Origin of the sequence: Lactiplantibacillus sp. C232, from assembly GCF_023806725.1 — a bacterium.
Classification (GTDB): Bacteria; Bacillota; Bacilli; order Lactobacillales; family Lactobacillaceae; genus Lactiplantibacillus; species Lactiplantibacillus plantarum.
Map to the genome: position 1 here is coordinate 1 of NZ_JAMSKZ010000018.1, position 57671 is coordinate 57671.

The following is a 57671-nucleotide window of genomic DNA, read 5'->3' on the forward strand; positions in this document are numbered from 1 at the left end:
CGTCGCCAAGAAACACTAAATGGCATGACTCCGAAAGAATTTCGGAATCATGCCATTCTAAAAACTGCATAGCTATTTTAATTATTTGAACTGTCTACTTGACTCGGAGCAGTCCCGTGACTTAGTTTTTCTGAACTATGACTTTTCGAACCAAGAAATTATTGATTTGATGGCCGCATTTTCCGAAAAGCAACTCAAGAAAGCCCCAATCACTGACCAAGAATTTGAAAAAGTAGTGGCGGTAGCTAAGCCAGATGTACAAGGTATTCACTCCGTTTGTCAACAATTAGTCATCAGTTTTATTGCTGAAGAACGCTTCTTAGCAGTATTTGGCGATGGCACATGCCATCCTTCAAACTAGCCGCTTAATTAAACAGAACCGGTTTTAACTGTTCCTTGTACTAGTCCCTGCCAAGTTATCAGATTACCATTGACAAGTCTTTAAACTAGCCGGATTTAACATAGTATCGTTCGAACAACTTCTATATTAAAGCATCGGATTAGCAGAAGTGAAAAGCATCTCTAACTAATAAAATCTTAAAAATTAAAGCGCGTAACATTAAATTGTCACGCGCTAGCTTGTACTAGATTTACACATACACAATCATTATTTGAACTTGTTCCAGACACATTCAATAACTAGAATAATCCCGAAAAAAGCAAAAGTTCCTAAAAAGTAATGTATCAACGTTGTTAAATAAGCAAACCAATCGTATGGTAGCTGGTTATAATGATCGATACTACCTTTCACTACAAATAGTAAAACAAACTCAAGCAGCAGCATAATCTTATTAATATTGATAAAACTATCAACTTGTTTTTGATATCGTAAATAGACCTTTTTCAATCTTATCCCCCCAAAAAGTATTGCCTCGCAAGATGTGTTTAATACCATCATATCAATGAACTGCTGCGCCTGTCACTGTTGTCTTGAAGTTATGATTATTAGTCTCAAAAGCTTATACAGTTGGGTCCTTCAATTCTATAAGGAATATTAACGAATTAAGCCAGTGCCACAAAAACGCACTTAGGTAATCGAGATGCCCTGTCGCAATCAATCGTTGCTTAACCAGTTCGTAGTAACCAGCTCTTAACGGGCCGCGAATTTTTAGCCTGGCACTCAATACAGGCCCGAAAACGGCTTGGCTGATTAACAATAAATGAAATTCTCCATGGGTTACTTCGCCGCCTTCAATTTGTTAGTCAGCAATAAGGTTGGCAAAATAATAACTATTGCGGCAATTGCAATCACTAGAAAGCCTTGTTGAAACGCTGCTAAGCGAATTGCTTGCAAATGGCTTGTTGTAAAGACTTGTAAGTGAGCTGCGTCGACGTGATACGTTCCTGCTTTTAGGTGTCGTTCAAACACATTCACTTGGTGTGTGGAATACGCCGTTACAATCGTCGTAATCAAAGCGGATCCAAACGCACTCCCAATATTTTGGATAATTCTGGTCCCAATTGTTGCAGCTGGCACTTGTCCAGGTTGCATTCCTGTATAAGCATCGGCCATTAACGGCATTAAAATACCACCAGCACCAATTCCCCGCACAAATAAAATAAGTGCCAAAATCCAGTAAGACGTCTGTTGACCAAACCAATAAAACGGTAAGGTACCGACAAACGTGATGACGACACTTCCCAGAACCACGTACTTAGCGCCTATTTGATCTGTTAGCCTTCCCGTTAACGTCCGCGAAACTAGCATTCCCGCTCCCTGAGGTAATAGCGCTAGAGCGGCGTTAATCACGCTCATTCCCCGAACGTTTTGAAAATAGAGTGGTAGTAACAACATTGCGCCGTTCAATACCGTCCCAGCGATAAACAATCCTAAGCCAGCACCATCAAATGATGCAAACTTAAATAAGTGCAGTGGCACTACCGCCCGTTCTTTTTGCCAAGCGGCCCATACGACATAACTAATCAACGCTATCGCCCCTAGAATTAACATCTCAATACTTGTCGCGTTATTAAAACGGTCAGTATGCGCGGCATTAACCAAACTATAAATGATAGCACTTGAGGACACAATTAGTAGCAAGATACCAATAAAGTCCATTTTCGCTGTTCGATTTTGTGCCGGATAATTCGGCATCTTCCACAAAATCAAAGCGATTGAAATCAAGACTACTGGGACATTGATCCAAAAAATCCAATGCCACGATGCAAATTTGATAATGATTCCACCAATGACCGGTCCGATTAATGGTCCTAAAATCATGGGTAGCCCAACTGTTGCCATCATCTGGCCCATCACTGCTGCACCCGCAGTTTGCACAAGCAAGGTCGTCAAGAGTGGCATAATCAAGCCACCCGCAAAACCTTGAACTAACCGAGCGATAATCAATAATTGAATATTCGGTACTACGGCTGCAAATATCGAGCCAAGACCAAACAAAATCTCACCAGCCACAAAGACCGCTTTACCATCAAAACGATTGAGTAACCAACTGGAAAATGGCACCGCGACCCCCGTTGCCAGTAAATAACCTGTAACTGCCCACTGGACCGTCGTCACGCTACTATGAAAACTAGTCACTAAGTTGTTAATGGCAATGTTGATCATGGTTGAATCTAATAATGGTGCCATCGCACCAAACACTACGACCCAGGCAATCGTCATAGTTGCTTTTGAAATTTTTGCTTTTGCTTGCATATTATCCTCCTAATTAAGAAACTTAAAGTGTCTTATTCGCATAACTGGTATAATACGCTATATAAAGAAAAAGTCAATAAGAAACTTAAAGTATCTTATTTAAAAAAGAGGGATTACATGACTAAAACACGTCGTCGTGGCGCTGAACTCGAAAACGCCATCTATCAAGCCGCCCGTGACATCTTAAATCAAGATGGTCTTGAACAATTGACGTTCGCTAACGTCGCGGAACAGGCCGGCACCAGTAAGCCTGTCATTTACCGACGCTGGCGTTCACCACTAGAGCTTGCAATTGCGGCTATCCAGGACCAAATCATTACGGAAAACCATGGTCAACTAGACGAAGTGAGCTTGACCGGTCAGACACTTTCTGAAGATTTATTCCAAGTACTCAAGCGCTTCACTGTCAGTATTAATACATTCAATCAAGCTTTAGTTATCACTTGGTTTCACCACCTAGATCAACAAGCAAATCCAGAAGTTAAGGACTTGCTCAATGCTGTGAAAAAGATTGACGCCCATGCGATTGAACGCGTGTGTCAGCGTGCACAGCAACGTGGGGAACTGCGTACGGGGACTTTATCGTGCGACTTACAACTGATGCCATTCGACTGGCTTCGCTACCGTGCTTTTGCTAATGAACCGATTACTGATGCCACCCTTCATCTACTTGTCGATGATTTATTAGTCCCCGCCTATCAACACGCGTTGGGATGATGATTACCGCTGTCTATAGACAATAAAACGCGTAAATTACTTATTTTACTGTGAGTAATTTACGCGTTTTAAATTTTTATCTCAATCCTATTATTTTTCGTTATAATGATTGACTAACTATTATTTCAACAAGTCTGTCTTCACCATATCAATCATTTGTGAATAAGCAATTGGTCCCGAATACTGCCAACTGCTACTGTCACCATACTGGTACAGATGGTTGTTCTTCACGGCCTTGATATTTTTCCACAACGGGTCCTTAAATAGCGACGCACTCTTTTGACTATTCACTAAGAAAATATCATCTGCATCTAACTTAGCGAGCTTTTCTAACGAGACCGCCGACCAATCCGCCGTGGCCGACTTAGACACTTGTTTAACTAAACTTGGTTCACCCAATTGTAAATCTTGATACAGCAAGGCCCCACTGGCTGAATTGTCATTGACCATGTAGGCGGTATTATTGGTGACCCACAACACCGCCACTTTATGCTGACCCGACTTTTTCAACGCTTGCCGCGTCGTTTGGACCTGTTTGTCATACTTAGCAAGGACTTTTTTGGCCTTAGCCTGGCGATTAACCACCTTAGCCACATCAAGGAAAGTTTGGCGCCACGTTACCGTAGTCCCATTTTTGACCACGTAGGTCGGGACGATTTTATTATATTGCGCATACTTGCCATTGGCGACCGCACTACTCGTCCCCATCAGAATCAAGTCCGGTTTGGCCTTGGTCACCGCTTCATATGGTAACGAATAGTCAATTAGCGGCACCCCTTTCAACTGCTCTTTCAAGTAAGCCTGCGTACCACTACCATTTTTGACCGACCACTGCACGACCGGTTTAATGCCTAAAGCCACTAAATCATCTTCCAAATAACTCGCCACGATCCGTTTCGGATGCTTCGGCACCTTGACCTTATGCTTCAAATAATCGGTTCGTGTAACTGTCGTACTTGTCGGCTGCTTCGCACCGCACGCCCCTAATAGTAGGCTTCCCATTAACCCCAATACTAATCCCAATTTTACAATTTGCCACCGTTTTGTCACAACTGTCTCCACCTTTCAAGCGCTACCAAAATTATTAGTGAAAACACTATCAATTGTCAATAAAAACATTTAAGATAAGACTATCAATTGAACACTAATTATTAGTTAGCAGTTGTTTTAATCACGTTTTCCAACAAACAAGCTGGCAAAATAAGATTGTGCACAACTAAACAAAATTAGTTAACTTATTAAGCGAACCTCCTTGAACGCTTAACTTTAAGAAAGGAATCCTATTTGTGAATACCATTGAAGCCCAAAATATTAGTATTGGTTATGGCGACAAGGTTATCGTCGATCAGCTATCAATTACGATTCCGCATGGTCAGATCACTACGCTGATTGGCCCGAATGGTAGCGGTAAATCGACCCTCATTCGTGCCATCGCCCACCTATTGCCACCAACAACCGGCGTTATTCTACTGGATCATCAAAACATTCAACAAATCAAAAGCAAAACTTTTGCGAAAAAGATTGCAGTCTTACCACAGACGAACCAAACGGCTAACGATCTCACCGTAGAAGAACTGGTGAGTTTTGGCCGCTTACCTTATCGGCGGCCGTTAAGTGGGCTCACCACAACTGACCATCAAAAAATCGAATGGGCGCTCACTCAGGCCAGCCTCCAAGATTTACGCCAACGGCCCCTAAGCACCCTTTCTGGCGGACAACGTCAACGGGCATGGATCGCCATGGCCGTTGCTCAAGATACTGACACGATTATTCTGGATGAACCCACCACCTACTTAGATTTGACTCACCAATTAGAAGTGATGCAACTCGTCAAAAAGCTCAACGAACAGGCCCACCGAACTATCATTATGGCATTACACGACTTGAACCACGCGGCTCGCATCTCTGACCAATTAATCGCGCTCAAGGACGGTCACGTTTTGGCCCACGGTCCCGTGTCCACCGTCATGACGGCCGCTAACTTAAAAACAATTTTCAATATTGATGCCACCCTCGTTGACTACCACGGTACCCCACTGATTTTGACCTATAACGGCTGTCAGGAAGTGGCCCCCGCATGAAGTCAACGTCCAGATATTGGGGGTGGCTGGCACTTAGTACCGGCGTACTCATTCTCGTCATGGGGCTCAGTTTGCGATTTGGCGCTGACCAGATGCGTACGGCCACCGTCTGGCACGCCCTGACGACCACACACACTGGCAATCTTGATCAACAAATTATCCGGCACATTCGTGTGCCCCGCGTCCTTGGAGCGGCGTTGATTGGGGCAGCTCTTGCTGGTAGCGGCGCCCTAATGCAAGCAGTGACGCGTAACCCGTTAGCGGATTCAGGCTTACTGGGGATTAACGCGGGAGCGGGCTTAATGCTAACGCTGTGTTTAGCCTTTTTTCCAAAGTTATCAACTTTACAAACGACTGGTTGGGCCATTATTGGTGCGGCAGCCAGTGCCGGACTAATTTTCAGTATCAGCACCGCCCGCCATGTTCAACTCGATCCCACGATTCTGGTACTCGCTGGGATTGCAATCAGTAGCCTATTAACAGCTCTGAGCGAAGGGCTGGCCCTTGTGTTGCAGCTCAAACAGGACCTCGCGTTCTGGTATTTCGGTGGCCTGGGTGCCGTCAGCTGGACACAATTAAAGTTTCTCGGTCCAGGACTAGTCTTGGGATTGCTACTGACCCTACTACTCGCACCGCAACTAAACTTAGCCTATCTTACTGACGACAATGCACAGAGTTTAGGGAAAAGTCTCCCATTACTGCGAGGCCTAGCTCTCATCTGTGCCGTCATTTTATCCGGGATCTCAGTGGCATTAGTTGGCACGATTACTTTTGTTGGCCTGATGATTCCCCACATGGCGCGTTGGTTAGCGGGCGCTAATTACCGCAATAGCATGCCATTAACGTTGATCCTTGGTGCAACACTGACGGTCGGTGCGGATTTGATTGCACGGCTAGTTAATCCGCCACATGAAACGCCCTTTGGCATCATTATCTCCTTAATCGGGGTACCGTGCTTCATCTACCTTGCACGAAAGGAGCCGATGAAAGCATGAGCCCTAATCGTCGCTTAATTATTTGGTCACTGCTCTTAACTGCTAGCATGCTCGGACTAGCGATTCTCAACCTTAGTACGGGTACAATGACCATCAGCTGGCCCGCTCTGCTGGGAATTTTAACTGGTCGCGGTAATGCGACCGACATGCTAGTCTTAGTCAACTTTCGCTTACCACGGATCGTGCTCGCTATCATGGTTGGCTGGGCCCTGGCATTATCCGGTAACGTCTTACAAACGGTCACCAACAATCCAATGGCCGACCCTAGTCTACTCGGAATTAATAACGGCGCTGGACTAGCCGTTATGTTACTCATTATTGGTGCAGGCACCAACGCTTCGTTAACGCTGAGTTTACCTATCGTTGCGTTAGCTGGGGCGTGGTTAAGTACGGCCCTGATTTTTTTATTAGCGAATCAGCGTCAACGAGGGATCTCGTCTAAGCGCCTGTTACTGGTCGGCGTCGCCTTGTCCGGCTGTTTTTCAGCCTTAATGGTGTTGATGACACTAAAATTATCACCTGATAACCATCAATTTGTCATGAATTGGTTGGCCGGTAGTTTGTGGGGCACTGATTGGTCTTATATCGGCTGGGCGCTTCCATGGCTGGCAGTCGGTAGTGGTATTCTATTCATTCAATTACCCGTTCTCGACGCCTTTACACTCGGTACGACCACTGCCCAAACATTGGGAATCAACTTGAAACGCCAACAATTGGGAGTGATTAGCGTGGCCGCCATGTTAGCCGGCGTCAGTGTCGCCATTAGTGGCGGTATCAGTTTCATTGGCCTGATTACCCCCAACCTGGCACGACGAATCGTGGGATCCCGACAACGCTATCAGCTTCCGTTAGCTGGTCTGTTAGGGAGTACGTTATTACTCGCTGCCGATACCTTAGGAAAACTAATCACCACGACCACTGAACTGCCAGCCGGCGTGCTCGTCGCATTGATTGGAGCGCCATACTTCATTTACCTGTTAGTGCGGGGATAAATAAACCTTAAAACGAGTGCAATCGTGTCGTATGCATGAACATACCAACTATTACACTCGTTTTTTTACGATTAATCATTAAAATATTTGGTTGGCTTACCAATTCTAGTCCCTTGACTATACCGCCGCAGGGCACATGCTTATAAGCGCTCTGAATTTCAAATGCTTACACCACATCTTTGTATCGGCACACCGGACAGGTTATACTAATCGTATTCTATTAAATTTCGAGGAGGTATTCGTAATGGCTAATCAAAGAAATCAACGGATGCAGGCCACGATTCTACTGGCATATGAAAACCTGCTGAGTGACAAGCCCTTTCGAAAAATCACCGTTCAAGATATTTCGGATGCAGCGTTAGTCCATCGGTCAACTTTTTACAAGCACTTTCAAGATCAGTACGATTTATTGGAAGCCCTATTTGAACAAAAGCGGCAACAATCGAAGCTAACTATTGACCAGATCTTCACACATCCTTTTGAAACGCTCAACTCATTCGGCAATGCGCGTTTTCAAGAAACATTGCGTCATCAATTTAACGATGACGCCTTTCGCGATGCATTCCTGAATTATCTAATCCATCTGTGTAAAGATACTGTTGACGATGATCAACGACTAGTCCGGTTTCTAGCCGTTGGCCGCATCAAGGGACTCACCTTATGGATAACCGTGGGCAATGCGCCTTATAATATATTCACGGATACGGCTACCTTGGACAATATTTTTAGTAACCCACTTAATACCGTGAACTACTAATATCAGTTAATAAATCTGGTTGTACTGGAACCCAACCTAATATTTGTCGTGTAAGCTGACTGGAGGTCGGACAATTGATTAGGTAAAGCATCGCTGTGTCGCCAAAACTCAGTGGATTATACTTAGCCTTTAATGGAACATTTAACTTACGACTAATCGTACGCGCAATGGCCGCGGTTGTGATCGATTCCTCGGCAACTGCGTTGAAAACACGCTCGTTAGTTGTTGGATGCTCAAGGCCATACATCGTGACTAAATAAAACAAGTGCGCCGCATCTAACCGATGAACAGCACTCCAAGCATGTGTTCCTAAGCCAAAGTACTCGGCACGGTGGCTTTTTTTAGCACGCTCAATCACTGTTCTAGTAAAGCCCATATCACCCGCACCATGAACAGCCGGTGATAAGCGTACGACAAACGCATTGATGTTTTGAGCCATTAACTGACGTGCAACGATCTCAGATTTTCTCGGTGTGAGCCATTTGAGTAGCCCAGTATCCGCGACTTCATGCTCCGTCTCGACATGCTTTCTAATACCCGTCGTCCCATACGTAACGACCAACGGCTTATTAGTCCCACTAATGGCACGCCCCATAGTTTCAATGGCCCGCCGATCCATTGCACCAGCCTGAAAAAAATGCCGAAAATCATTGTTAAAGCCCAAATGAATAATGGCATCTGCCTGAGCAGCAGCCGTCGCCAACGTTGACAAACTAGTCAAACTTCCGCGTACAGGCTGAGCCCCCCAACTAATGAGTTTTTGAGCGCTCGTCTCAGAACGAGCTAGTCCGACGACCTCAAAACCATTAGCGACTAATTCTTGTACAACCGCACTACCTACAAATCCCGTACCACCTGTTATAAATACTTTCATCAATAACCATCTCCGCTCATCTACACTATTTTAATTAATCCTCAATATTCAATACTTGTGACACACCTAATTCGAGGCTTTCGTTGCCTTCTATCTTAACGATGATCACAACGCAAAGACAGCAACAAAATATCCATATTATTCACGATAGCGACACTTGTCTAAAAATGTCGTTGTATCTAACGTTATTATCCACTCAACATGTGGGCTTATCTAATCAGTAGCACCTATCAAAATAGTCGCGACCTATCTTACAGATAAGCCGCGACTATTTAAAGCACTTGATTTAATGATTAAACTTCCTGTTGTGCTGGCCGTACTAACACTTCACTAATGGCGACGTGTTTAGGCTGATCGATCGCAAATAATACCGCGTTAGCAATATCTTCCGGATTTAAAGCCAATCCTTGACGATCGTCCGCATTCATCAGCTCACTGATACCGGCCTGAATTTGCGTATTGCCGATTGTATTGACCAACTCCGTCCGAACTGCACCTGGCGACACGATGGTTGAACGAATTCCGTGTTCCTTTTCTTCCTGTCGCAAGCCTTCCATAATGGCCCGGACCGCATACTTAGTCCCGTTATACACCGCTGATGCGGGATAAACAACGTGTCCGGCAACTGAATCCGTTGCGATAATCAAACCATCATGTTGCTTTTGCATGATTGGCAATACTTCACCAATTCCATTCAAAACCCCCATAATATTCACGTTCAACATCATCTGCCACTTATCGTATTCACGGTCACTCAGATTACCCTGGGGCATCGTACCGGCATTATTATATAGCACATCGACACGCCCAAACTTGGAAACGGCCAAGTCAATCAAAGCGCGAACTTGTTGCCGATCTGTTACATCAGTTACTTGATAGACCGCGTTGTCACCAATCGCTTGACTCAAGGCCTGTAACCGCTCTTCTCGACGCGCCCCCAATACAACTTTAGCGCCTTTAGCCGCTAACAACTTGGCCGTGGCGGCACCAATACCGCTGGACGCACCCGTAATAACAACCACTTTACCTTTAATACTCATCTTTATAAAACCTCCGTTAATCTACTTGCTCAATTGTTTTAATCACTTTAGCAGGGACGCCGGCCACCACCGTATTTGCTGGCACTGATTTTGTCACAACTGCGCCGGCACCCACAACAGCATTTTCACCAACTGTGACGCCAGCTAATACCTTGGCACCAGCACCAATCCAGGCATTTCGTTCAATGTGAATTGGCTGAACTTCAACCGCATGCCGCTTAGCAGGATCTAACGGGTGATTAACGGATAGTAACATCGCACCCGGACCAATCAGCACGTCATCCGCTAATTCAATCCCGCCTAAATCAGTGATCTGAACATTATCATTAATAAAAACACGTTTGCCGATTTTTAAATTCCGCCCATAGTCTGTCCACAGTGGCACGCGAATCTCGACTGAAATATCGATAGTTTGACCCGTTATCTCCGCAAGACGTTCACGAATTTCACTTGGTTCCCGGGTTACATTCAACGCTTGAATGCGGCGCTGATTAGCATCGACAATTGGCTGAATTGTTTGCAGATAATCTTGATCTAAATACTTTGCTTTGATGATACGTCCCTCCCTTATTAAGTTAAATTCAGTATACGAGCGTTCACTATATATGTGAAATGCTTATGTTAAATACACATTCATAGGTTTAAAGCATAGAAGAACTCTGCTGATTATGTTTTAAATCGCCAATAACTACTGCACGTCATAATTAATTTAATGCTTGCTATCGGGTCGACCCCATAGTTTATACTTGCGCATAATCATCGAATTGAAGGAGTGACTGACATGCAATCAAAATTAGCTGTTATTATTGGTGGGACTTCTGGCGTTGGTAAACACACCGCAATTGACCTTGCCAACCAAAACTATCATGTGATTATCGTTGGCAGTCGGGCTGACAAAGGACGACAGGCTCAAGCCGATATTAGTCAAGCAACTGGCAATCAAGCTGTCCAATTGGCTTTGGCCGATCTGAGTACCAAAACTGGTGTTCAACAATTTGCTCATCAGCTTGCAGCCATGACGGATCACATCGATATTCTACTCAATAGTATTGGTGTGATGCTACCTGAGCGACATTTATCGGCAGATGGTTATGATTTGAACCTAGTTTTAAATTACCTCACCCATTTTTGGACCATTCAAGCCTTGTTACCGTTGCTAAAGCACAGTGACCAAGCGCGCATTCTATTGGTTGGTGCCCTGCCATTCGTGATTAACCATGCTAAAGTGAGTCTTCCAGACTTTGACGCCCCGGCCACATCCAAGTACAATGCCATGACCGTCACAGCCCAGGCCACTGCTGCGCGCGTACTACTCACGTTAGCTCTCAGTGAACGCTTAACAGCAACCAACGTGACAATCAACATTTTCCACCCCGGCTATGTCCCAGATTCTAACTTTGGTGCTGGCGGTAGTTGGGTGAGTCGTTTGGCTGGTCGGATACTGGGTGAAAGTTTCTCTCGCAAAAATTCCCCGATTGGTGCATGGTTAGCTACTGCTCCCGAACTCACTCACACAAGTGGACACTTCTACGATGACCGCCTACGTCAAGTTCGGTTATCTAAGCAGTACACTCGCTCTAAGGCCAACGACTTATGGAGACTCAGTTCTCAATATTAAGGAGACGCTCTTGTTAACGTTTAAAATTCCTGAGCAACAGCATTACTTCACTACGAAGGAAGTCACCGCGATGACTGGAATGACTAAGGATGCGTTACGATATTACGAGCACCTTGGCATTCTGCCTGATGTTCAGCGAAACCAATACAATTACCGTCAATATTCCCACAAAAACTTGGAAACACTCCAACTCATTAAAATATTTCGGGACTTAGATCTCGATTTAAGTCTATTGACACCAGCCCATCTAGCACTAGATGGTCAAGCAAAAGTAGTCGCTTTCAAGCAGTACCAACAAGTCATTCGGGATCGCATCCGGCATCTGGAAGCAATCGATCAGTTATTGGCAACTAAAATCGACTACTTTGAACATCAATCCATTGATACTTAAACACAACAAAAAACACTTAACAAGCCCTATTCCCATTGACTTTTCGCCAATGCTAGGATGTTAAGCGTTTTTTGTTATGCACAGTTAAAAAAATTCATTACTTTTCATGCCGCTTACGCTTCAAGCCACCAAAGCCCAGCAATAATGTTGCTAGTGTTAGCCCTAGTGTTTCAGCAGCCATTTCAGACCACCGCGTTTCACCAGTCTGTGGCAATCGACTCGTTGTATCTGCTTGAGCCTTGTGAGCCGGCTCCGTTACTTTACTTCCCGGCTTGATGACTGCTGATACCGGAGCTGTTTTGACAGCCTTAATGCGACTCGATACCAACGTCCTTGTCGATTTAGCTGGCGTCTGGTTGCCAGTTGTGGCTTGAACAGCCTTCACAACCATTGCCGGCTTAGTGAGTTGCGTTGGTTTAGCAGCCGTGATTGGTTTCGTCGTTGGCTTGATTAAATCGTCCGATGTTGTCGGCTTACCTGGCTTTATCGATGTTGGGACGTCCAGCGCATATGTTAGCGTTTGGACATCATCAGCACTAGCAGCCGTGATGGCTACGGCCTGAGTGGTCGCCGTCAACGCATGGTATTTCGCAATTGTTGGCGCAGATATGGCTGTAAAGTTCAACCCGGTCGGTGCCCAGTCACGATACGTTGCCACACCAGTCACCGCATCTTCAATCCCAGAACGCGTGAACGTCAGCGTCCGGATCGTATCAGCTTGAAGCGTGTGCCTAGCCTGATCCTGATAGTGAACCGTTTGCGTGATCGTTTTGGTGAGCTGATCTGGTGCCGTAATCACGATTTTGTTATGAGCCAAGTACACCGTATACTTCTGAACGACGCCCGCCTGATTAAAAGTAACACCCGTTGCCGGATAATCACTCCCCATCAAGACATAGCCTGCCTGGGTATACTGCGCAATCATTGTCGTTGGTTGATAATCCGCTTGCGTACCGAATCGTCCGGTTAACGTCACGCTTGTACCCAGTCGGTGGCCCGTCGTGGCATCGACATAAGTCACCATCGCCGTTTCCAGATTTGCTTGGTAAGTAACCGTTTGTCGCGACTCAGTATCTTTGGCACTGACAGTTACACTAGCAACACGGGTTGCGTTCGGGGTGTAGCCAGCAATTATTGGCGATTCAACGACTGCGTATGCCCCCGTCAACGCTGATTCAGGTGTACGCCAATCCATATACGTCACCACCTTTGTCACTTGGTCAAAGGTCGCCTTGCGCTCAAAACTGACCGTTTGCGTGACGGTTGGCGCCGCAGTTTGACCATCATTGTAAACATAGGTAATGACTCGCTGAACACTAGTTGTTAAATCTTTAAGCCCAGTACCAGCTGGGTACTTGGGCCCTTCTGGATGAGCGGAATCAACTGGTTGACCTGGTTGACCAGGCTTAGTTGGCGTGACCGTCGTCATTTGATGCGCTAGCTTGACCGTGTATGACTTAATGACGTCATTTTGATCAAAGGTGATACCAGTCGTCGGAACATTATTCGAAACTAATCGATAGCCCAGTTGTTCATACGCAGCAATTTGTGAAACGGGCGAATAACTATTCGTAGTGCCATAAGCACCAGTTACTACCATCGTAGGTAGTGTTTTACCACTCGTTACATCCACAAACGCAACGGTTGCGGTCTGCGATTTGGCCGTGTACGTGATTGCAATCGAGCACGATTTATCGTGACTAGTGACCGACGTTGCTTCGACTTCTGCAACGCTGGCTTGATAACCTGTAATCGTTGGTGACGTAACCGCGGCCAATAGTGCTGACTGACCAGGTGCCACTGTCCAGTCACCGTAAGTCAGCTGCTTACCCGTTGCCATGTCGAAAGTTGCCGTGCGATTGAACGTGACCGACTGGTTAACCGTTTCAGCCGCTGATTCACCTGACGCATATTGATACGTAATCGTCCGAACCACTGTTTGTTGCAACGAATCACGACCAGTTCCTGCCGGATATTTAGGACCGGCTGGATAATCAGCATCGATGGCCTGACCAGGTTGGCCCGGATGATCAACGCTGACCGTCACGTGACGATGCGCTAGTATAACCGTATAAACTTGGGCATTCTGATTATAAATCAGCTGATTAGGCAAATCCGAGTTAACTGGTTCATAGCCTAATTTTGCATACTTCGCGATATCAGCAGTGACCGTATAGTCGGAAGCATCACCGTATTTCCCATTCAAATCAATATAACTTAAGACTTGGTTATCCGTAGTTCCATCGACAAATTGAACCCGGATCGTTTCAGAATTAACGCTGTATCGGACCGTTGTTTCCGTAGTCTCGCCCATGCTAGCGGGTACAGCCGCCGCGATAGTCGTTTGACCCGCCGTGTAACCAGTAATGGTCGGCGACTCAATGGCCGGATAGCTATTCACAGTGGTCGTCCAATTACCGTACGAAAGGACCGTTCTATCCACCGCATCCACCGTTGCCGTGCGCGTATACGTGACCGTTTGAAGCACATCCGCTAAGTCCGTGGGTGTGTTATCAGCATAAACGTAATGAATCGTTCGCTGACTGGTCTTCATCAAATCACTAACGGCCACGTTACCTGGCTGATCAACCGTCGCCGTGATGGTGCCATGTTTCAGGTATACGTAGTAGGTCTGTTCAGTATCCTGATCAAACTCAAGCTGCGCTGGGACCTCATCCGAAGCTAGCACGTAGCCTAATTTTTCATACGCCGCAATGTCCTGCGCCGTCGTATAATTCGTGTGTGTGCCAAAGCTCCCACTGAAGGGGACCTGATATAAAATCACGTTGTTCTTATCTTGATCGACGTAAACGACCGCAATCTTTTCTGTGTTCGCTAAATAGGTGTACACGACCTGCCCACCAATGTCCGCTAAAGTACCATCGGCTTGGTAGCCAGTACTTTCTGGTTGTAACGTATAACCAGTTTTGGCATGCGCAGCAGTCGTATCACTCGTGGTGTAGCTCAAATAGCCCTTAGCGGTAACATCAGTCCCGTGCGTCGCCGTTCCATTAGCCGTTGTTACCACGTGTAGCGTCCCCGCTTTGTCGCGGTATCCATACTGATAGACAACCGCTACGGCGCCCACCGTCAACTGACCACTAGGCGAATTCGTCAATTTATAATTACTATTAGCAGCGGCATTCGTCAGCGTGGCCGTAATGGTTGTCGTGTCCGGATCAGTTAACCCTGACGTTAACGTGTAATCCAAACTTTGCCCCGCAACAACACCAGTAATGACCGGCGTAATATTTTGTTCCTGACCATTGGCCCACAGAATCGTATCCGGCAAGGTAATCGTCACTGGACGTTGAGTAATCGTCAGGGTCCCACCAACATTCACATCGCCTGCAATCAAGAAGTCTGGATTAGCAGCGGCTAAGGCTGCCATCCCGGCGCTGTTCAGCGTGACGGCGTAAGTGCCCACGTTCTGATCAATTGCAGTGGTATTAAGGTAGTCGGTACTGACTTGGTACGCCGTCGTCCCATCCATAGCCGTCGCCGCGCTATCAGCAGTCCAATCGCTTGGGGCCGTATATTCAGTTGGCAAGTATACCGTATAGCAACTTGGATCAGTCGTGGCGTTGTTATCATAGACTTTTGAAGCTGGTGCAATCGTTATCTTGGCCGCAGTATCAGTCGTCGTTGTGACGTAGCGCTGGTAAGTAACTGTGTAATTTGAATTACTATCACCAGAATATGTCTGAGTTAACGAAACTGCACTAGTGTTCAAATAATACGTCACGCCATTTTGTGTAATTGTCATGGGTAATTTAGTCATCGGTACATACGTCTTACCACTGTCGCCCGTAAAAGTTACTTCGCCTAATGACGTGCCATCGTTTCCTACTAAACTATAAGTATCGGTAATCGTTTTGGCCGATAGCGTGTAATGATATAGGTAACTTGTGAAACCACTACCAATCGTGACAGCATCCGCAATTCCTAATGCATCAGCGACACTGTCAATATTAGTATAATTTTGCAAATTCAACGAATAACTACCATTATTTTCATTAGAATCATCAGTAACATAAACCACCGCCGAATCCGGGCTTGAAACTTGATTACCAATTAAACCACTAGTCACCCCAGTGTTTTGAACAGCAATGACCGGTAATAATGCATATTTTAGCGTTGCAAATGCACCACCATCATAAACAGTGGTTTTATCAAAATGAATTTTAAATGTTTGGCGACCCCTGTAGTCTGTCAGTTGGGTCACCTTTAACCCCTGATAGGTCACATCATTTTTCGTCATCATTGCTTCAATAGCAGACGTTAACACACTACTTGGATCAGTCGCTATGTTAATAGCTCCTTCACTATTAGTAGCAACCTTAAAACCAGATGGAATAATAACATAATCAGTAAGATTAGCCACAGTCATTCCTGATGGATTCATATTAATAAGCGGCAAGATCAAATACAGCGCCTGACCATATGCTAAATCAATTCCCTTTGTTCGGGCATGTGAAATTGTCAGCCCTGTTACCGGAGTTTCGGCACTAGCCTGCGCGCCATAGTTTGCAGGTGAGATGGCAACTGCGGCACTAGCCTTGACAAGCACTACGCCCTTACCAACCGTCGTACTATTAAAAGTCGTACTGCTGTTAAGGTTAGCTAATGTTTCTATCGTATCATCAGTCAATGTAATGGTGTATTTATCAACCACAGCAGTATTAACCGCTTCCGAATATGTCGTATCGGAAACGGGGACGTCATACACAATCGCATCAGTCTGAATATCATCGTAACGAATTGTCCAACCTGTTGGAACCACAATAGTACGACTATTGACCGTCACCGGAACCGTACTAGTCGTTTTATTAACGACAATTGTCGTCGCACCCATCGTAATAATGTCATGTGCCGCAATAACTAAACTACCAGCAATAATCGTATCAGCAGTAATAGCAGCATTAGGATTAGCCTGTTGTAAAGCTGTCAAGCCTTGATCTGACAACACAAGCTGATACGTTCCAGATTGGGTTGCTGTGGGAACTATAACATCGCCACTAGAACTTGCAATCATATAAGTATTAGTCGTTCCATCAGTAGCCGAACTAGCTAACGTCCAGGTGCTGGGAACTGCATACTGACTCGGCACCGTAATTGTATACGTACTTGGTTTAGCATCCCCATAGTCAATACTAGCTGAACCAATGGTAATTATCGCAGTCGGTACCGGAGCTTGCTTGATTGTTAGTGTTCCTGTCACCACGTTAGCAGCCGTTATATCCGCGCTACTATTAGCTTCAGCTAGCTTAGTAATTCCAGCCGTTGAGAGTGCCAATGTGTATGTTCCAACACTCGATCCAAACTTGGACGTATCAACGTCCGTTAAGTCAGTAACCGTATAAACATTCGCAGTACTCGTTACAGCCCAATCTGAGGGCGCCTTAGTTCCGTCAGTTAGCGTAATCGTATAGCGATTTGGTGTATCTATCTTACCATCATACGTCTTAGTCGCTGAATTTACTGTCGCAACGGTGGCCACAGTAGCTCGTGCTAGCTTTTGCGCACTGCGAATGGTATTCGTACTAATATCCGCGGTTGCATAACTGGCAGTTGTAGTTGTTTTCGTAGCTACTGTAGCCGTATTTATCTTGCCATCAGTGGTTGCTCTGTTGGCGGCCTTAGCTTGATCCTCAATAGTTGCGGTACTTGCCGTACTGTCTGTTGTACCACCTACTGCTTGATTCTGTTCTGTGTTGTTAGACGTCGTATCGACTATGGACATTTTGCTGGTCTGATTAGTAGCACCGTTTGCACGTGTTGTTTCAGTAGCCGTACTAGTCACGGTGGAATCAACCACAGTCTGAGTCGTTGATTCCGTTGACTTAGCTTCAGTCGATGCAGTAACATTACTAGCTTCACTACTCGTCTCTACCTGACTGTTATTAGTTTTTTCTTCGCCATCATTGGCCATCGAACTACTACCAACCGACTTACTAGCCAATGTGACTTGGTTGCCAGTTGTCTCTGTCCTCGTCCCCTGTTTCTCAGCAGGCGTACTAGTCGTGTCTGCCCGCCCCGTCATCGGTAGCAGACTAGCACCCAAAGTGAAAGTACTCAACCCGGCAATTAACCACAGGCGTCCTTTTTTATACATTTTATAAGTTCGTTTTTCTGTTAATTGTGCTCGTTGTAAGCGTCGTCTTTGCATTATATCTACCCCGAAACATTTTCAATTAGTTATAACAGTATTAATACCCTATATATCTAACGTTATCAATCAGTATACACCTTTTACTAACAGTAAACCTAATAATCAATGGTCACCAAAGTTTTGATATAACAACACTTTACTGAGAACTCAACTTCAATTCAGCACCTATAGTCATGATATATACTATAACTATTTTAGATAAACATAGAACCATATTCTCCAACAACATTTATACATTAATTATAAATATCGCCAAAACATCTAATCCTCGCAACATTACTTTAATAGTATGCCGGTATTTTCCAGGTGGTTACTAGTCACTCAATGTTCGTTAATTTCTGTTTTATATCAAACAATTCAAAAAGAGCATCTTCAGAATATTACATTCCAAAAACGCCCTTGATATCCACTATTCATGTTAATTGTTAATCTGTGCTAATCGATTAAACTGCACTTGCGTCTTGATTATGATTCACTATCTTGACGGTTCTTTTCAGCTAACTGTTTCTCTAACGATTTAATTTTCTTCTGTTTGCGCCAAATATACCAGATCACTAGGATAATCAATAATAACAGTAATAACCCAATCCCGATATACAACCACCAGTTAGGCCCTTGCTTCAAAACCGCTGTCTTATTCAAGGTATCCGCCTGGCCCTTTGTAATCACAAAATTCTGCTTAAATTGCCAGTGTTGCTTCTTGGAAGTGACTTTCACAACGGCCGTGTATTTACCAGCTGCTAACGCTTTTTCTCCCGTCTGCAATGGCAATTTATAGATTGAATTAGGCGCCATCTGGCCGTTCGCTAGCTTTTGATGGTAGACAACTTGACTGCCACCCCGATGATAAATTTTGATGTTAGTTTGTACTTTATTTAAGTAAGCCGCCGTATGGTTGACTAATGGAAAATTAATAGCATTGCGCCCATTGAGCTGTTTGACCGTAATCTTATTCATCGTCAGCTGATTGGTCGTTAGGTCTTTACTACCATGCAAAATTACAGCCTCAGTATAAGCGTATTGATTATTGACTGCCACGGCCTTTTTAGTATCAGTTGCCGTGGCCTTTTTCAGGAAAGTTATCCCACCTGCTAAAATGCCTTGATAACTTTTGGCCGGCATCTTAATTTGAAACTTGACCGTCTTGACTTGCCCCTTAGCCAGCTTGACTTGTGGTTCATCAGTTGTCACTAATTTGCTAATATCATACGACAAATTCGCACTGCGATTATTCGTATGTTTGTATTCCACAACCCCATTAATATTTGTCGTGGCCTTAGCAATACCTATATTGATTGTAATGGGCGCACTAGCCGTATTATGAATTTTGACCGCAACGGTTTGTGTTTGTCGCGGTTTTAACTTCAAATCAAAGTAAGAGAGACGCTTATCGACCTGACTGCTAGACTGGACTGGCGTGATTTCAAAACCAACGCCCTGATCAGCAGAGGCCGCTTGTCCCATCATTAATAAACTAGCGACAACCGCCAATAACATTCCCAAAGATAATCGCAATCGTTTCTGCACTTTAACCCCGCCTTTTTCTCAGATTATGTATCGACATTGGCCGTAGCCAACATCGGCTAACTATTCACCCGGATTAGTTTTCTGGTGTGGCACTTAAGTTCCAAGTTAACGTGGTGGTGTACCCCGTAGCTAATTTAGTCGTTTTCCCAGGAACAGCCAGCTTAGAATCACTAAATGTCACCGTTGATGCCCCGTTACCAGTCCCATTCTTAGCAGAAGCGACGGTCCCAGCTGCACCCGCGGCAGAAGTTGTCCCCGGCGTTAACGTAGTACTGCCATTTGTCACTGCCGAATCACTCTCAGTACCCGCAACTGTCAAAGCAGCATTCGTCAAGGCTGAACCAGCACCTTCTTCATCTGTATTGGATTGTTGCCCCTGAGCAACCGTCAAGGTCCAGCCTGCACTAGTCCCACGCAAGTCGCTTACCGTAATAGTTGGTGTCGATGAAGTGGCTAAGGTGGCATCGCTGGAGGTAATCGTGTTGCTACCGAAAGCTAAATGAGTAGCGTCAACACTCATTGACAATGTTCCCCCAGTAAATGTTACATCACCGGTCGAAGAACCAGTCGTATCAGCATTAGCCACAACCGTTGTGGCTCCCAAAAGTCCTGCAGAAATCATTAATCCCAAAACGAATTTCTTCATTACAATACGCTTCCTTTCAAACTAAGCTGTGTTTTTAACTATGAATCACTAATTAATTATTGGCCACGGTATTATTCAAACGCCATGAAATCGTGCCTTGGTATGTGTCAGCCATGGCAGCCCCATTTGGGACTTCTAGTAGCAATCCTAAGTTGCTGGACCAATGTTCCGAAATATCAACACTTTTATGATCAGTCGTTGTCTGTGAGTAGACTTGTACGGCTACCCCAGGTGACAAGGTCATTTTTCCATCATCGGTCTGGTAATATAATGTAGCCAACAACATTTTTCCAGTGTCCGCTCCCACAAAGCCTGAACTATCGAGTTCTGCAGTCAAATTCCAGGTTGAACTTATTTGCCCATTATTCTGAACCGCAAGTGTCTTATCCAGAGTAGGCGCATAAGTTTCAGTTGTTCCCGATATTGTATGACTGCCAAAATCGAGCATTGTTGGTGACGAATTGAAGAATAAGTTACCATCGTACACATAGGTTACTGTAATCGTCGAAGCGTCATACGTTCCAGTTGCATTAGTTGGCGTTGCATGAAGCGTATAACCATCAATCGTTTTGGCCGTTGTTTGGTAAGCATCACCCGATGTCCCGGATGACGTCTCTTCATCCGCAATTTCAACACCATCGCCGTCTACGTATTTGACAAGCACCGTTCCACTTGTCTTAACCCAGTTATAGGTCCCCGCCATGGTTGCGCCATCATAATTAGTCATTAGTTCCGCCGACGTATAGGTTGGATCATCATTGTTCCTTTGCCACGTCCCATTGTATGGTAGTTGTTTGCTTGGCTCCGGCAAGTACATCGTCTTATCATTATGAAACGTAAAATTAGGACCTAGTGTCAAATGCTGTAATTTTTTTGAACCATTAAAAAAATTCCCGTAACTGGCGGTAGCAGATTGAAGATCCCAGCTACGAAGATTGAGAGTTGTTAATGATGAGCAACCACCAAACGTCCAAAAACAATTTGTAACTTTACTAGTATCCCAAGTATCAACCAGCAAACTAGTCAACCCAGAACAGTTATAAAAGGTGGAATAAAGAGTTGTTACAGAACCAGTATCCCATTTTTCAAGATTTAAAGTCGTTAAAGAACTGCAGCCTCCAAATAAAAATGACATATCCGTAACCTTACTAGTATCCCAAGTACCAACATCCAGCGTTACTACTTTAGAACAGTTTTGAAACATACTCCCCAGTGAAGTTACTTGGGAAGTGATCCATCCAGAAACGTCTAGTTGGATGACATTTTCACAATAAAAAAACATTCGAGACATGCTAGTTACCTTCGCTGTATCCCAACCACTAACATTAAGTTCAGTTGCCAAAGTACAGTTCATAAAAGTAGCAGTCATATCGGTTACTCGTGCCGTATCCCAACCACTTGCGTTTATTATCTTTACTGAAGAACAACTATAAAATGTAGACGCTAGTGTTGTCACATTAGCAGTATTCCAGCGACTGACATCTAACTCAGGCAGTGAAGAACAGCCAGAAAATGTACTGTCTAAATTAGTTACTTGTGTTACATCCCAGTTACTCACATCAAGCATAGTGAGTTTTCCACACATGTAAAATGTTCTCTTAAAACTCTTTACATGACTGACATTCCAGTTCGTAGTATTTACTTTAGTTAACACGCTACACCCTTCAAACATTGATTCCATAGTAGTCACTGTTGAAAAATCGGTCTGTCCAAAATCGACTGAAGTTAACTTGCTATCACGATAAAACATAGACTGGGTACTAGTTACACCACTCATCGAAAGCTTATTTAAACCTGTGACTGTTGCTACGTTAGCGAGGCTAGCAAACAAGTATCCATAATTCGAAGCCGTTGTGACCGTAATTTCATCCGTAATCTTTATATTCGTAATCGATGAAGCATAATCATACCAAGGCGAACGTTTACCAGTTAAATCAGCAAAGCTACCACCACTAAGCGTTAACACCCCTGCGTCGTCAATGGTCCATGCTACCGTCCCAACAGTTCCAGATTCCACTGCCGTGTCTGCCGTCTCAGTGGTATCATTACCCGTCGTGGTACTAGTCGCCGACGTACTGTCAGAACTACTCGTATCAGACGTGTCTGTTGTACTCGTCACATCCGCACTCACGGCCATCACATTGGTATCAGTAACTTTGCTAATTGCGCTGCTACTCATCGTCGAAGAACTACTAGTGTCCGGCGCGGCCAGCGCCAATAACGGTGGTATTGCCATATTCAATGGCGCACTACTTCCTAAAATAATACTGATAATTACCATTAATACTTTACATATTCGCCGCACCCGACCATCCCCTTTTAATCAGCAATTCTATGTGACAGCGTAATCTTTTAACTTCAGTCATTGATAGCGCTCACATTTATAGTTACCCTAACTAGCAATCAATAACAGTCCCAGTAGTAGAACACCTAATGCAACTAGATAACCATTGGCACACTTGCTCACTAGTCGGTGGTAACCGGCCTTGCCAACGATTAGCCTGCACGGTAGTTACAATATAACGCAGGCTATTTTGGACTTCTGATCCGTACTGGCGTCTTTTTGCACCGTTTCTTAATCATTATCGCCCTTTATTAGAGACTAACGGCTCAGCCGTTAACCTTTCATCCACAGTTTGATTATAAAAATAAATTTAATATCGCGCTGATACCCTTATTATCAACAATAGATAACAGACAGTATTGTTTCCCCTGTTTACCGTATAATTATAACATTATTATTTTATAATGGTTAAAAATTTTAACGTATTTATTGCATTTATCCACCCCTGTTAATCCAGAAGGCTTACGTGACAGTTAGACCGAATAAACCGGATGGACACCATTAATATTCGGCCTGATTATCACTTTCCAAAATATCCGCAAACTACACATAGCGCTTTTAATCACCCAACCTGCCTAGTTATCTAATCATTGCCAGTTGTAATGATAAATCCCACTAAATAATGCAGCTCTGCTCTCCCTTTAACTCCGAACTTATTCCAATAGAAAATATAATTAATACCATATATTTAATAATTAAATATTAAAAGGAACGACCTTTTGTTAGTTTACGACCAAAGAAGACTCGTTCATGACGCTCTTATTGGAAGACTATCAGCGGTACTTTACACAACTCAAGACCGACTTAGCCCAGCACTCACCACTATCAGCTGACGACTTTATCACGTCCAGTCAATTTAGGCCTTTACTTACTATAAATGAGCCATTAACAGTTACTGACACCCAATTCATACATATACGAAAAAGCCGTTTATAAAAAATCAATCATTTGATTTTTTATAGCCGGCTTTATTGAGAGAAAACATTACCTTTACCGATTTATTCATCAGCATTCACCACTTCAATCTTGACCCGTGGTTATTTTTGGCGTATTCTGGTTCAAAGATAACCACCGGTCATTTTTAAATTAGGAGGATCCGACATGGCTAATATCTATACGCCCAGTCAAAAAGCAGCCAAGCGTCAAGCCATCATGACGGCTGCCATTAATTTATTTGCCCATAGGAGCTATCCCGAAATCACCATGCAGCAAATTGCGGAAGCCGTCGGTAGCTCTAAGGGGGCGACTTTTCGCTATTTCACGACCAAAGAAGACTTGTTCATGACGATTTTATTGGAAGACTATCAACAATACTTTACCCAACTCACGACCGACTTAGCCCAGCAACCACCACTATCAGCTGACGACTTTATCGCGTGGATGACCACCCAAACTCGCCAATTAATTGAAGAACATAGCGTTCTGATTCGATTGAATGCCATTCGTGGACCAATCCTAGAAGGCAAAGCTAACATGCAGGAAACCATCACACAACGTGAGGCCCTGTATCGCGCCAGTCAACACTTAGGACAACAACTCGTTATCCAAACAGACCACTTATTAGACCAGTCCCAATTTAGCCACCTGTTCATTATTCAAAGTGGCATTATCAGTGGGCTCATAAATATGGCGGCTTTGACCAGCTTTAATCATCATAAATTATCCGTTGATTATCCCGACTTCGAAATTCGACTTATACCGGAGGCCCAACAACAAATTCGTTACTACTTGACCCAATATTTGAAGGAGTTTTCGCACAAATGAAACAATCCCATATCCGTAACTTCGCCATCATCGCCCACATTGATCACGGTAAATCAACGTTGGCGGATCAAATCATGTCGCTGACCCAGACCGTCAGTGCGCGTGAACAGCACGCCCAATTATTAGACGATATGACCGTTGAACAGGCTCATGGCGTGACTGTCAAAGCACGTACAGTTCGGAATTACTATCAGGCCGATGATGGTCAAGAATATGAATATAACTTAATTGACACCCCTGGTCACGTTGATTTCAATTACGAAGTGGCTAAAAGCTTGGCTGCTACCGAGGGTGCCATCCTATTAGTAGACGCCACTCAGGGCGTTCAAGCGCAGACCATTGCCAATTACCGAATTGCCAAACAACGTCAATTAACCTTGATACCAGTTCTCAATAAAGTTGATCTGCCCTCTGCGGATATTGACGCTGCGTTGGCCCAATTGAACGACCTCGACTCAGCTTTCACACCCGAGCAAGTCTTGCAAATCTCCGCTAAAACCGGGCAAGGCGTGCCGGCCGTCTTGGAAGCCATCAAGCAGCGGTTGCCAGCTCCCCAAGGCGACTTACACCAGCCGCTGAAAGCTTTAGTCTTTGATTCGTTGTATGACCCATATCAAGGTGTCATTGCCTATGTCCGACTGATTGATGGTCAGCTCAAATCACAACAAGCACTGTGCTTAATGCAAGGACAACAGGATTTTAACGGCAAGGCCATTGGTGTCTTCGCGCCTCAAATGCACCCCCAAGAATCGCTAAGCGCTGGTGACGTCGGTTACGTGGTCACTGGTATTAAAGATCCACGAAAAGTCCGTGTTGGTGATACGCTGACGTCCGTCGCCACCCCCACGCAGCGGCCGCTAGCCGGCTACCAACCAGCCAAATCAATGGTCTTCGCGGGCTTATATCCTAAGAATAATGACTATCCGGCACTTAAGGAAGCCGTTCAAAAATTGAACTTGAACGACCCGTCATTTACCTATGTTGAAGAACGATCCGAGGCGCTTGGCGTTGGCTTCCGTTGCGGATTTCTAGGAACCTTTCACCTCCAAATCATTCGTGAACGACTCCACGATGAGTACGGGGTCGACGTGCTAACAACGGCTCCCAATGTGACTTACCACGTTACACTCACCAATGGTCAGCAAGTGATCGTCAATAATCCCGTTCAGTTTCCGGCATTCAGTCTCATTAAAGAAGTGACTGAACCCTTTATGAAAGCCGAGATCACGATGCCTGCTGACAATCTAAATGCCGTATTAAAGCTTGCGGAACAGCATAAAGGGACCTTGATCGACTTGGCAAACAGCGGGGACTTGATTGTTGCAAGTCTCAAGATACCCTTGTCAGAAATCGCCTACCACTTTTTCTCAGAACTAAAATCAGTCTCACATGGCTTTGCGAGTTTAAGCACCGCCTTTATGGCTAATGAAGTCAGTGATCTAGTCAAAGTTGAAGTTGATATCAACTATGCGCCCGTAGATGCGTTGACCTTCATCGTCCATCGTGAAGACGCCCCCAACATGACGCAGCAATTGGTCGCCAATCTGAAGACGACGGTTCCACGGCAACTATATCCCACACCCGTCCAAGCACGTATTGAAGGTAAGGTTATCGCCCGCGTCGATGTCCCACCATTGCGTAAAAATGCAGCGGTGAACGGCGAACAACACAGTACTTCCAAAAAAGCGGCCCTACTACGACGGCAAAGCGCTAATAAACGCCGCGCGTCCAAAAATACGATTAAGCTGCCACAAAGTGTTTTTAATGCAATTTTAAGCCTTTAATCAAGTTAGACCATCCGTTGATTTCTGGGTTTCAATCAATTGGGTGAAACTAGCCCTTGCAATGCAGCCAATCAGACGTTGGTTTTCACGTTTAAACAACCCAGCATTAATTTTTATTATGACACTCGCCGGCGAGTCATTGTTTTGACTGACATCCTAATGACCATATTTGACATCATGCACAATATCAGTCCCCGGATGAATCAAGTGGTGGCATTGCCGAACTTTCCAAACAACTAATCACACTCGCTTGCAATATCCCAATCAAGTTCTGGCAATCAACAAAAATTCCCCCTTATTGATTTAAACACTGACAGCCAACTTAATATTTATTACCAACTATTTAATTGCAGGTTTCTAGTCTTAAAAAGGCACCCCAATACTTATTCACAGTGAATAAGTATTGGGGTGCCTTTACATTTGAGACGATCACCAATCAATATTTCGACTTGCCACACCAATCTTGGATTATCCCGCTTACTTCACACCATACTCCAGAACAACCATCTCAGCCATCGTAATTTCATGATACAAGCGGTTAAACAAGTCTTCGCTAATGGCATGTGTCGCATCGTATTGTCGCTGCAAATAATCGCGTTCCGTTTGAAATACTTGTCGATAAATAACCATTAGTTCACGCATTTCATCAGCAGTATATTCAGGATGTTGGACCATCCGACGCCATTCCGAAATAAACTGTCGAACTGTCGTGTGTCCATTCTGTGAACGTAGGTCAAACGTCACCGCAGCTTTAAATTCTTGTGAAATCGGCATTTGCCACAAATCATGAACTCCAGCTTCAATCATCTGTTCTCTAATCACCGCCATTTTGGCCGCACCATCCGTATCAGTCTTAATTTTCGGCAATAGCCAGCGAAAAACAATCGTTGGTACTAATAAGCTCAAAATAATCAATAAGCTTTCAGACATCAAGACTAAATTGAAATCAGTCGTTTTAACTTGAGTTTCCGCAACGGTAAAGGCCAACGCAAACGTCACAGCACCATGAATGCCCCCCAAAGCAAATACCCACGCTTCTCGATTAGGGACATGATGAATAAGTCGAACGTAACCATAACGTGCTAATAGATTGGCCACGTATAAAATAACACCAATTACAATCCAGATCAGTGATCCATTATAAGAGACGGAATGATCCAACGCGGTCCGCAATAACATAATTCCCAATACAATAAAGACCACACTATTTAAAATATCGCTCAATAGGCCAATTAATTGATAAATATCACTGGCGAGCTGAGGATTGGCTAATGCACTCCGCTCCCCTTCAGCATTATGAACTAATCCCGCAAATACAACAGCAATGATACCGGAAACACCAAGTGCTTCAGCACCAAAGTACAACACAAATGGTGTCATTAAATAAATCACTTTTAACGGAGTACCATTATTATACGTGTTATTAATAAAATTAAGTTTAGAGCGCAACATTAATTGTCGAATATAAACAATTAAGCCGCTTACAAGGCCACCAAAAGCAATCCCTCCACCAGCTGCATAGACGAAATCCCATAAGGTCTGCGAATAATTAATATAACCGTTAACATACCACAGAATAGCCATGTTTAGCAGAATGATTCCCGAAGCATCATTAAACAATGATTCTAATTTCAAACTAGTCTGTTCACGCTGCGGTAGCACCCGGCCCATCGTCACCGACTCAGTAGCCGTTGCGTCAGTTGGTGTACTGATAGCAGCCAAGATAAAGGCTAATGGTAGTCCAACACCCGCTAGCAGGCTAGTGCCGAGTCCAGCCATGACTGCACATAAAATCACCATGCCAACTGTAAGACTCACAATTTCTCGTACGTGACGACCAACTAAATTCAGCCGCGTATTCTGGCCTTCAAAATATAATAATGGTGCTACAATCAGTCCAATAAAAATATCTGAATTGAACTTTTCGATAAGGCCATTTAAGAACGGGATAACCGCAATCCCCGCCCCAATAAACATGCTCACATAGTTGACCGATAGTCGTGGGAGCCAACGACGGTTAATTACAATACTAACCATTGCCGCAACCACTAACACACCAGTCGAAATAAGTAGTGCCATTCTGCTTCACCCTTTTTTAATTAATATAACTAATATTGATTATTATCAGTTTAGCCCATCTTGTAAAGTAACCACACTTTATGACACTAGCATTAATTGACTTCAAGCTATGGTCTCATAGCCGACTAAATAACTGCTTGTATCGCTACTACCATCATTTTAAATAATGATCGTTTGTAGGAAAGCCGCCTTAAACTCGACCATCACATCAAAATAGCGTACCAAGAATTTAGCTTTCAATTCTCAGTACGCTATCTTATTAAAAACTTCCGTTTAATTTTCGGTATAATGTAGCATAATTCTACTTCTCCTGATGATGCCGAAATGCTTCAATCATCGTCCATGTCAGGCTCGTGTTCGTATCATTATGAGGAATTTGGTCACGCTGGAACCATTGGGCTTTCGATAGTTCGTCCGTCTCTAGCTCAATTGCCACGTTCTCATTAAGGTCCGCAAAATAGCCGGCCAGTAAGGAGTGTGATGGCGCCCACGGTTGGCTACCGAAGTACCGAATATTATGAACTTCAAGGCCGACTTCTTCAAAGACTTCCCGGCGAACGGTATCTTCAAAGGTCTCACCGATTTCGGTATAACCTGAAATCAGTGAAAAATGATTGTAGCCGGATAAAAACTTGGTCATCAAAATTTTATCACCATTCGTCACGCCAACAATAATCGCAGGCATAATCGTCGGATAAATCGTCTGACCACACGCTGCACACACCAGTGACCGTTCCGTGGCGCCTGGATGTAATGGTTGGCCGCAATGCCCGCAGAACCGCTTCGTATCATACCACCAAGCCAAATGGGCAGCCGTCGCACTACTGAAAGCCAACCAGGCCGGTGTTAGGTCTCGGAACCCTCGAGTGGTGCCAACGGTATAGTTATCATTCGCAACCGCATCAACATCGACCCAGAAAAAGGCCGCCTGATCGACAGCCAGCAAATACTGATACTGGTCAGGGCTAAACGCGTAATCCGCATCGATATCTTCGTACTTGGGCAAGGTTCCATTCATTAAAAGCACCTGTTGTTGACGACCAATTAAGATATAATCGCCCGACCGGGGTGCCCGCTGCTGATCATTCTGATTTTTTAAAACGTGTGGTTGAATATCTTGAAACATGTTGGGCCCACTTTCCTGTATAAATTCATTAGTTTGAGAACAATGGTTTTATTATAACGGAGTCACTGAATTTTTACAGGCCTGCAATCTCAGCCGGTCCTTTTACTTAAGCAAGCTCACCGTATCAGTACCTTCTCACTGTGAGGTTAATCTTCTACTCGTCAGATTTCGCGTTCGCCTTTAACCGCTGTACCAATTTGGCTATCAACGGCCGGGACCGGTTTGATTTTAATAACGCCACGATGTCATAGCCTTGTTGCGTAGCATCCGTAATCGGCAAATACGCGACTTGTTCATCATGCTCAGTTGGCACTAACCCCGCAGGATAGAATGCCAAAGCTTGGTTCAACGCAACTAACAAGTGCATCTGTTCTGCACTAGATACTCGCCGAATCTGCTCATAGTCTTGAATAAACGGGGCACTAGCCAAAAAACTTTCTAATAAAAATGTTGAGCTTTCTGGACTGTAATATAAAATGGGCAAAGTCGCCAACGCACTCGGTGGCAATTGTGACAATCGACTCAGTGGATTTAGCCGGCTCACCCCAATCACCATTTGATTATGATAAATTGGGACAGCGGTTAACTGTGATTCTGGAGTAACGGCGGGACGGCCATAATTAATCGATAGTGCTAAATCAAGTGAACCATCAGCTACTTGCTGCGCCAGATGCTCGTTACTACCTTGGCGAACAACGAGTTGCAGCTCCGAATGCTGTTGCTTTAAATCGTATAAGGCCGGTAATAGGAGCCGCTGCTCAAAGGCTGAGAAATAACCGACTCGTAAGATTTGATCAGTAGGAACATTAAATTGACGTAACTCCGTCAAGGCCGTCGTATAGTTGTTCACAATATCCTGAGCAGATGCCCAAAATAACCGCCCCTGAGGAGTCAATTGAATTCTGTTCTGTCCACGGTCAAATAACGTCACTTTCAATTCATTTTCTAACTGGGTCATTTGCTTTGATACTGTCCGCTGTGAACGATATTCACGGGCAGCCACTTGCTGAAAACTACCATACTGAACAACTTTTAAGAACGTCTGTAGCCGGTCAAGATCCATTTTTTCAACTCCATCCGCACGATTGATTCGCCTGCCGAACCAAATTGTCTGTTTGCTAACCACCATACCCCCGTTATGATGAGGGTGTGATAGCGGTTACTTCATTATAGTAATGGTGAATTTAGCCGTCAAATGCTCATTAGATAACAAATCAGTTTGGAGGAATTGACATGACGTTAGCAAAACATGATTCATACGATATTGTCGTCGTTGGTACCGGAGCAGCAGGAACAGCGGCAGCCCTAGAAGCCGCACAACACGGCGCGTCCGTGTTATTACTCGAAAAAGGACGCCATACTGGCGGTAGCAGCAATTACACTGAGGGTCTCTTTGCCGTCGACTCATACTTACAAAAGGCCCAAAACATCAACGTTTCCGCCACTGACGTTTTAAAAGAAGAAGTCGACTATTCTAAATATCGCGCTGATTCTCGAATCTGGCGTCGTTACTTGGACGATAGCGCCAACACGGTGCAATGGCTTAAAGATCAAGGTGTCGAATACGAAGGCGTACAAGCAATGGGTGCCGGCGAAGCCACGTGGCATATTTATAAAGGAATGGGCCAAGCTGTCTTACATGACGCTTTACAACCACAAGCACAAAAGCTGGGGGTCGAACTACTGACTTCCACGACCGCCATCACGCTACATCAAGCCACTGACGGTGCAATTACCGGTGTAACGATTCAAAGTGCCGCCACTAATGAGACCCAAGTCATCAATACGGCCGCAGTCATTCTTGCTACCGGTGGTTACCTCAATAATCCCGACATGATGCAGAAACTGACCCACTATGACACGCGCCGCTTAATTCCAGTTAGTTCAGGTAAAGGAACTGGTGACGGTCTTCGGCTAGCGTGGCAAGCCGGTGCACAACAATATGGCACGGGGATGGCGATGCTCTTTGGCGGTTACCTCAAAGATCCGAGCGAACCTTCCTTTAAGTACATGGCCTCCCAGATGGAAACAGCGGCCGGCCAGCAACCGTTGCTCTGGCTAAACGAACATGGGGAACGATTTGTCGATGAAGCTGTCGTTTATAACTTCTCATACGCCGGCAACGCGCTCTACACCCAAAACCAAGTATTCAGCATTCTCGACCAAGGTGTGATCAACAAAATGGCTCAGGACGGGAACTTCATGGGCTTAGGTGTTTACGTTCGGCGGGGCGAAAAAATGACGAAACTCCAGGCTGAAATCAATGCAGCCGTGGCCGCCAATAAACCATTTATTTTTAAAGCCAATACGATTGAAGCACTGGCGACCAAAATGCACCTACCTGTTGATCAAGTCACCCATTCCATTCAAACTTACAACCAATATTGTGATAATGGTCAAGACGATGATTTCGGCAAGAATCCTGAATATCTCGTTAAAGTTTCGCAAGGTCCATTTTACGGCTTTGAACTCAATGTTGGTGCCTTTTGTACCATGGGCGGTCTCAAAGTAACCACTAATAATGAAGTTTTAGACACTACTGGTCAGCCGATCACCGGTCTATACGCTGCTGGCAACGACGCCGCTGGACTAACTGGTGATACGTATGGTCCTAACATGCCTGGAACCTGTGTTGGCTACGCCTTCTACTCTGGACGCAATTCCGGTCGGCACGCGGCGCAATACACGCACCAGCAGTCAATCGTTAGTCATTAATTCCTTATTTATAAACCTATAACGACCTTCCCAGAATTTATCCGGAAAGGTCGTTTTACGCTGTCTTCACATTGATACGCTGATGGGCAGTTTAGTGACTACCAATTTCACCGCAACCTCGCAAGTTAATCGGTAGCTCTGGCTTGAGCGCCATTCTTAGGCAAGTTTACCAACTTGCCTTTGCGAACCACCAAACTTTAAAAAAACAAGCATTTCAGCGCTAAAAGCGTGCACTTCTTAATGTCCATCCGTTCTAACTCAGCTCAACATCGGCGTTAAGTACCGTCAAATAACGGTTTGTTTCATGATTTTGAAAAGCACCGGCATCCAGCCATTCACAACTAAGTGACAAGACGTCCACCAAACTGGCTAGACCCGCCAAAATAATGGTGCTACACTTTAACTAATTTAGTGTGCTTATGACTAAATCAATCATCAAAAGGAGTATGATTATTTTGAACAAGCGAAAAATTATCACTAATAACCCACCAAAGTGGCACTTAATTACTGGGATTGCGGCCACAATTTTGGCTGGCATTATTTTGACCAATCAAGACGCCTTTGCGGCCACTGATTCGCCAATAACAACCACTACCACCGCGCCGACTGTTCAGCAAACAGCGCCGACTAACCCGCTATCCGGCAGTCAAGTTACCTTAACATCGACAACTGGTAGTAGCGCAACTGGCAGCACTACAACCAGTAGCCCTGCAGCAACCAGTACCGCAGCACTGCCCGCGAAATCAACGGCTGCTAGTGGCTCATTGATGTCAGCAATGGCCAGCTCTTCAGCGACAAGTGGTCACGCCGCCGAACCTAGTTCAAGTGTGACCGAGGCAGCAAGCACCAATAACCTGACCCCAACTTCGGCAGCCATGGCCAGCTCTACGACCACTAAGTATCCAACAGACACAACAGCAACGCCTAATGCTAGTTCCAGTCCAACTAGTGCTGAAAGTAGTACACCTAACAAAACTATGAGTACAAATCAGCAAACTGACGGTTCTGGTGTAACTCATTCAACGACCCCTGCTAGCTCTGCAAGTATACCCATACCAACTTCAGTCGCCAGTATGACAACCGCCAAGACGGCAAGTGCCGCTGCGCCAGGCGTCACTAATAGTACGGCAGCTAACAGCACGGCTCCTACTAGTGTGACGACAACTGATAGTGCTGCCGAGTCAGTGCCGCTTTCGACTTCCAGTGAGACTAGCTCAGAAAAATCAGCCGCAGCAAGCACTACAAGTACAAGCCAGATATCTGACGGTTCAGAGGTTATTCATCCAATGACGAGTGCTATTTCGAGCAGCTCGTCTGCGCCCACTAGTGGTGCTAAGATGGCAGCTAGTGCGGCAAGCGCCGCCTCGGCTAGCGTGATAACCAGCGCCGTCAATAGTATCGCTGCCAGCACGTATTCCGCCGACGCTAGTGCTGCTAGTGTCGAAAGCGCCGCAACACCTGACACTTCGCATGCGACTGTTCCCGCTAGCACCGCGACTTCGGCAGCGACTACTTTTCAAATTACCAGTGTTATTAATAGCTTAGCTTCCAGTACCTATTCCGAATATGCCGAACAAGCTAACGCAGAAGCTGCTTCAGCGGCAACGACAGCTGAAAAGCCCGCGACTAGTGTTGGTACAGTCGTGCCGACCGCAGCGACGACGCCAATTGAATCTATTGATACTTGGATGCCGAACAAGCACCTTCAAGAAGCCGTTTTACGCGAGTTACAAGCGTTGAAGCTCCCCGACCATCAGTTTAAATCTGTTAACGATATTACTAAAGATGATATGCAATTATTAACCCAATTCTATGGAGAAAACACTTATATTGATGGTCACACACCATACTCCTTGGAAGGGCTGCAATATGCGACGAACCTGAAAACCATTTGGCTCAATAACGGTCTCAACGCACTTGGCGGCTATTATAACGGCGACGTGACTGATATTTCACCATTGGCTGGTCTGACCAAATTAACTGTGCTGAATATTCAGCATAACCGTGTCAGTGATTTATCGCCGATTGCGCATTTGACAAACCTACAAGAATTGGACGTCGCTTACAACCATATTGCTGATTTGTCAGTCTTCAAAGACTTACCGAACCTCAAGACAACTACTTATCTTGGGCAGACAATTCTAGAACCACTCGTTTATGTCGATCAAGACACGACCAGTGCAACCTTAAAGAACCGCTTCTATTTACCAAACGGGCAGCAAGCTGTCCTTAAATCGCAAGCCGCCATTTTGAAACCAGTTCAACTAACTCCTAACGGCCAATTCTACTACCGGTTCTACTTCAACGGCGCGGGAAAAGCCGTGAATGGTGACCTGAGTAACGTGGTACCCGACGGTCAAGGTGGGTTGACATTCAATCAGTTAGTACCACAGATTCCAGGCTTCACTGGTGATGCCAACGGTCAGTTCGTCACTAACGGCGTCAGCATCAACGTTGTCCCAAATGATAAAAACTTTTATTTGGTTGCTCAAGGCTCAGATGGCAGTTCACCGGTGTTCCATGTCTTTCAGCCCTATGTATTAGCAGCCAAAGCGGCCCCAGTAACCATTCACCATATCGATCGTAACGGTGCCGCTCTGCGCGATTCGGAAGAATTGACCGGCCTCGTTGGTGAAGATTATCAAAGCACCCCGGCTGATATTACGAACTACACCCACGTCGAGACCCAAGGCGCCCCACAAGGTACTTTCAGTGCGGAACCGCAAGCGGTCACTTACGTTTATGATAAAACAGCTGGAGCCCCTGTGACGGTCAGCTATCAGGATGAACAAGGAAAGACCCTGCAGCCAGACACGACTTGCAACGGTTTGGCTGGTGATCCATACACGACCAAGCCGCTCGAAATCGCGGGCTACGATCTCACAAAAACACCTGACAACGCGGCCGGCACGTTTACAGCTGAACCGCAGCACGTTATCTACATTTATACAAAACAAGTCCCACAGCCGGTGACTGCCAGCTATCAAGACGAAGATGGCAAAGCCTTACAACCTGATATCACCCACACTGGTGAAATTGGCGCAGCGTATGAGACTAAGGCGCTAGAGATTCCAGACTACGACTTAGTTAAGACTATCGGCAACGCAACTGGTACCTTTACCAAGGAACCGCAACAAGTCACCTACATCTATACCAAGCAGATTCCACAGCCGGTGACTGCCAGTTATCAAGACGAAGATGGTAAAACCTTACAACCTGATATCACCCACACTGGTGAAATCGGCGCAGCGTATGAGACTAAAGCGCTAGAGATTCCAGGCTATCAACTCATCAAGACACCAACTAACGCGACCGGTAGCTTTACCAAGGAACCGCAGCATGTCCTTTACGTCTATGAAAAACAAGCAGTACTGCCCGTCACCGTTAGTTATCAAGATACGGATGGAAAGCCACTTCACGCGGATATTGTTTTAAGTGGTGACTTTGGTCAAAATTATCAAACTGAACAGTTGTCAATTCCAGGCTACGTCTTCAACAAAGTTGTCGGTCCAACGATCGGGACCTTTGGCACCACCGCCCAGCACGTCGTTTACACTTACACGCCGGAGCCGAGTGGGCCTGAACAACCGACGCCGGGTCAGGAACCAGAACCTGTGCCCGAACCACAGCCGACACCAGCACCTCAGCCTGAACCAACGCCGCAACCGAGCCCTACACCTCAACCGAGCCCGGCACCACAACCAAACACGGCACCACAACCGAGCCCGGTGCCGCAGCCAAACCCGGCACCACAGCCAGGGAGTTCATCGCTGGCAAAAGCACCCGTGTCACAAGGCACTACGACTTCACAATCGTCGCCAACGACTAGTCCACAGCCAACACCGATTGCACCAGTCAGTGCCCTGGCTCAACCAGGAAAACAGCAAGCACCAGCAACAGTTGCTACGCACAATTCGGGTCAATTACCGCAAACCAGTGAACAATCTGAACACGGCGCAACACTGGGTGGTATCTTGGCCGCTTTATTTACTGGATTAGGTTGGCTAGGACTGGCAGCTAAGTTCAAGAAACGGGAATAAGTCTAATTCGACACTGATTAAGATACCCAAACGGCCACCCATACGGTGGTCGTTTTTGTTAGCACTAATTACCACCATATAACGCCCCCATCTTTTCAAAACGACTTAATTCTACGGGCTATAAATAACTTAATTTGCCAGTGTATAACGTTTCAGATTAAGCTACCACTAAGTTATAATAACCATATCGAAAGGAGACCAATCTAATGAAATATACGAAAACCAAAGCAGTATTAAATCAACTCGTTGCCGATTTGAGCCAGATGTCAATGATTATCCATCAGACGCATTGGTACATGCGTGGACCCAACTTTTTAAAGTTGCACCCCTTGATGGATGAGTTCATGGAAGAAATTGACAGCCAACTCGATGTCATTTCTGAACGGCTGATTGCGCTTGATGGCAGTCCTTACTCGACCTTAAAAGAAATGGCCGAAAACACTAAGATTCAAGACTGGCCTGGTGAATGGGACAAAACAACCCCAGAACGCCTCGCACACTTAGTTGATGGCTATCGTTACTTGGAAGACCTTTACCAACACGGCATTGAAGTATCCGATGTTGAAAAAGACTTCAGTACCCAAGATATTTTCATTGGTCTCAAAACCGCAATTGAGAAGAAAATCTGGATGATTCAGGCAGAGCTTGGGTCGGCGCCGGAAATTGATGAATAAAATAATATTAAAAAAATCGGTAGGCTTATAAGCTTACCGATTTATTTTATCCAAGTAATTAGTTACTAACTTCAATAATAGGGCCATCACCCCAACACCTAACGAATCTTCTTAACCATAAATAACCGTGCTCGTCGATAATCATAATATTGCTTTGAAAATGCCAACATCTTTCCGGTAGTTAAATATGTTTCATCCTTAACTACTAGACTGGGTGCCCCATTTGCTAGATTCATAAACTCCCCGGCAATTTCTGGTAGTGGCTCACTCATCAGTAATTGATCAATAAAGCCAATATTGACGTCTCGTTGTTGTTCAAAATAATTGAACAATGAACCATACAATGCTTCTTCAGGAATCGTATCTACGATTGCTTTTATATAGTACGAATGTTCCATCAAATATGGTTGACCATCCAATTCTCGAAAACGCCGAATATCAATTAATTCCTCATTATCTTTAAGATGACCTGCTTCCGGTAAGAACTCAGCATCAGCAACAGTAGTCATCGCCATCACTGCCTTCTTAGTTGCAAGTTTCAATCCTGCACGCGCAGCAGCTTCTGATAGTCCACCATCATGTTGTAAAGCTATTGAATTATTAGTCTGTTGCTGTCGGACGAATGTTCCGATACCATGCATTTGATAAGTATAACCCATGTTGCTAAGCTGCTTTAACGCTTGGCGCAATGTATAACGGGTTACTTGATACCTTTCCATTAAGACTGGTTCGGCAGGTAATTTACGTTGTCCATCCGCCAACTTACCAACCTGAATGTCAGCTAAAATCCGTTGAACCAACTGACCTATATCCAGATGTGCCATTTCAAATCCCCCTCTTTCATGACCCGAAAAACGCACCCCAAATCTTCGGAGCACGTTCATATATGTTTATTATAGCGTATTAAGAGAGGTCAGCACCGTTTGTAGCTATCACTTTCTTGAACCAGTCAAACGATAACTTCTTTTCATGTTTCAAAGTTCCAACACCTGCATCATTTTTATCCACATAAATCAGCCCATACCGCTTATCCATTTGTCCAGTCCCTGCGGAAACCAAATCAATGAAGCCCCATGGCGTATACCCCATCAATTGAACCCCATCAACATCGACAGCCAACTCCATCTGTTCAATATGTTTTCTCAGGTAATCAATGCGGTAGTCATCATGAATTTTACCGTCCGCGTCCTTTTCGTCAAAAGCGCCCAGCCCATTTTCTACAATAAACAATGGTAAATCATAACGATCACTAAACCAGTTAAGTGCGTATCGTAAGCCAACCGGATCAATCTCCCAACCCCAATCCGAACGTTCCAAGGCCGGGTTTTTCACTTCAGGATTTTGACCAGGCGTCATATAATCGTCTGGTTCATTATCCGTTGTTTTAGTCACATGTGATGCATAGTAGGAAAAGCCAATATAATCAACCGTTCCAACAGCCAAAATATTCAAGTCGGCCTCAGTTATGTCTAAAGCAAAATGGTGGCGTTCAAAGTACCGTTTTAACCAATTAGGATACTTTCCTTTACATTGAATATCTGCCAACCAATAACCAGCTTGCATGGTACGTTCCGCTTTCATCACATCCTGTGGTGCGGGAGTTGCGGGATAGGTTGGCCCCATCGCCATCATACATCCAATTTTAAATTCTGGATTGATTTCATGGCCCATCTTAACAACTAATGCGCTAGCGACCGTCTCGTAATGTGCAGCCTGATACATTAATTTTTCAGCATCTTCATCAGCAGTAATCTTAATACCAGAATTCGTAAATAGTCCCCACTCATTTAAACCCGTCTGATTATTAATTTCATTAAAAGTCATCCAATATTTGACTTTGTTACGGTATCGCTCGAGTACGACCCGTGCAAATTTAACAAAAAAGCGAATCATCTCACGGTTACGCCAGCCACCATATTCTTTTACTAAATGATAGGGCATTTCAAAATGGGACAACGTAATTACAGGTTCAATACCATGTGCTAGCAAGTCATCAAATAAATCATCATAAAACTTTAAGCCTGCTTCATTCGGCTCATTTTCATCACCGTTCGGAAAAATCCGTGTCCAAGCAATGCTTGTCCGAAAACACTTTAAGCCCAAATCTGCAAACAACTGCACATCTTCATGAAAATGATCATAAAAATCAATCGCCTCGTGATTTGGATAGTTTTTTCCAGGGACCAATCCATCTGTAATCTCACGTGCTTGTGTATTACTTCCCGCAGTCATGACGTCAGCAATGCTTAACCCCTTGCCGCCTTTGTTCCAGCCACCCTCAAACTGATGAGCAGCGACCGCACCACCCCACAAGAATCCATTTGGTAATTTACTCATGATAATTTTTCCTCTCTTAAAAGCCAAATTGCGAATCAAACTTATAACTTGCCATAATCATTAATCGGCTTGCACCGTTCCACTTTGTTCTTGTACAAAAAGTTTATTGTCATAAAACTTAATGAATGGGAACCAAATAACAAAAGCAATCAAAGCACAGACAACTGCTAAAACAGCTGCCCGCCAATCACCGCCAGAACCTAAGAACCCAGACAAGCCCACCGGTGTCGGCCATGCTACTTGAGCAATTGGTGGATTGACCATATGGAACTTGATTGCAAAATAAGCAACTGACATTGATGACATTGGTGCTAAGAAGAACGGAATTGCAGTGTAGGGATTATAAACAACAGGCATCCCGAATAAAATAGGTTCATTAATATTGAAAAATGCAGGTACAATACTAGCTTTACCAAGTGCGCCCAATTGAGCTGATTTGGCAAAGAAAGCGATAAACACTACCATTCCAAGCGTCGCACCGGAACCACCGATTGTCACAAAACAGTTGTTAAACTCGCCCGCAAACGGAATATTAGCACCTTTAGCATTGCTAACCATATTAGATAATACAATTGGCGTTAAAAATGAGGTTACAATAGTGGCCCCATGAATGCCAACCAACCAGAGTGCATGCATAATAAAGTAAACAACCAGTAAACCAATCCAAGTATTAGTCAAATTCGTCACGAATCCGAATGGAATTGCAACAATTTTATAAATATCAGTTCCCATCAAAATTAATAATCCATTAATCACAATTACTGTCAACGCAATTAGAGCTGTTGGAATCAATGCAGTGAATGAGCGAGCTACGCCTGCTGGTACCGTTTCAGGCATCTTGATTGTCCAGTTACGTTTAACACAAGTTGCATAAATTTTAACCGCAATAATCGACATAATAATCGCAGTAAAAATACCAGTCGTTCCTAAACGAGTAACACCACCGCCCATTTCCCAGCCATCAATAATTTTAGCGTTTTTATTGAAAACATTGATAAGCGTCATGGCACCGTCCTTGAAAACTAATTCTGGTAAACACATGAAAAAGGCCATCATTGAAATCAAAGCCCCATTCAGTGGATTCACTTCAATCTTTTCTTCTTGGGCCTGGATTTTTGTATATTCATAACCAAAAACTAAACAGAAATAAAGTGATAAAATCCCCATCGTAGCGGTATTTGCTAACATGTATAACGGTGTGATTTTGTCAAACGAAACAGCAAAGAATCCGGCTAGTGCTGGAAAGCTTTGCGGTAACACACTAACAATCAGAAACATTGATCCAACAATTGTAAACGGAATTGTTGCCATCCCGGCAGCCATAACAGCCCGTACAATTCTGAATTGAGCCAGCTTTCCCATTGGGCCCATTAAGTGATTATTTAAAAACTGAAACATTTTATTATTTGTATCATCCATCGAATTTCACATCCCAATCCTTTATATGCTTGCTGCAAACTGACGAATATGCTTAATATAGCGATCCTTATCATGCTCAATCAAGAACACCCGATACTCAAGGAAAGCACTTACCAAAATACCAAAGCCTAAAACACTAAGTACCCAGGGCAAACTCGCTTCATTTAAAAATGGATAGAACACTTTTAGTTTTCCAAACACTAAACTCAATCCAACACTCAGATTTATAAAGAGTTGCACCCAGTAAAACCACCGTGTAAAAGTTAGCCGATTCGTATGCTTCCAAAACTTACCAATTTGCTCTACCATCACTACAGCTGTTCCAATTAACAAAATGCTTGGCAATAGGCCAATGCCGGAACCAAAGCCGAATAAAACAATCGCCCAATAAAGATTAACAAAGAAAAAGATAGCGGTTACATAACGGAATACTAGAAAACGATTAAAGTACATACTAGTCAGGCTCAATGCACGCCGATTAGCTGTTGCCTCATTACTGCCGTTTTTAAGTGGCGACATAGCATCACATCCCTTATCATTTAGTCATTCGAATGAGTGTCGTTCGAATGACTAAATGATAGCAAAGAAGTCAGTCTTTGTAAACGCTTTATTTAAGTTGATTTACAAATTAATCACATTTTTCCATTCTTTTGTTTCAAATATCATATAATCATATTCAAATAATGACGTCTGATTAGCATTTAGTCACTTTTTTATCAGGATTCAATAAAAAGATCCGGTTAATTTAAAAAAATTAACCGGATCTTTCAACTCATTCTATTACTCTTAGAAATCGGATTACGTACCTCCACTTATTAGAATCAGTGATATATTCCCAGTGTAAGTACAATCCCACCTACAATTAAAAAGGCACCAAATACCAATGCACTCCATAATGCTAAAGGCGCAAAAACCGACATTTCAGCGTTCCCATGCAACTTTAGCTGTCGGAAATATCGCCGCGATGCTCTAATCTGAAACCAGCCAAGTGCGATTAGTAGTATCCCAAAAACTGTTTGAATGATATTACTCATATCCTCACCTCATTCGATTAAATAACATCTTGCTTACCGATCATAAGATAATTCAACTGTTAATTTAAAGCAGTCTTCACTAAATTTATATTCAGTTCCCTCGATAACACTATTATACGCTCTATCCGACATTCAGGAAGCGCTTTCTATTAGTAAATATACTAAAGAGACCTACAGTTCAATTTCAATCTCGGCTTATTAAACAGAGACTAACTTAAGTCTTCTTTTTTCGCAAAAACCTCTTTAACCACCGTCAACGCATTCAATACCTTCGGAAAACCAACGTAAGGAATACTAATGAATGCAAGTTTCCACAATTTCAGTACGACTAAGCCCAACGTTGAGGCATCCGTTGAGATGAACACGTAACTGGTCTGCTGTATCACCTTGCGTTAATAAACTAGTAATAGTAACAAGTTCGCGTTGTTGCAACGATAAACCAGGACGTGTATAAATATCATTAAATGCAAATTCAAGAATTAGCTTAGCCACATCCGGTGCCACCCTATCCAAACTAGCCATTACATGATCAGCTGCTTCAGCATCCACCCGTTGTAACATGGCTTTTCCATTAATTAACCGTTGCTTATTTTCCATTTTAATCAGCTCCTTCATTTGATTGATTCTAGGTTACAACCTCGGGTGTACCCGACATCAAGCTTTATTTCAGGAGGTTTTCAAATTAATGCAAATTGGTGAATTTTCACGACAAACTGACCTAACAATCGATACGTTACGCTATTATGAAGAAGTCGGCCTGCTTCGTCCCACGCGAACTGCCGGTAATCATCGTCAATACCAGTCTAAAGATATCGACTGGGTTAATTTTTTGAAGCGTTTAAAACAAACGGGCATGTCGATTCGAAACATGCAACGCTACGCGCAATTGCGCTATATCGGTAATCAAACAATCCCTGAACGTTTGATATTACTGCAAAAACAAGAAGCACAACTTAATGACCTAATGGTAGCAACACAAGCTAACTTGGATTTTCTTCATCAGAAGATGACAACTTATCATGAAATGCAAGAATCAGACTTTGAATCCCATTAAATTATTAATATTATATTTAATTACTTGTTTTTCATTTAGCATTGCATAAACTGCTATCCACCGTTTCTTATATCTCTTATGATTAATATCAGATTTCAATTAATCATTTGGAGGGATTATTAATGAAAAAAGCGGGGATTTTGGGACTAATCATCACTATTATCGTATTAGTACCAGTTGGTCTCGGTTTCAACTGGTACCACTCAAATTACGGAACAAAAACATACTATACTCAAATCACGACTAAAGGTGAACGTAAAACCGGGAAAGATGATTCCGGCAAGCCCTATGTCTACTATCATTACTCACAGCCTGGATACAGCGACAATGGTGTTAAGAAAGAGCTCACTTTTGATAGCGTCCTACCACGCTCACTCAAGATGCACGCTTATCTCAAAGTCGGTTATAATGACAATTGCCGTAAATGGTTTCTTCCTTCCATGACCAATATCTAGTATTTCAAAATCCGAGGATCAATTCTAGCTCACGGCTTTTTACTTAAGCTTATAATTGCCACTTTCAACAAAGCAAATAAATAACTATTTAAGTCTATTATTGAACAAAATATGAATTTAGTATTAATATTTTGTTAATATTTTTAACTAGTTATGATATGCTTGTTTTCGGCTGCCATAATCATTCGCTCGGCCATATAATAAAATTCTACTTATATTCATAACATTTCGCCTAGTATAAGTACTCCAGGAGGAACATCGATGTCAGAAACAAAGTATTGTATTAACTGTGGAAAAGCGATTCCTACTAACGCGACCTTTTGCCCTTTTTGTGGCGCAACTCAGGACAAAGTCGCTTCCACTGAAGATCAGAACACCATTACTTCCGAGCAGCACAACACACCTAATCAACCAGAACATGTCAATATGTGGACCGCACTAAAGCTAGGAATGCGTCAAACCTTTACTTGGTCACAACGGATTACGCGGCCTCAATATTGGTGGCTTTACTTAGATTTGGTCCTAATTTCCCTAGTTTTAACCATCGTACTTGGTATCAGAGCATACAGTTATCCAGCTTTTATCCTCAGCCCATTACACGTTAATGTTTTACAAACCGTGCTGTTATTGATTTTTTCAGCGCTCATGGTTTGGACTTCAGTGATGCAATTCACAGCCAGTGCGCGGCGACTCCACGACTCTAATCGGTCAGCGCATTATTTATGGTTCTATCTGCTTCCACTTGTCGGCCCCATTTTAATCATTGTTTTCCTATGCCAACGCTCTGAACCAGCTGGAAAACGTTTCGACCGTTTAGCTAGCCAACCAAAACCTTGGACACACAAATGGTGGACTTGGTGCCTACTAGTCTTATTGACATTGGGATACGCCGCTCTCATTAACATAACGGCCCGTGATACTGCCATGGACGCCGCTCTGACGACAACTTCCAAGTCAGCTACAACTAACTCTGACGACAGTTACAGCGATAGCGACAGTGAAGAATCTAGTGATAGCACGGACTCTGACTCAGATTCAGAATCAGATTCAGACTCTGACAGTATCACGATTGGCGATGACGACATCGATATCGCCGATCAAAAAGCTTACAGTACCTCATTTACCGACAGTAGCTGGGCGAAATCCACATTTAAAATCGATAAAGTCACGGTCTACAAAACGGACGGCACTTATACTAGCGGTAGCGGTAATGACAAGAAAGATTTTAACGGCGTCGTAAAAGTTCACATGAGTATCCATGCTGGGCAAGATATTTCAGCCTATCCGACCCAGGCCAAACTCAGCACGAACGACGGTCAACAAGTCGAAGCCGACATGGATAGCGATGATTTTGACGGTGATTTAAACAGTGGTACCGATTCTGACGGTAACGTATACTTTGTTTTATCAAAATTATCCAGCGTTAAAGACATCACTAGTATTCGCCTAAAATGGGATGCTAGTTATGATACTGACGATTATGACGACGATAACGCTTATAAGACATTTGACACAACGCTTAATTTAAACTAGTTATCAATTAATACTGGTTTATAAGCTGTTTAATCCGTCAAATCGGTGACGGCTCGTAATTAAATCACGTCCAAATATATACACACAATAAATTCCCCCATCAGCTAGATTTCCATACTAGCCTGATGGGGGGATTTATTGCTTTTAAAGTGTGCTACACTCCTGTAATTATTCTCAACTAACATTAATTAACTTTTTAAGTATTCCGCTTTATTCCGTAAGAAGCACTTCACTGCTTCATCCAAGTAAAACCCATTTCTCATTGCCAAAATACTCAACCACCACACGGATTCACTAATATTTTTATTACTTTTAGCTGTCTTATTGATTAAAAGCCGTCGACTTCTGTGTATTTACTGGCTGTAATTAAGCGATAATTACCAGCATTGACTGTTAGTTCTACCCGCGCTTTACGACTTCGGATATAATAATTTTTCCCACACCTTTTGATTTCATCTGGTTGTATCAGAATATGATTGACTAAATCTCTAATTTCAACTTCGCTTAAATTAACGGCTAATTTCTTATTAATACGTTGAAAGACCCGTGGTGTATAGCAAATATGTGTTCTAATTAACTCAAGAATTACGGATTGTTTGCTCATTTACTGCCCTCCAACATTTAATCATGCACTTGCTTTTTAGAACGTACGTTCCTATAATTGAGGATAACATATTCGGTTCTGAAAATATATTTTCCTCTGGAGGTCAACATGAAAACTGCATTATTTCTAATGCTAGATCAATACGCAGATTGGGAAGCTTCTTATCTAGCTAGTCAATTAAATCAAAGCACTGACTGGCAAGTTAAAACGACTTCAACAACACCATTGGTTACGACAATTGGTGGCTTCACCACTAAAGTTGACTATCAACTGGATTGTTTACCAACTATTGACTTATTAATCCTAATTGGTGGTAACTCTTGGAATATCAATAATTCATTATTATATTCACTAGTTCAGCAACACCTCAATGCCTCAAAACCAGTTGGCGCAATCTGTGGTGCGGTAGATTACTTAGCCCAAAACGGTTTTTTAACTGGTTATCAGCATACCGGCAATTCACTGGCGATGTGGCACAATTATCCTAACTATCAAAACTCAGCCGACTTTCATGAACAGCAAGTCATTAGCGACAAGAATCTAGTCACAGCTAACGGCACAGCGGCACTGGCATTTACTGCCGCCGTTTTACAACTAATTCATTTTCAATCTAGTGAAGAACTAACCCGAACTATCGATCTATACCGCTTAGGATTTTACCAATACTGTCAAAAATATGGTAATCCGTTCGGCTAAGTTTTTCCAAAAACTAATCTTGTCAGTTAAAACAACGTCAACACTCGCGCCAAATTCTGCCGCATAATGCAGACACCTTCTTGGATAGATAAATCATGCGTATTAAATAAAGCAATATTCCCAATAAAAGTTTCAAAGAAGAGTTGTTCATTAGCTTTCAGAATTTAAAAGCAATATTATCATTTTAGTTATGCGGTTCAAGGCCAAGTGACATCGCCATTCGACCCAACTCTGGGCTCGATAGTCACTTAGTTCTACCTAAAAACGAGATCCAAGCACGTATGAAGACGTCGCTGGATCTCGTTTTTTAATTTTTATGACGACAATTAGTGCCGTGAATAAACCGGAGCATGCTCGTTCTTAACCGATTTCACTTAATTAAGCTTGGTAATCCTGATAGTCTACCGCAAAGTTCTCCAAAGCCTTCAAAACAGGCAAGAACTTCTCTCCTAATGGGGTGAGTGAATATTCAACCTTTGGTGACACCGGTGGATAAACCTTGCGATTGAGTTCACCAAAACGCAAGACCCGCTGACTAAGGAAATACAGAATAACCATGCTCCATTTTCCGCGAACGACTTTTTGAACACTGGCAAATGGACAATCCAAAAAGTTTTCATCCGATGCCGATTCATTCATAATATTTACCACCTAATGTTCATGATTAATCAATCGTACAACGTTAACTAATAATCACTATTATACTAAAGATTATCCGGCCAGCGTCGTTCATAATATCGTATTTGATTAGACAGTTATTTTATTTCTTTACTAATATTAGTTTAGGACAGATTAGCGCGCGGCTGCACGCTGATTCTTGTCATTGCCCACTTCCAGTATCTTAATAACTGCTCGGGTAGGCGCGTCCACTCACGATAAAACCAGCTAACCATTGGTCGTTTCCTGGTCAAAGACAATTACCTGTTTACCTTGATTACCAACCTGTTCAAAATCAAGATGGACCTGTTGAGCGTAAATGGGTAGGTCTGCTTTATACGACTACTACGCCAAGGTTGCCATATAGCTGTTGAAAACAAATCAGCAAATTATTGTCTACCCATTTCAGCCCTCTCCAAGTGAACAAAAACTTCTTTCCATGCAACCATCGTCAACGTTACCCATGTCAGCATTGAAACACCCATCGGTAGCCAAAAGGCCGACATTAAACTGATTTGTATCCTAACTTGCGTATGCCATGCAAGCATCAGCAATGCACCATACAACGTAAGATTCGTAATCATCGCCGCTATTAACAGCGGTACAACTTGAAAACAGCACTCCAAGCTACGTTCCTGCAACAGCATCCTAGCACTGAATCCTAATTGCTCTAATTGTTGGAAGTTTTGCTCTTGTTGGCGTCCGCTTAACATCGCAACAGAAATTATATTAGCAATAACTAGTAGTCCCGGTGCCCCTACATAAACAATAAACGAAACAATGACATTCTTAATATCTTGACCACCAGTCCCACCAAGTCCGTAAAGTAACACTATTAACCCATAACTGAGGGATTGCAATGCTAGTATTGGCACATTAACATTGGCATTAATCATCACTTGGCAACTTGCTAATTTGAATAGTCCAGATGGTGTTAACTTCGTTATCCGTCCAGAAAGCCACATCAGTAATTGTCTGCCAATTTGAGTCTGGACTAGAATTAACCAAAATAATAGTACAAGGAAAACACCTCCACTATCTTCTTGTGTATTGGTCACTAACACTTGGTAATTCGCTATGCTCAATCCCACTAGCGATATAGCGAATAAGAGCATGTTGAAAATTCGTCTATGGTGTTGTCGCAATAATCGATGTGTGTTAATTAGACCAGATAAAACTGCAACCCCCGCTACAATTAAACTAGTCATCAGGCCAACCTTGACAGATGGTCTAAAGACCACGTTCGGCAACCATGTGCGGCCAATGTAAAATTGCAATAATCCGTATAGCGGCTTTATACTTAGCATTGATAAACTATAACCAACCCAACTACTTAGGAAAGCTGTCAACCCCATCTGCACAGCGATTAAAAGTGCCAATTGATGCTGATTAGCACCTAAAACCACCCATAACTGGTATTCATTAGCCAACTCCTGCATAATCAGTCGAATAACTTCACCTAAAACAAATAATAGTGTTATTCCACCAAAAACCATTGGCATGATAAACAATGGTAATGGATCAATGTGTGAAGAAAACGTTACACAGCTCAACGTATCGATACCAGTTAAGCAAAAGCCAATAAGCCAGCCAGAAATAATAAAAATAAAATTTCCCGTCATCCAAGACTTCCAAGAATATTGAAATTGATGAATACTTAATGACACCATAGTCATTACCCCCGTATACTATCCATTTGAGTAAAGAGTTGATCAACTGACGGGCGTTCGACCTCAGAAACAATGTGACCATCGCTTAGGATTAATGCACGATCAGTACGGGCTGCCTGTTCAATATCATGAGTTACCATGATGATGCAGACACCATTATTAGCCAACTCTCGTAATTGTTGAAATATTACCTCCCTGGACATTGAGTCTAGAGCACCTGTTGGTTCATCTGCAAAGATAATTTTGGCATGCATAACTAGGGTTCTAGCAATCGCAACCTTTTGCTGTTCTCCACCTGATAATTGGCTAGGAAACTGACTTAAACTAGCCTTAAAATTTAAATCACCTAATAACGTCTCAACGTTAACTTTGCTTATTCGTTGATGGTTCAAACGTAAGGGTAGTATCACGTTGTCTAAAACATTTAACGCTGGCAATAAATTATACGATTGAAAAATCGTACTAATCGTTGTGCGCCGTAATTGCGCCAATTTTTGTGCAGATAAGCTTTGGATACACTGTCCATCAATGTAAACCTCACCAGAGGTTGGTTTTACTAATCCTGATAGACAGTTCAATAAAGTCGTTTTTCCTGAGCCAGAAGGACCAATAACACTTAAAAACTCGCCAGTTTTAGCGTGAATCGTTGTTTCATGCAATATCTCAACATCATGATCCGCAAGTTGAATTTGCTTGCTAATCTTATTTGCGATAATCATCATTAGCCTCCCTTGGTATTACCTCATACACAATTGAATTTACATTATACCGATAATAGGCTTTTAAAATGCAACCGATATAACATGTAATTTTCCAAGCAATTGGAATAACAACCAACGACATGAGCAACATACCACAACTAATCATCAAACGACCAATGTCAAAAATATGAGCAGCAGTGATGAACTGCCAAATAATCACAACTGGTGCAGCCAAACCGGCACCTAGCATACCCCACACTGTTAATAAAACTGTTAATAATACAATCGCAATTAGCCAAAATAAGATAAAGTTAACAAAAACACTACCAACAAATGCAAAAAAATTAAATCGACGCATAATAATTTGATCTTCACCAAAAAAATAAGCTGTTGGTACATCAAATAGTTCACTCAAATCCTGAACAGCTTTTACTGGTAATGTATGCTTTCCATTTTCCCACCTAGCAACAGTCTGCTGTGTAACAAATAATTTTTCCGCAACTTGATTTTGCGTTAACTTCAATTCTAATCGCTTTGCTTTAATACGTTGTCCAATTGAATCTCCCATTTATTCTTCCCCCTCCGACTACACTTATTTACCCATTTTAGGAGCTAAATAGCTAACAATTTATTTGATAGGTGCTCAAAATCATTGATATATCAGAATTTCAAATCAATATAGACGCAACAATTCTAATTGAGCCAGTGCCTAAACTAAAGAATTTCATTGAATCAGATTACAAAAAGTTATTACTAACCACGTAATCCCCATCTATTAATCTCACATCATATCTAATAAATCTGTTGATAACTTCTACATCATAAAAGTTATGCACTGTGGATGGCTGGATTCACCACAATTATCCTCATTTTCCTTACTTATCCCCAGATGCTCATGCACTTACCCACAAATAAGTCATGTTATTAACATTTACAGTCATTAGTCCCAACTAATTACCGATTTGTCATCTAATTCCTTTAACTTATCCACAAGCACGCGTGCAACAACTGCAACCATTCGCAAATAATTTAACTTACCATTCTAGTCTGCACATTGACCAGCAATACCTAAACCGCAATTTCGCGGTCTCAGCGCTAGCATCAGCCAACGTCGCAGCCGCAATTTATTTCGTCCAATTCATCACCAGCTACTAATGAGGGCCACCCTAAACAGGCCATCAGTTAACGGCACACTTTATTGATGCCCCCTTTAGCTATACCTAATTTATGATTGGTCCGTGCCATATGACCCGGCATTATCTTTGATTTAGTCTGACCTCAATTTCATGCGCTTTGAAGACTCGGGTTGACCTGTTATATGATGACACTTTTAATTAATTTACGATTAACAGATTATTAAAATTTAATTGACATTCAAAGTCCTTATTATTATCATATTATAATATACAAGGCTGTCACTTAAGTCTATTTCAAATAACGTGGTGAATGTAATGGTAAAACGATACAATAGCAAAAAAATTGAACACCTGATTTACAATATTTACAAAGGTTACGGCTTTACCGAAGAAGAAAGCCAAGAAGTCGCCCACATGTTGATCTACACCGATTTGATTGGCATTGAATCCCATGGCGTCCAGCGAATGATCATGTATGACGACTTCATTCGTAACGGTAAGATTCGCGTACATAATCGGCCAGAAGTTGTTAAAGAAACCGATGTTAGTGCGGTCGTTGACGCGCACTTTGGTTTGGGCCAATTGAACGGTATCTATAGCATGCGCCTAGCCATTGAAAAAGCAAAACAACACGGTATCGGTATCGTTACGACTCGTAACTCCGGTCATTATGGTATTGCGGGTTACTATGCCAACATGGCTGCCGAAGAAGGTCTGATTGGCCTGTCGTCGTGCAATTCACGTTCAGCGATGTTACCCACTCATGCTACCAAAGCGTTGGTCGGCACCAACCCAATTGCCTTTGCCATGCCAGCCAACCCGAACACATTTATCTTCGACGCGGCCACAACGACGGTGCCACAAGGTAAAATTGAAGTTTATCGTAAATTAGGTAAAGATTTGCCCGCATTATGGGTCGCTAAGGATGGCGAAACGCCCGTTAATAGCCATAACGATACCAAAGACTTGGATGCCCTCCGTGATTTAGATTCCAATGTTGGTTTAGCGCCATTAGGTGGCGTTACCGAAGACACCGGTAGCCACAAAGGGTTCGGTCTCGGTGTCATCGTCGAGGTTTTCACAGCAATCCTTTCAATGGGCAACACCTCCAACGAAATTACTCCGGACGACCTTTCCGTGGGCCCTTGTCAGAGCTTTGTCGCCATCGACCCTTCAATCTTTGGTGATAAGGATGCCATTATTGCTAAGTTTTCAGCTTACTTGCAAGCCATTCGCGACCTACCATCCGTTCCCGGCAAACCAGTCATCGTTGCCGGCGATAAGGAAGCTGCCGCGTATCAAGACCGGTCAGCTAACGGCATCGAGATTGATGACAAGACACTCGCAGAAGTTACCGGAATTGCCAAGCGACTAGGGATCGACTACGCGCAATATGTTGATTAACTAATTTTGTTATTCATCTAATTTAAAAACCAGCAAATACCGATGTCCTGAATAATCAGGGACATTGGTATTTGCTGGTTTATTTGTGTTTGGCTTATAACGTAAACATTCGCCAATCAGCAAGTCCGCGTTGAGCAACCTCTAATAACCGTTGTTTTTATCGCCATCGCCACAAAACATTGGTACTTTCAGTAGTCACGCGTTAAAGGTGCAAGCAATGGTCGTTAGTCTTATTATACCTACACGGCTACCACTTTACTGCCAACAATCACATCACTACCACTTAGCGCCCACCCTAAAAGACTGCGACCCTAAATTAATTTGGAAACTTTCCTGACCATGATTTTTCCACACCGTATCAGTCTCAAAAAATCCACAGTTACCCAAGCAAGTCAGTTTACACCCGCTATAATCATCAAGACGAACCTTACTTACAACTATCCATTTAATTTGACGTTTCCATCCGAATAACCAGGTGCTAGGATTCAACTCGTGGAAATAATCACGTGGCTGTTGTAATTTTTTCATTTATCGCACAGAAATTGGAGGAATATTCTATGAAAAATGGAGTACGTATAACAAGAACACTAGTCATAAGATTGTCGAACTCAGTTCTATTGTCGTAATGAGCAGTGTTTTAGGAATTACATTAGCAAAGCCTGTACAAGGGAAAGCTGATCAAACATCAAGTCCTAGTACCACTAAAGTTAAAGCCGCAACTTCAGGTGCTACCTCAGAAGTATCATCAATTAGTACAATTACGGCTAACAGTGCTACTAACGTGTCTTCAGCAACCCATCAATTTTCAACAGCAACTACTACTAGCCAGCAGGCCAGTTCAGCCACTAGTAATATTTCCACAACTACAGCAAGCAAACAAATATCTAAATCCACTACTGGTAAGCTAAATTCAAATGAGACAGCAGCTACAAGTAATAGCGCGGCTACCTCCGTAGCAGTACGGCACCATATATAGCAGCACCAGCTATTCCTAGTCATAGCACGTAATTTATTGATGATTCAGCCCCTATCACATCCCCGACACCCGTTACAACTAATTCTATCCATGTTCGACCATTTACAGTACATAGTTCATTTTCGTGTAAACCAGGTCAATTTTTACGCTTCACACTTCCTAATGTTGCTTTACTTCGCGATGACGCTGAACAAGGTGTTCCAAATTACGTAAAAAACTTTTTCATTGCAATTAAACCTGGTGCAATGATTGGGTGGTCACAATATCATATTCTACCATCCATTTCTGGAGCACAAGCATTCGGACTGTACCTTCACTATCGGCACCCGTTGTCGGTACTTACTATCCTGGTGATTCAGTTACTTACACAGGTCAAGTTAACGCTGAGGGATATATTTGCCGGCTCTGGCAATACGCGTTACGTTGCAATGAGTGGCACCTCAGCACAATACAATACCAACAATATTTCGGGTACTTTTACCTTTACTCAACAAACCAACATTCGAACTGCACCATCAACGTCAATAGTTGGGGTCTACTACCCCGGTGACTCTGTTATTTATAACGCCCAGATTACTGCTGACGGTTACCCTTGGTTACAATACATTTCTGGCTCTGGCACCCTCCGCTATGCAGTAATGTAAAATTGAGGAGTATGATTACATGAAACTAACAACGAAGTTTATTCTATATCTAACCTTATTTTTTTCCGGAATAGTGCTACTATTTGGGATTAGAAGTATGGTTAGAAATAGTTTCGCTTTCGAAGCAACTAGGGCTCAAGCTGCCAGTACAAGTCACTCTAATTCAAGCCATGCTAAATCTAAAACGCGTAAAAGTAGTGTCAGCCATAAAACAGCCCCTGCAACGGCAACCCCGGTTGATTGGCACGGCCCTTCTGAATCCAACCATCCTTATCCGAATGTGCAAAATTATCCCAACTTGAGGATTGATGTCTCCGTTGCAAAACAGCGGGTCTACCTGAAAGCTGGCGATAAGCTCCTGTACACAATGCTTGCCACTACCGGTAAACCCGGCACAAATGCAACCCCCAAAGGCGATTTCGTTATCCAACCTGAACGCGGCCTGCATTTTTACAATGCTAGCTTGCACGAAGGTGCCAATTACTGGGTCTCATTTAAGGATCACGGCGTCTACCTCTTTCACTCGGTTCCAGTAGACGCATCCAATCACTATATTGCCAGCAAGGCAGCCTTACTCGGCAAAAGGTCCGATTCACATGGTTGCGTCCGCTTGTCCATTTCGGATGCTAAGTGGATGTACAAGCATATCCCAGTAAACACACCTGTTCATATCCAGTAATAATACGAAGCCTGCCAAACGCGTAACGATTAGCTGAAAAGTTGATAGTTACGCGTTTTACAGTAAAAAGCACAATGACTAGAATCAGTAATCGTGCTCACTATCAATCATTAATTTGAACTTATCACGTGCTCCTCAGCCAATACAGATTTAAACGCTACTTCACCAGTCAACAAGTTGGTCTTAAGCAGTTCTTGATTTCTTACGTATCACCGCCAATTAATAGTCAAACTTAAAGCCACCCAATTGCGCTACCGTTTCAGGATCATGCATGTTGCCAAATAGGCTCGTGCCCTCGTCTAATTTTGTCATTTGTTGCATCTCGTCTTGAGTTAACTCAAAATCAAATATTTGAGAATTCTCAACAATGCGGGCTGCATGCACGGATTTAGGAATCACCACAATATTACGCTGGTTCAACCATTTCAAAATAATCTGACCGTTCGTCTTACCATGTGCTTCAGCAATTTCTTGAATGGCTGAGTTTGTGAAAATTCCCTTCTTGCCTTCTGCAAATGGGCCCCAGGCTTCCGGTACGATATCATGATTCAACAACCACTGAACCCGTTGTGGTTGTTGATAAAATGGGTGAAGTTCAATCTGATCGACTGTGGGTTTGACTTCATTATGCATAATCAAATCTTGTAACCGGTCATTTTCAAAGTTGGCCACTCCCAGTGCCTTTAATTGACCATCGTGGTAAGCAGCTTCCATTGCTCGCCATGAACCATAAACATCGCCTAACGGTTGGTGGATCAAGTATAAATCAATATAATCAAGTCCAAGACGTTTAAGTGAGGCCTGGATAGCGGCTTGTGTTTGCTCATAACCCGCATCTTGGACCCATAACTTAGTCGTTACAAAAATTTCTTCACGGGCGATGCCACTCTCACGAATGGCGGCGCCGACCGCTCGTTCATTGCCATACGCAGCTGCCGTATCGATCAACCGGTAACCTTGTTTTAAAGCAGTCAAGACTGCTTGCTTACATTCTTCAAAATCGGGGATTTGGAAAACTCCGAATCCTAATACTGGCATTTTCAAACCATTATTTAATGTGATTTCTTTTTTCATATTAGCTGCTCCTATTCTGGGGTATTGATTCCAACGCTAGCTCGGTTGTCGAGCGCTGGTTCCGTAATTAGTTTCATGACGTAATCGGCAATGCTATCGCGTGAAACGTCATGACCACCGAATGATTCGCCCTTTTGCGTAATTTCATAATTGATTGGCCCGTTATTGTACCAACCAGGACGAATAATTGTGTAGTTTAAATCTGATTGTTCAATACGGTCAGCTGCCTGCCGAAACGATTTTAAAATCGGATTGTGGTAAGGTTCCGGCGAATCACCTAACCACGCTGGAATTTCCTGATAAATTCCCATCGTTGTAATAAAAATTAATCGTTGAATGCCATTGCGTTCCATCGCTGAGATAATATGAGCTGCAAAGCTATCCATATCACCACTTAATGCGACAAAAACAAAGTCCTGTCCTTTAATCGCTTGATCTAGTTGATCATCATCAGTGACACTCCCTGCCACTGCCGTTTCACGATCAACTATCAACTTTAACCGGTCTGCACGGCGCGAATATAAAGTCAACTGTACGTCCGTTTTTGCTAACAATATTTTACGTACGGCACTACCAATTGATCCGGTTGCACCAATAATTAAACCTTTTTTCATTTATTTCACGTCCTCCGTATGCCAAATGAAGTTAGAATTCCGTTCTGCAATATACCACTGACCATCGACTTTTTCGTACTTATCCTGATAACGGACCCCTTCATTAGTCGTCACCGTTTGGCCTTGCTCATTGGTTTTAACCAGCGTAACGTAATTATAAGCAATGCCATCCGCGTGGGTTGCGTCCGTGAAACTAACGGTTTGTTGTCCACTCATATGAAAGACAGCTGAGTAATCGTCCATTGAAGAACTGAAAGCGTTCAGAATTTCCTGACGCCCATTCAGCGTAAACGTAACTTTACCATCATTAATAATATTTACTTTACCGTTTGGTAAAAAGAGTTGAACCTGCTTCTCATTTTCTTTAGTGTCTGAGTAATTTGAAAATAAATCAACAACCTGCTTTAAAGCTAACCGATCTGAAACTTCTTGAATATCCATCATATTTGGGACTTCCTTTCTTGATTACACCTTGATTATCGCGTGAATTGGCTTATATAAAAATGGTCAATGTTTTAAAAATTGAGACATATGCCACGCTTAACTCATAACCGACGCTTAAAATATTTTACCGTGGTTGCTTGGCAGGTTCTTTGCGAGTCAGATTAATTACAAACGCAATGACCACCAAAATCAAACCAATCACCATAATTAAATGCATACCATTAAATAAAATGGTGCGGAGCTGTGGTAACAAGTTCTGTGGTAACGAGCGTGCCGAACTTGCATCCGTTAACTTATTGATCATCTGCGTCGTAATTTTCCCACCAATCTGGCTAGCAGTACTAATGCTCAAAATCGCACCAAAAATTGAAGACATAAACGTTTGACCAAGTGTTCTGAATAACAACCCGAAAGTTGTTGAAACACTAATTAGATCTCGTCGAACGCCATCCTGTAGTGAAACTTGCATTGGTGTAAACGATAAGCCCATTCCCAAACCATTAAAGCCACCACTAACTAATAACCACCAATAAGGCGCAAATTGGGTCGCCATCACCATCGATAATGCTGATAGTAAAACACTAAGGATTCCAAACATAACGATTCGTTTATACGGCATTTTTACCATCAAATGAGCAGTATACCTTGTCCCCACCAATAATAGGATCGAACCAGCAATCTGGGTCAAACCACCTAACGTGGCACTAGTACCTAACAGTCCCTGTGACCACATTGGTGCGTAGACACTATAACCGATGAAGAAACCGTTAATCAGAAACATGATGACATTTTGCGATTGGATACGCCAATTTTTCAGTAATTCAGTGGGTACCAATGCATTTTTTTGCCGTTTTTCAACTTGGTAAAAAATAACCATTAAGATCAAACCAATTACCAGTAAAACCAACGCTTGAGTTAAATTTGAAGCGATTGCGTCACTAGCAAACAGTAAAACAATCAGGGTTACAATCAACAGTCCTGATCCTAAATAATCAAATCGTTTTTGAGTAGCTTCATGCTCACTCTCACGGTAAGAGAATTGCAATAACAGGAGTGAGATAATTCCAATGGGTAAGTTAATAAAGAATACCCAATGCCAAGACAATGTGTCTACGAGCCAGCCACCAATCAAGGGACCGACAACGGTGGATAACGTATAAAACGCCGTGACCCATCCCAAGGCTCGTGCTCGTTCAGCAGGATTTTCATATAAGTCCGCATAAATGATAAATGGGATGGAAACCATTCCACCAGCGCCAATTCCCATAAAGGCTCGGGCAATAATTAACATGACCATATTAGTAGACAAACCACCAACTACCGAACTAATGATAAATAGCACAACCGAAATTTGGAAGGTGAGCTTATTACCAATCAATTCACCCACTCGGCCCCATAAAACCGTCGTAACTGCTGTCCCTAATAAAAAGATTGAGCTGATCCAGCCAATCAGGCGAATCCCATTTAAATCACTGGTAATTGCCGGTAATGCAGTATTAACAATGGTAGCATCTAAGCCACCCATAAAATTCGCAATTAACAACGCAA

The 57671-nt window shown here is 43.3% G+C and carries 47 protein-coding genes and 1 pseudogene (1 of these 48 running past the window's edge); 22 read left to right on the forward strand and 26 right to left on the reverse strand.

Going from position 1 to position 57671, the window contains the following annotated elements:
* Positions 1-85: 85 nt before the first annotated feature.
* A complete protein-coding gene (locus tag MZO41_RS14015) occupies positions 86-361 on the forward strand; it encodes a hypothetical protein (protein WP_252129698.1) in 276 nt (91 codons plus the stop codon).
* Positions 362-1177: 816 nt separating this feature from the next.
* Here MZO41_RS14015 and MZO41_RS14020 read toward each other — a convergent pair.
* Positions 1178-2656 (reverse strand): DHA2 family efflux MFS transporter permease subunit, encoded by a 1479-nt coding sequence (locus MZO41_RS14020; protein WP_013355933.1) that lies wholly within the window; start codon positions 2654-2656, stop codon positions 1178-1180.
* Between the two features lie 117 nt (positions 2657-2773).
* On the opposite strand from MZO41_RS14020, the gene MZO41_RS14025 reads away from it, so the two are divergent.
* Positions 2774-3373 carry a TetR/AcrR family transcriptional regulator gene (locus MZO41_RS14025; RefSeq protein WP_003643398.1) on the forward strand — a complete coding sequence of 200 codons (600 nt, stop codon included), beginning with the start codon at positions 2774-2776 and terminating at the stop codon, positions 3371-3373.
* A 120-nt stretch (positions 3374-3493) separates the two neighbouring features.
* On the opposite strand, the gene MZO41_RS14030 is transcribed toward MZO41_RS14025, so the two are convergent.
* Positions 3494-4375, reverse strand: a complete 882-nt coding sequence (locus MZO41_RS14030; RefSeq protein WP_050577158.1) for an ABC transporter substrate-binding protein — start codon at positions 4373-4375, stop codon at positions 3494-3496.
* A 284-nt stretch (positions 4376-4659) separates the two neighbouring features.
* Here MZO41_RS14030 and MZO41_RS14035 point away from each other — a divergent pair, with 284 nt between their 5' ends.
* The 4 genes from MZO41_RS14035 to MZO41_RS14050 all read left to right on the forward strand — a co-directional run bounded on the left by MZO41_RS14035 (position 4660) and on the right by MZO41_RS14050 (position 8198).
* Positions 4660-5454 (forward strand): ABC transporter ATP-binding protein, encoded by a 795-nt coding sequence (locus tag MZO41_RS14035; protein ID WP_003642350.1) that lies wholly within the window; start codon positions 4660-4662, stop codon positions 5452-5454.
* Positions 5451-6449, forward strand: coding sequence for a FecCD family ABC transporter permease (locus MZO41_RS14040; RefSeq protein WP_003642351.1), 999 nt, complete (start codon positions 5451-5453; stop codon positions 6447-6449). Before MZO41_RS14035 ends, MZO41_RS14040 begins: the two co-directional genes overlap by 4 nt.
* Positions 6446-7441 (forward strand): FecCD family ABC transporter permease, encoded by a 996-nt coding sequence (locus tag MZO41_RS14045; RefSeq protein WP_252129699.1) that lies wholly within the window; start codon positions 6446-6448, stop codon positions 7439-7441. The genes MZO41_RS14040 and MZO41_RS14045 overlap by 4 nt, the downstream gene beginning before the upstream one ends.
* Before the next feature lie 244 nt (positions 7442-7685).
* Positions 7686-8198: a TetR/AcrR family transcriptional regulator gene (locus MZO41_RS14050; RefSeq protein WP_003643401.1), complete on the forward strand. Its 513-nt coding sequence runs from the start codon at positions 7686-7688 to the stop codon at positions 8196-8198.
* On the opposite strand, the gene MZO41_RS14055 is transcribed toward MZO41_RS14050, so the two are convergent.
* The 3 genes from MZO41_RS14055 to MZO41_RS14065 all read right to left on the reverse strand — a co-directional run bounded on the left by MZO41_RS14055 (position 8179) and on the right by MZO41_RS14065 (position 10584).
* Entirely contained in the window at positions 8179-9072 is an 894-nt protein-coding gene (locus MZO41_RS14055; protein WP_013355936.1) for an SDR family oxidoreductase, read from the reverse strand. The two genes, MZO41_RS14050 and MZO41_RS14055, sit on opposite strands and share 20 nt — an antisense overlap.
* Positions 9073-9365: 293 nt before the next feature.
* Positions 9366-10112 (reverse strand): SDR family oxidoreductase, encoded by a 747-nt coding sequence (locus MZO41_RS14060; RefSeq protein ID WP_003642355.1) that lies wholly within the window; start codon positions 10110-10112, stop codon positions 9366-9368.
* A gap of 16 nt (positions 10113-10128) precedes the next feature.
* Positions 10129-10584: a DapH/DapD/GlmU-related protein gene (locus tag MZO41_RS14065; protein ID WP_003642356.1), complete on the reverse strand. Its 456-nt coding sequence runs from the start codon at positions 10582-10584 to the stop codon at positions 10129-10131.
* Positions 10585-10893: 309 nt separating this feature from the next.
* Between MZO41_RS14065 and MZO41_RS14070 the strand changes: the two genes are divergently transcribed.
* A complete protein-coding gene (locus MZO41_RS14070; protein ID WP_003642357.1) occupies positions 10894-11730 on the forward strand; it encodes an SDR family NAD(P)-dependent oxidoreductase in 837 nt (278 codons plus the stop codon).
* 10 nt (positions 11731-11740) lie between these two features.
* Positions 11741-12121, forward strand: a complete 381-nt coding sequence (locus MZO41_RS14075; RefSeq protein ID WP_003642358.1) for a MerR family transcriptional regulator — start codon at positions 11741-11743, stop codon at positions 12119-12121.
* Between the two features lie 97 nt (positions 12122-12218).
* Here MZO41_RS14075 and MZO41_RS14080 read toward each other — a convergent pair whose 3' ends face one another.
* The 4 genes from MZO41_RS14080 to MZO41_RS14095 form a co-directional block, all read right to left on the reverse strand.
* Positions 12219-18290 (reverse strand): mucin-binding protein, encoded by a 6072-nt coding sequence (locus MZO41_RS14080; protein WP_058906771.1) that lies wholly within the window; start codon positions 18288-18290, stop codon positions 12219-12221.
* Between the two features lie 468 nt (positions 18291-18758).
* Positions 18759-19820, reverse strand: a complete 1062-nt coding sequence (locus MZO41_RS14085; protein ID WP_003643405.1) for a WxLIP family cell surface protein — start codon at positions 19818-19820, stop codon at positions 18759-18761.
* A gap of 73 nt (positions 19821-19893) precedes the next feature.
* Positions 19894-20466, reverse strand: a complete 573-nt coding sequence (locus MZO41_RS14090) for a WxL domain-containing protein (protein WP_058906770.1) — start codon at positions 20464-20466, stop codon at positions 19894-19896.
* A gap of 52 nt (positions 20467-20518) precedes the next feature.
* On the reverse strand, positions 20519-22747 hold the full coding sequence (locus MZO41_RS14095) for a BspA family leucine-rich repeat surface protein (RefSeq protein ID WP_024272112.1): 2229 nt from the start codon (positions 22745-22747) through the stop codon (positions 20519-20521).
* Positions 22748-23911: 1164 nt separating this feature from the next.
* Here MZO41_RS14095 and MZO41_RS14100 point away from each other — a divergent pair.
* Entirely contained in the window at positions 23912-24574 is a 663-nt protein-coding gene (locus MZO41_RS14100; RefSeq protein ID WP_003643408.1) for a TetR/AcrR family transcriptional regulator, read from the forward strand.
* Positions 24571-26358, forward strand: a complete 1788-nt coding sequence (lepA, locus tag MZO41_RS14105) for a translation elongation factor 4 (protein WP_003643409.1) — start codon at positions 24571-24573, stop codon at positions 26356-26358. Before MZO41_RS14100 ends, lepA begins: the two co-directional genes overlap by 4 nt.
* A gap of 477 nt (positions 26359-26835) precedes the next feature.
* On the opposite strand, the gene MZO41_RS14110 is transcribed toward lepA, so the two are convergent.
* From MZO41_RS14110 to MZO41_RS14120, 3 genes are all read right to left on the reverse strand, one after another.
* Positions 26836-28437: a cation:proton antiporter gene (locus MZO41_RS14110; RefSeq protein ID WP_013355942.1), complete on the reverse strand. Its 1602-nt coding sequence runs from the start codon at positions 28435-28437 to the stop codon at positions 26836-26838.
* A 301-nt stretch (positions 28438-28738) separates the two neighbouring features.
* Complete coding sequence (gene nudC, locus MZO41_RS14115; RefSeq protein WP_003642367.1) at positions 28739-29563, reverse strand: NAD(+) diphosphatase; 825 nt, start codon at positions 29561-29563, stop codon at positions 28739-28741.
* 154 nt (positions 29564-29717) lie between these two features.
* The gene (locus tag MZO41_RS14120; RefSeq protein WP_003643411.1) at positions 29718-30626 is read right to left on the reverse strand and encodes a LysR family transcriptional regulator; all 909 of its coding nucleotides are present in this window, start codon (positions 30624-30626) and stop codon (positions 29718-29720) included.
* Positions 30627-30796: 170 nt separating this feature from the next.
* Between MZO41_RS14120 and vprA the strand changes: the two genes are divergently transcribed.
* The 3 genes from vprA to MZO41_RS14135 all read left to right on the forward strand — a co-directional run bounded on the left by vprA (position 30797) and on the right by MZO41_RS14135 (position 36992).
* On the forward strand, positions 30797-32278 hold the full coding sequence (vprA, locus tag MZO41_RS14125; RefSeq protein ID WP_003643412.1) for a vinyl phenol reductase: 1482 nt from the start codon (positions 30797-30799) through the stop codon (positions 32276-32278).
* A gap of 455 nt (positions 32279-32733) precedes the next feature.
* A complete protein-coding gene (locus MZO41_RS14130) occupies positions 32734-36318 on the forward strand; it encodes a MucBP domain-containing protein (RefSeq protein ID WP_003643413.1) in 3585 nt (1194 codons plus the stop codon).
* A 206-nt stretch (positions 36319-36524) separates the two neighbouring features.
* Positions 36525-36992: a Dps family protein gene (locus MZO41_RS14135; protein WP_003587210.1), complete on the forward strand. Its 468-nt coding sequence runs from the start codon at positions 36525-36527 to the stop codon at positions 36990-36992.
* A 98-nt stretch (positions 36993-37090) separates the two neighbouring features.
* Here the strand turns inward: MZO41_RS14135 and MZO41_RS14140 are convergent, their stop codons facing one another.
* From MZO41_RS14140 to MZO41_RS14160, 5 genes and pseudogenes are all read right to left on the reverse strand, one after another.
* Positions 37091-37816, reverse strand: a complete 726-nt coding sequence (locus MZO41_RS14140; protein ID WP_003643414.1) for a GntR family transcriptional regulator — start codon at positions 37814-37816, stop codon at positions 37091-37093.
* Positions 37817-37895: 79 nt separating this feature from the next.
* Positions 37896-39329: a 6-phospho-beta-glucosidase gene (locus MZO41_RS14145; protein ID WP_058906769.1), complete on the reverse strand. Its 1434-nt coding sequence runs from the start codon at positions 39327-39329 to the stop codon at positions 37896-37898.
* A 60-nt stretch (positions 39330-39389) separates the two neighbouring features.
* The gene (gene celB, locus MZO41_RS14150) at positions 39390-40748 is read right to left on the reverse strand and encodes a PTS cellobiose transporter subunit IIC (protein ID WP_003643416.1); all 1359 of its coding nucleotides are present in this window, start codon (positions 40746-40748) and stop codon (positions 39390-39392) included.
* A gap of 21 nt (positions 40749-40769) precedes the next feature.
* On the reverse strand, positions 40770-41267 hold the full coding sequence (locus MZO41_RS14155; protein WP_003643417.1) for a hypothetical protein: 498 nt from the start codon (positions 41265-41267) through the stop codon (positions 40770-40772).
* A gap of 724 nt (positions 41268-41991) precedes the next feature.
* Positions 41992-42379, reverse strand: a pseudogene (locus tag MZO41_RS14160) (carboxymuconolactone decarboxylase family protein).
* 88 nt (positions 42380-42467) lie between these two features.
* Here MZO41_RS14160 and MZO41_RS14165 point away from each other — a divergent pair.
* The 3 genes from MZO41_RS14165 (at position 42468) to MZO41_RS14175 (ending at position 44824) form a co-directional block, all read left to right on the forward strand.
* On the forward strand, positions 42468-42836 hold the full coding sequence (locus tag MZO41_RS14165; protein WP_003643419.1) for a MerR family transcriptional regulator: 369 nt from the start codon (positions 42468-42470) through the stop codon (positions 42834-42836).
* A 122-nt stretch (positions 42837-42958) separates the two neighbouring features.
* Entirely contained in the window at positions 42959-43291 is a 333-nt protein-coding gene (locus MZO41_RS14170) for a YxeA family protein (RefSeq protein ID WP_058906767.1), read from the forward strand.
* Between the two features lie 261 nt (positions 43292-43552).
* Entirely contained in the window at positions 43553-44824 is a 1272-nt protein-coding gene (locus tag MZO41_RS14175) for a DUF805 domain-containing protein (RefSeq protein WP_013355946.1), read from the forward strand.
* A gap of 328 nt (positions 44825-45152) precedes the next feature.
* Here the strand turns inward: MZO41_RS14175 and MZO41_RS14180 are convergent, their stop codons facing one another.
* A complete protein-coding gene (locus MZO41_RS14180; protein ID WP_013355947.1) occupies positions 45153-45428 on the reverse strand; it encodes a DUF3781 domain-containing protein in 276 nt (91 codons plus the stop codon).
* Positions 45429-45536: 108 nt separating this feature from the next.
* Here MZO41_RS14180 and MZO41_RS14185 point away from each other — a divergent pair, with 108 nt between their 5' ends.
* Entirely contained in the window at positions 45537-46124 is a 588-nt protein-coding gene (locus MZO41_RS14185) for a type 1 glutamine amidotransferase family protein (protein WP_013355948.1), read from the forward strand.
* A gap of 378 nt (positions 46125-46502) precedes the next feature.
* On the opposite strand, the gene MZO41_RS14190 is transcribed toward MZO41_RS14185, so the two are convergent.
* The 4 genes from MZO41_RS14190 to MZO41_RS14205 all read right to left on the reverse strand — a co-directional run bounded on the left by MZO41_RS14190 (position 46503) and on the right by MZO41_RS14205 (position 49720).
* Positions 46503-46763: a winged helix-turn-helix transcriptional regulator gene (locus MZO41_RS14190; RefSeq protein WP_003643424.1), complete on the reverse strand. Its 261-nt coding sequence runs from the start codon at positions 46761-46763 to the stop codon at positions 46503-46505.
* A gap of 407 nt (positions 46764-47170) precedes the next feature.
* Positions 47171-48451: a hypothetical protein gene (locus MZO41_RS14195; RefSeq protein ID WP_003643425.1), complete on the reverse strand. Its 1281-nt coding sequence runs from the start codon at positions 48449-48451 to the stop codon at positions 47171-47173.
* A 5-nt stretch (positions 48452-48456) separates the two neighbouring features.
* Complete coding sequence (locus MZO41_RS14200) at positions 48457-49170, reverse strand: ABC transporter ATP-binding protein (RefSeq protein WP_003643426.1); 714 nt, start codon at positions 49168-49170, stop codon at positions 48457-48459.
* Complete coding sequence (locus MZO41_RS14205) at positions 49154-49720, reverse strand: helix-turn-helix domain-containing protein (RefSeq protein WP_003643427.1); 567 nt, start codon at positions 49718-49720, stop codon at positions 49154-49156. Before MZO41_RS14205 ends, MZO41_RS14200 begins: the two co-directional genes overlap by 17 nt.
* A gap of 883 nt (positions 49721-50603) precedes the next feature.
* Between MZO41_RS14205 and MZO41_RS14210 the strand changes: the two genes are divergently transcribed.
* From MZO41_RS14210 to MZO41_RS14230, 5 genes are all read left to right on the forward strand, one after another.
* Positions 50604-51692, forward strand: a complete 1089-nt coding sequence (locus MZO41_RS14210) for an Ldh family oxidoreductase (RefSeq protein WP_003643428.1) — start codon at positions 50604-50606, stop codon at positions 51690-51692.
* Positions 51693-52317: 625 nt separating this feature from the next.
* On the forward strand, positions 52318-52668 hold the full coding sequence (locus MZO41_RS14215; RefSeq protein ID WP_022638490.1) for a hypothetical protein: 351 nt from the start codon (positions 52318-52320) through the stop codon (positions 52666-52668).
* A 253-nt stretch (positions 52669-52921) separates the two neighbouring features.
* Entirely contained in the window at positions 52922-53218 is a 297-nt protein-coding gene (locus MZO41_RS17000; RefSeq protein WP_071540953.1) for an SH3 domain-containing protein, read from the forward strand.
* Complete coding sequence (locus MZO41_RS14225) at positions 53169-53312, forward strand: SH3 domain-containing protein (RefSeq protein ID WP_252129700.1); 144 nt, start codon at positions 53169-53171, stop codon at positions 53310-53312. The genes MZO41_RS17000 and MZO41_RS14225 overlap by 50 nt, the downstream gene beginning before the upstream one ends.
* A 19-nt stretch (positions 53313-53331) precedes the next feature.
* Positions 53332-53991 carry a L,D-transpeptidase gene (locus tag MZO41_RS14230; protein ID WP_003643429.1) on the forward strand — a complete coding sequence of 220 codons (660 nt, stop codon included), beginning with the start codon at positions 53332-53334 and terminating at the stop codon, positions 53989-53991.
* 219 nt (positions 53992-54210) lie between these two features.
* Here MZO41_RS14230 and MZO41_RS14235 read toward each other — a convergent pair whose 3' ends face one another.
* The 4 genes from MZO41_RS14235 to MZO41_RS14250 all read right to left on the reverse strand — a co-directional run.
* Positions 54211-55065 (reverse strand): aldo/keto reductase, encoded by an 855-nt coding sequence (locus tag MZO41_RS14235; protein WP_003643430.1) that lies wholly within the window; start codon positions 55063-55065, stop codon positions 54211-54213.
* A gap of 11 nt (positions 55066-55076) precedes the next feature.
* Positions 55077-55679 (reverse strand): NAD(P)H-binding protein, encoded by a 603-nt coding sequence (locus MZO41_RS14240; RefSeq protein WP_003643431.1) that lies wholly within the window; start codon positions 55677-55679, stop codon positions 55077-55079.
* A complete protein-coding gene (locus MZO41_RS14245; RefSeq protein ID WP_003643432.1) occupies positions 55680-56123 on the reverse strand; it encodes a nuclear transport factor 2 family protein in 444 nt (147 codons plus the stop codon). It abuts the gene before it with no gap.
* Positions 56124-56247: 124 nt separating this feature from the next.
* Positions 56248-57671, reverse strand: partial view of an MFS transporter gene (locus MZO41_RS14250; RefSeq protein WP_024521913.1) — the 3' portion only. 31 nt of this gene lie beyond the right edge of the window; 1424 of the gene's 1455 nt are visible here — the last part of the coding sequence; its start codon lies off the right edge, out of view; its stop codon occupies positions 56248-56250.

What these genes read in the sequence shown, in the direction of transcription:
- MZO41_RS14020 (WP_013355933.1), bottom strand. Translation starts at nt 2,656, where the DNA reads ATGCAAGCAAAAGCAAAAATTTCAAAAGCAACTATGACGATTGCCTGG.
- MZO41_RS14025 (WP_003643398.1), top strand. Translation starts at nt 2,774, where the DNA reads ATGACTAAAACACGTCGTCGTGGCGCTGAACTCGAAAACGCCATCTAT.
- MZO41_RS14030 (WP_050577158.1), bottom strand. Translation starts at nt 4,375, where the DNA reads ATGGGAAGCCTACTATTAGGGGCGTGCGGTGCGAAGCAGCCGACAAGT.
- MZO41_RS14040 (WP_003642351.1), top strand. Translation starts at nt 5,451, where the DNA reads ATGAAGTCAACGTCCAGATATTGGGGGTGGCTGGCACTTAGTACCGGC.
- MZO41_RS14045 (WP_252129699.1), top strand. Translation starts at nt 6,446, where the DNA reads ATGAGCCCTAATCGTCGCTTAATTATTTGGTCACTGCTCTTAACTGCT.
- MZO41_RS14050 (WP_003643401.1), top strand. Translation starts at nt 7,686, where the DNA reads ATGGCTAATCAAAGAAATCAACGGATGCAGGCCACGATTCTACTGGCA.
- MZO41_RS14055 (WP_013355936.1), bottom strand. Translation starts at nt 9,072, where the DNA reads ATGAAAGTATTTATAACAGGTGGTACGGGATTTGTAGGTAGTGCGGTT.
- MZO41_RS14060 (WP_003642355.1), bottom strand. Translation starts at nt 10,112, where the DNA reads ATGAGTATTAAAGGTAAAGTGGTTGTTATTACGGGTGCGTCCAGCGGT.
- MZO41_RS14070 (WP_003642357.1), top strand. Translation starts at nt 10,894, where the DNA reads ATGCAATCAAAATTAGCTGTTATTATTGGTGGGACTTCTGGCGTTGGT.
- MZO41_RS14080 (WP_058906771.1), bottom strand. Translation starts at nt 18,290, where the DNA reads ATGCAAAGACGACGCTTACAACGAGCACAATTAACAGAAAAACGAACT.
- MZO41_RS14090 (WP_058906770.1), bottom strand. Translation starts at nt 20,466, where the DNA reads ATGAAGAAATTCGTTTTGGGATTAATGATTTCTGCAGGACTTTTGGGA.
- MZO41_RS14095 (WP_024272112.1), bottom strand. Translation starts at nt 22,747, where the DNA reads ATGGTAATTATCAGTATTATTTTAGGAAGTAGTGCGCCATTGAATATG.
- MZO41_RS14100 (WP_003643408.1), top strand. Translation starts at nt 23,912, where the DNA reads ATGGCTAATATCTATACGCCCAGTCAAAAAGCAGCCAAGCGTCAAGCC.
- lepA (WP_003643409.1), top strand. Translation starts at nt 24,571, where the DNA reads ATGAAACAATCCCATATCCGTAACTTCGCCATCATCGCCCACATTGAT.
- MZO41_RS14110 (WP_013355942.1), bottom strand. Translation starts at nt 28,437, where the DNA reads ATGGCACTACTTATTTCGACTGGTGTGTTAGTGGTTGCGGCAATGGTT.
- nudC (WP_003642367.1), bottom strand. Translation starts at nt 29,563, where the DNA reads ATGTTTCAAGATATTCAACCACACGTTTTAAAAAATCAGAATGATCAG.
- MZO41_RS14120 (WP_003643411.1), bottom strand. Translation starts at nt 30,626, where the DNA reads ATGGATCTTGACCGGCTACAGACGTTCTTAAAAGTTGTTCAGTATGGT.
- vprA (WP_003643412.1), top strand. Translation starts at nt 30,797, where the DNA reads ATGACGTTAGCAAAACATGATTCATACGATATTGTCGTCGTTGGTACC.
- MZO41_RS14135 (WP_003587210.1), top strand. Translation starts at nt 36,525, where the DNA reads ATGAAATATACGAAAACCAAAGCAGTATTAAATCAACTCGTTGCCGAT.
- MZO41_RS14140 (WP_003643414.1), bottom strand. Translation starts at nt 37,816, where the DNA reads ATGGCACATCTGGATATAGGTCAGTTGGTTCAACGGATTTTAGCTGAC.
- MZO41_RS14145 (WP_058906769.1), bottom strand. Translation starts at nt 39,329, where the DNA reads ATGAGTAAATTACCAAATGGATTCTTGTGGGGTGGTGCGGTCGCTGCT.
- celB (WP_003643416.1), bottom strand. Translation starts at nt 40,748, where the DNA reads ATGGATGATACAAATAATAAAATGTTTCAGTTTTTAAATAATCACTTA.
- MZO41_RS14155 (WP_003643417.1), bottom strand. Translation starts at nt 41,267, where the DNA reads ATGTCGCCACTTAAAAACGGCAGTAATGAGGCAACAGCTAATCGGCGT.
- MZO41_RS14165 (WP_003643419.1), top strand. Translation starts at nt 42,468, where the DNA reads ATGCAAATTGGTGAATTTTCACGACAAACTGACCTAACAATCGATACG.
- MZO41_RS14170 (WP_058906767.1), top strand. Translation starts at nt 42,959, where the DNA reads ATGAAAAAAGCGGGGATTTTGGGACTAATCATCACTATTATCGTATTA.
- MZO41_RS14175 (WP_013355946.1), top strand. Translation starts at nt 43,553, where the DNA reads ATGTCAGAAACAAAGTATTGTATTAACTGTGGAAAAGCGATTCCTACT.
- MZO41_RS14180 (WP_013355947.1), bottom strand. Translation starts at nt 45,428, where the DNA reads ATGAGCAAACAATCCGTAATTCTTGAGTTAATTAGAACACATATTTGC.
- MZO41_RS14185 (WP_013355948.1), top strand. Translation starts at nt 45,537, where the DNA reads ATGAAAACTGCATTATTTCTAATGCTAGATCAATACGCAGATTGGGAA.
- MZO41_RS14190 (WP_003643424.1), bottom strand. Translation starts at nt 46,763, where the DNA reads ATGAATGAATCGGCATCGGATGAAAACTTTTTGGATTGTCCATTTGCC.
- MZO41_RS14195 (WP_003643425.1), bottom strand. Translation starts at nt 48,451, where the DNA reads ATGGTGTCATTAAGTATTCATCAATTTCAATATTCTTGGAAGTCTTGG.
- MZO41_RS14200 (WP_003643426.1), bottom strand. Translation starts at nt 49,170, where the DNA reads ATGATTATCGCAAATAAGATTAGCAAGCAAATTCAACTTGCGGATCAT.
- MZO41_RS14205 (WP_003643427.1), bottom strand. Translation starts at nt 49,720, where the DNA reads ATGGGAGATTCAATTGGACAACGTATTAAAGCAAAGCGATTAGAATTG.
- MZO41_RS14210 (WP_003643428.1), top strand. Translation starts at nt 50,604, where the DNA reads ATGGTAAAACGATACAATAGCAAAAAAATTGAACACCTGATTTACAAT.
- MZO41_RS14215 (WP_022638490.1), top strand. Translation starts at nt 52,318, where the DNA reads ATGAGCAGTGTTTTAGGAATTACATTAGCAAAGCCTGTACAAGGGAAA.
- MZO41_RS14230 (WP_003643429.1), top strand. Translation starts at nt 53,332, where the DNA reads ATGAAACTAACAACGAAGTTTATTCTATATCTAACCTTATTTTTTTCC.
- MZO41_RS14235 (WP_003643430.1), bottom strand. Translation starts at nt 55,065, where the DNA reads ATGAAAAAAGAAATCACATTAAATAATGGTTTGAAAATGCCAGTATTA.
- MZO41_RS14240 (WP_003643431.1), bottom strand. Translation starts at nt 55,679, where the DNA reads ATGAAAAAAGGTTTAATTATTGGTGCAACCGGATCAATTGGTAGTGCC.
- MZO41_RS14245 (WP_003643432.1), bottom strand. Translation starts at nt 56,123, where the DNA reads ATGATGGATATTCAAGAAGTTTCAGATCGGTTAGCTTTAAAGCAGGTT.